Genomic DNA, 57,225 nt, shown 5'->3' on the forward strand with positions numbered 1-57,225 from the left:
TTTGGGGGGTGGGGTTCTAGAGCCGTTTGTAATAATTTTGGGTGGGGTTCTAGAGTTATTTGTAATATGTTACAAACTTGGGTATCTGGAAGTTTTAGCGTCGAGCGTGGAATTGCTATAGCCCAACTTTAAAATAAGTTGATTCTCATAACAGCTCTATATCTAGGGGACTAATAGCAAAAAGCGTGCTTTAAAATCCTGTACATGGGTACTGTAGATTTTGTAATAGGTTTTGTAACGATCGCCAAAAATTAGCCAGGAATCAGAGCGCTCGACTCATGACGTTCCGAGCAACCTTCTAGAAGCCTTCGTCGGACGAGTAAGATCAAGAATTTAATGCAAAAGTTCGTTCCAAAATTTCTTGGTTTTCACTTGTCAGGGAACGCTTTTCGTTCTCAATTAGAGAAATTAAGCCTTGGCTGAGTCCGCTAAGTGCGGATAATTTTGGCTGACTCCAACCTTTTTCCTTTCTACGAGCTTTGATTTGGGCACCAGTGAGAGTATATTTTGTCTGGGCTGGTAATCCTACTGGTTGTATTTCAGGCTCGCTAGTTCGTCTAGGAGCGATCGCATCTTTTTTCCAACTTTCTGGAGGATCGATCCATAGCTGTGCTGATAGAAGTTGGTCGAAGAATCCTTTCGGTCTGCTCGGGTTGCTGCGCCCAAAACCAGGAGGTCGCAACTGTGGAGAGTAGGTTTCTGGGTGAAAGTAAAGTTGCCAACCTTTGTCGTGCAGGGCTAACAAGTCCTCGTCCCAACTATTAGCAAGTTTTTTACGAAGTTGGCTATCTTGTCTTGCCGCTTCAATTCTTTGAGAGCCGTAGGCAATTTCCATCAAAGTCTGCGCTACATGATGATTCTGCCGATCAATTTTAGATTTGAAGAGCAGCCACACCATCAATCGGGCGGCACCTTCACGATGTTGCCAAAGGCTCATAATATCCTCCAGCAATGCTTTAGATAGTTCGCCGCACAGACAGTAAGCACTAATATCTCTACGTCCTTCATCGTTGAGAAAGTACTTTGCCCATAGCCCAGCTCGAACAGTAAAAGTGATGCCTGTTAGCTCTTTATTACCAAATAAATCTTGTTGATAGTGGTAACGAATTCCTAATAAATGCCAAAGCCTACCTTCCTCTACAGTAAACCCTTTCGCTTTGCCTTGAGCGGGCCAGGAAACATAAGTTGTAATTTTGCAAGGTTGTTGGGCGATTTCTTTAATTAGTGCTAACTTTTGTTGTCGGTTTTTATCGGTACGTTTTTGAAGACCGAGATAAGCTTCGATTTGCCGATCGTCTATGACGAGTTCCTGTTCCCAAGGGCGATCCAACTGCGTAGCATGGGCAGCATAAATCAGGTGCATACAAGCTGCTCGAATGTCAAAAGTATCAATGACAGCTAGAGCCGCAGCACCTGCTAGTGTTGCTGGATATTCATGTTCCAGGTCTTCCGTTACCCAAAACAGGACTACTCCCTTACCATTTTCAACATCTTTGGCGTAGCACAGCTTACCATTGGGATCGGCGCTCCAAGGCAAATCCTTCCTCTGCGTCAGGATACTACTTGCTCCCCAAATTGGCATTGCTGAAGCCATACTGGTTGTTGTTGAATTGACAAAGAGATCGGGACTAGTTTGAGGTCTATCTGTAAGTTGACGTTGCTTTTTGCTATCCTGTTTCTGAGCCACTTGCCGAGTGGACCGCGTGCGGCGGGTTCCACCTTTAGTAGCTAATTGCTTCGGCTTGCTGCCAGGTATGCTTTTACGCACCATCTCCATTCTACTCCTCAACTTACACATGACTGTAGTACCAATCGCCAGCTACAAGGTATTGCCTTGCTTGTCCGCCACTTACCTTTAACTGCTACGTAGATTTCCTCTACTCGCCAAGAGTCGCCAGTCGCCTATAGGTGGCGGTAACGCTTGTCTAATTCCAAGCTGTAAACTCGTCGAAGCTTTTTACAAACGCTATTATCGTTTGGTTTCCGCATCAGTTTTGCTCTCTTGAGAAGTGCAAAGTCGTCAACGGAGCTATTCGATCTGGGGATAAGATTGGCGAGCTTGTTTCGCTCCTATTCAATTCAGAAGCCGCGTCACCTTGTTGGGGGACGAGTTGCTCGGTTGTTATAGAATCATCTGCTAGCCCAGAAGCTACTATGGCTCTGTCATGGTTAGCGTTGAGGTCAGCCTTTCCTAGGTCAGCTAGGATGAGTGAGTGAATATACTTCTCAATAGTTAAATTATTGGTAGAATAAGCCCTTTGTTGCACAGCTTCTGCCAATTGGGCTGGAAGATAGACAGTATATTGAACGAGCGGTTTATCGCCTTTTCCAAAATCTGCTTTATGGTTGGAGATGGTATGCTCTTGCCAGTATTCGCATTCAAGCGCTCGTTGAACTCCATCTTTTTCTACCATGTTGAGAGTGCCGTGCTGGTAGCAATAGATGGTTTGGTTATCAATAGATTCTCCCCTCCAATGACAGTTCCAGCAACTTTTACAGGGGTTGTCCTTGTCTGCGCGATCGCTTGCTGCTTTGCCCCGATTACCGCTCGAAGAAGACAACTCCTGCTCGTCCGCTTCTGTAGATGCTGTTACACTCGGACTAGGAAGTTGCTGATCGGACTTAAGCAATGCAATCCCGCGTTTGACCGACAGTTCCCCTGAAGCAATTTTATCTATGACGTATTGGCGTTTCTCAACTGATTCTCGTATGACTCTATAAGCAGCATTTATGCTCTGCTCGTTGAGGATCAAACGGAGTGCTGCCGCCTGCTTGCAATCGTCCAAACCTATTGATTGATCGATCAGCTCCACTACCTTGGCAGCTTTAGAGTAAGTCACCCCCGATCCAAGTCCTACCCGTTGTGCAATGCGATCGCGAACTCTGCCAAAGTCATTTACCAGAGTGGAAAAATTTTTCCACTCTGCTCTAGCCGTATTGTTGTTTTGGGTAGCTAATTTTCGCGCTTTAGCTAACTCTGACTCGATACTTTCCCAAGCCTTGCCTTCTCTTACTTTCTGCTCATTGGTCTTCTGGCGGCTAGCATTCTCTAATAGTAGTGCTTGTAGTTCTGCCAACTCGTCCGGAAATTCTCTCTCTACACAGGGTACAGTTTCAAGGCCGAGTTTTATTGCAGCTTTCCAACGCCGATGACCGCTGATAATAATACTTGAAGGAGTAACAACTAAAGGTTTAATCCATCCACTGCAAGATATCAAATCAACCAAATCAGAAACGTCTTCATCATCGCCGTAAATGCTAGTGTTGCGGGGGTGTGGCTTTAATTGATCCAGGGGAACCAATTTATGAAATATTGACTCTAACTCCTGCTTTGGTTCTCTCACCTTAAAAGCTTTAGTTTATGCAAGTGTATAGTTTATAATGCATTATACATTTATTAGATGGAAATGTAATGCAACGCAAACTTGTGAACTGATCGATCTTTGTCACAAAATAGAAATACGTAAATTCACGTAAAGCACGAACTAGTCTCTGTGGAAAACCGCCAATACCGACTGATAGAGTTAATTGAGTCAATGTTGAGTTCCGGCTGGAACCAAACCAGCTTGAGTAGAGCGATTGGTGTGTCTCAGCCGACGATTGGGCGTTGGCTTGCTGGTAAAAATCTTCCAGAGCCAAACTCAAACAACTTCAAAGGACTGGCACGAGCAACTGGCGGCACGGCTGAATCGCTCTTACTCTACCTAGACAGCGAGGTTTCTCTCGACGAATACCTATCTAGTGGCACAAAATACAGCCGCACGCCCGAACAAATCAAAGCTGATATTCTTAGACTAGACCCAACAGAAATTGCTGCGGTAATAGCTTTCTCAGCCGAAGTCTTAGCTAAAAAGTTTCAATATCCCAACACTGATGCCGTAAGCCAGAACTTACATTCAACTGACAATAAGGTTCCAGCGTGAAGTACCCCGCACTATGCGCTAAGCGCACGCTACGCGAACGTAAAAATACGTGCAGGGCTTCCTGACCTCACCCAAAGAAAGCGGGTGATGCCCAGTCTTACAACAGGCTGTTCGGCGTGAATTTCCCCTCTTCCAGAGGTATTTTTGATTCAGAAAAGAGTATCAGGTTGAGGGCAGCATTTGTGTCACGCTCCCAAAAGCTCTTGCATTCTGGACACTCCTATTCACGAGTAGCAAGAGTTAGATCCTCCTTGATGTAGCCACAGTTAAAACATCTTTTGGAACAGGGGAAAAATCTATTTAGATAGCGTATTTCACAACTGTAGATATCCCCTTTATATTTCAATATTGTGAGGAAGTTTCCCCAGGATACATTACTGCGACTTGGGGTCTTCCCGACAGGAATGATAAAGTCTAATATCTGTCTTTTAGGCGGCTGGGCATCATATACTTCTTGGCTTCTCTAGTAATTATGCTCTGTTGCTGTTTCTCCTAGCGTCCTATCTTGGCATCTAAGGCTCGAACCTTGCTTAGATTTTTACAGTTGTTGAGCTGTAACATAGTCACCGCCAACTAGCTCAACTCAGTTTCTTGAGAATATTGAGGCGCTTGCGCGATCGCTGCTTCACGATGATGCTCGAAACAACGGGTTATGCATACAACTTGCTTTAGCTGGGCGCTACCGCGCAAGCGCTCTTAGCAGTTCTAAATTTATCTACTCCATGACTTCAATAGTGAAAACGGGTTCAACAAACGGTCAGCCTAAGCGTTCCCAATTGCCTATATCTATCATGTCTCAGTCTCTCAAAGGGCTAAGTTTACTAGCTGCAAAAATTTGGAGACAGCTTTCTAGGGCTGAAACCCTGGAAGAAGAAGTTGAAATTTTAACTCAGCTGTGGCAAGTTCAAGACGATCGAGAAGCTGCCATTGATGCTCAGGCAGAGTTAGCCGATCAAATTGACGCTGAGATTGCAGCCGTGAAAGCTAGGATGGAGCATTTAGTCAGTATTCACACCAAAGAGCTTGCTCGGCTCGTCCGTTGGCGAGAAAACCTGGATACTACCATCCTGCGTTTGAATGAATCAGGGCTAGTTAGCAGTGAGGCAGCAGGACAGTCTCGGCGAATCCGAATAAAACTCAATCCACCTGCGTGTGAAATCCTCAACCTAAATGAAGTACCTCCAGATTACATCACCGTGAAGGTAGTGGAAGAGCGCAAACCAGATAAAACCAAAATTAAAGCAGCTTGGAGTAAAGGTACTCCAGTACCAGGGACTCGCGTGGAACGCAGGCGCAGGGTCGTCTACGAGATTGCCCCGACCAGCCTAGAGCAGATCAAAGGTGAGGTTCAATCCGTAGCTAAACATTCTCGGCGCTAGGCTGCCCGTTACCTATTACTCATTCCCCATTCAATGTGGGTAGCGCCTATTGAAGCTGTTATGTACCAATTATTTGATTGGATCTACCACAATTAAGGGCAGCGATTGATGCTTTCTACAAACCAACCGTTCCGTGGCAGGCGTTTCGCTTTTCCAACCCTGGACAGCCGACTGTTGCCGATTTGCTCAATGGAGGCGATCGCCTCCAAATTAATTGGGCTTAAAGGGACACCCAGACACAAGATGGTGTCTTTGCCGCTTCAGCCTATCGTTGTGCGCCAGGTTGTGCTGTGCATCTACGAGCGATCGGTGCGTGCGGTGGGCGATCGCTTGCGGCTGCCTCTATCCTGATGACATACACGAAGTCTGGTGTATTCAATATCCCCAACTTTATCAGGAGTGGGAAATTCGTAAACAGCATCGGTTGGGGTACAAGTTTAATGTTAAAGTTGGCGATGCCAAGAAGCGAACGAAGTGGAGTCCACCATTCGTAGTCGTCAACGAACGAATATTGTCACACGTTCATGGAGTAACTTCTGTTGAAGATTGCGAAGTCAAAGTCGTGGAGAAATTTACTCAATTGCAGCAGATAGAGTTGTGGAGTGCTATTTAATTGCTCTAGTCAAAGAAAACTTGAGCTTAGACTATGTTATGCCAAAGAAATAGTTTGCTAAAGCTGTTGACCGAGCTTGTAGTTAGTTATTGTCGGTCAATCTTTGTAGTGAAATCTGCAAGCGAGAAAATCAATTTGAGTACTGCCGACTAGATAGATCAGCCGATGTTCTAAGTCAATTCGGCGCGACCAAACATCTGCATCCAAGTATTTTAATGGTTCTGGTTTACCAATTCCTTGAAACGGGTCTGCCATCACAGCCGTAACCAGATCTAAAATTTTGGATGCTTTTTTATATTCAGTCTTGAACCACCAAGCCAAGTCTTCCTTAAATTGCGAGCTGAATCCAGGACTGCGCTGAATCGGTAGCGGAGTTTCCTCTGATTCATGCTTCTTTCTCTTCGCTGCCAATTCCCAACTCCTGCCGTAGTTCTTCTATTGTCTGAGGCTGAATTTTGCCCAATTTTGATTCGGCGATCGCATCGAGCAGGCGACGACCATTGGCAGGGTTTCGCAACAGATACACTGTTTCAACCAGGCTAGTTAAGTCTGATTCGGCAATCAGCGCCACATTTTCTCCTTCGCGCCGTTTGATGATGAAAACTTGATGGTTTTCAACTACAGAGTCTAATAACTGAAAGAAGCTATTCCTGGCATCCGTTGGAGAAGTAATTTCGTAGGAGAACATAAATGATGTACAGCATTACGTACATTAATTCTACTGAAAATCGATCGAAAGTAGTTAGAGGCGATCGCTTTTTTGGGATGGAACGCTCGATCGAGCTGAAACTTGAAACTGCGATCGCTGCCACTATAAACCGCGAACTTCGAGCCAGCTTTTGGCTACCGCCATTTGCAACTGATAGCTACTAATTGACAATATGGCACGATGGCTTACCTTAGAAGCAGCAGCTCAAGCTGTTTCTGTTCGAGTGCAACAGCTTGAGGAGTGCTTAACCGACAAAGCGCCGGAAGCGCAATTTCAGGCGCACGGACTTTTGTTTGATCGCAAGCGCTGGCAAGCGGGGAAAGAGTTTTTGCAGCTTTTAGAGCAACTTGCAAGCTCCTCGGTATCGGCTGCAACATCTCAAACACTGCAACTTAGCAGCGAGAAAGGGCGTTCGTATCGCTGGCATGAAACCCCGATTCGATTGCAGCTCGTCTGGCTTCCTTTAAATTCAGATGCCAAAGAACGACAGGTGTTGATTGCAGCGTCCAGTTACAATGACTTTCCTATTTCTAACCTGGTAGGCGAATCTGAGTTGGGAGAATTACCCGCTGCTCTAGCTCAGTTATTAGGGGAGCTTAAAGCTGACCTGCCGCTTCGTAAAATTCGCTATCAGCGTCAGCAGTCAAAAGCAAAATCGACCAATTCAGCTCGAGCGTCGGCTCGTTCAACACCACCTTCAGTTGAAACCAAACAACAAATATCGTCCGAAACTACTCAAATTTCACTCTTTTAAAAAATGAGCAATGACATTCATGAAGACAAACTACTCGTTCTTCTCGAAGGACAGCAGCATTGGGTACGCAAATCGATTGCTGACAACGATGATTTATTGCGAATGTTATTTAGTGGGCTTAGCCCCGAACTAGCCGCAGCAGAAATCCAACGAGAGCCAAGTCAAATTAAAATTGTGCCGAAAAAGGGGACAAAAGGGACAATCCATTCATCTTATAACTTGCCAACCGCAGCATCAGTTTTAGCAGTTTTAGATACAGCACCGTCTGAGGTCGATCCTGCTATTTTGATGTGCGTAAAATTGCGAAAAATCGAGTTATTGCAGGGAATTAATCCCTGCAATGCTCAAGCTATTGTGGAGCAGATTGAGACGGCGATCGCTCAATCGCGGCATTCGTCAGATTCAGTTAAGCAGTGCCTAAAACGGCTCGACCAATCCTTGGCTGTTAGCGCGATTCCAGTTGGATTTTAAGTCAGTATGGATATCCCAACTACTTCCGAAGCAGCTATTTATCGACTGCAAAACTATCTACCCAGACTACTTTTGAGCCGGTTTCAAGCCCTAGAGATTCTTGAAGCTAAGCTGAACATTTACCAGATGCTGCATCTGTATCAGGTGTTTTTCCCAAAACAGTTTGCCGCCAGTCGTGCATCTACTCTGCTGATCGGACAAGGACACAGTCAACGAGAGCGTGAGTTGCTCGATTTGCTCTACGAGCATTGCTTTCCACTTCCAGAATGGGCAATGGAGTGGGCATACGAGCAACGGCTAGAACATATTCCCATTGAAGATAAGGGAATCAGTTGGCAGTGTGAAGACGGCATCGAAGGGCTACTGGATGAATGGAAGATCCTAATTCCACTTAGTAGTGAAGGCTATTATTGGTTAATATCAATTGACCAAGATTTGGCAGAGTGGTACGAGTTAGAGTTTGGGATTTCCATTCAAACAATTCAATCTCCCGATCTCGTACCTCAATACTTGTTGAGAAAACGCTGCCTTCAAGCAGGCACTCCGTTAAAATTTCTGCCATTAGTCCTGCGTGTCTTGGATAAAAATACAGGTAATGTTTGGCTGGACGAACAGTGCAGTTACTGTTACGGCTCGGACTATAGCAGCAAATATCCTTGGACTGAGGCATCGATTCGATTTCTGACCAAAGAATGGCATCGAGCGCAGAAAGCGATCAAGTGCTGCAATGAATTTACAAATTGGTTGGGACAAGATTTACAAGCACATTTCAACATTGTACTGGAACTATGGAACCAACCTTATCCAATTACAAATTAATTCGATTAACTCTATTTTTTGACTGCAATGGATGACAATACAGCAGATATTCAATCGATCGAATCTGCCATAATTGACGAATTTCTCGGCGACCCGCTCACCGCCAAAGTTGAAGCAGCGATTTTCATTTCGCAAGGGCGCTATTTCTACAAACGACTTGTTGAAACAAACCCACCAACCTATCGCTATAAATGCCTGTCACCTCATAGCTTGAGAGTTGCCTTCAACAATACCGCGATCGATTCGAGTTGGATTGCACCAGGAGTCGTTCGCTGCGGTTGCTCTTCTGGTGGCAATTGGGCTGTCATGTTCGTCCCCCCCGCTCGTCACTGTATCGACTTAAGTGCGATCGGAAAACTGACAGTCCCGCTGCCAGGGCTGGTCTTGATCGGACTGGAGAAGGATTATTGGCTATGTGCAGTGGCGGTTGAAGCGTTCGCTCCGGATGCAGTTTGCTTTCACCCACCCCTACCAAACATTTACGCCGACCTAAAGATTTGCTGGGGAGAAAATACGCCCCCAGCAGCTAGTGGACAAACTATCCCAGCAGCTTGGGAATTATTCATCAGTAGCCAATTTTCAGGAGAGCTAGTGAAGGGAAAATCCAAACAGAAGGCTTACCAAGACGACATTCGCCAACAGCTTGTGGAGCTACATCGCACGTCTAGCAGGCGCTATGCCCAACCAGAGCGATCGCTGCTGCCTATCGGCAGAGCAATGACGCTCGACAAGTTAGTGCAGGAGTATTTGTTTGATGAAATTGATTGACGAGCGCATTGTCGGACATCAGTTTGCCTATAGTTTGCCACTGCTAGACTTCTCCAGCAGCGGCCTGGAGTATTGGGTCGGGCAGAATGGAATCTTCGCCAGAGCTACTCGACCTGGCATCAACGTGCTAATGCCGATCGACTACCACCAGCCTCTGAAAGGGCTAGTCTCGCTTGAGCCTTACTTGAAAGTAGAACCGCTAGTGCCAATCGAGTTGCTGTTGCACGTTTGGGTAGTGGCATGTCAGGCGATAGACCCAGCAACCGATCGCCTGCTAGAGGCTTTGTTTCATCTGGTGTGGGTTCGGGGGCATTGGCAGCTCGTGACTCCCGCACAAAAGCAGGATACGACGAGCTGTCAGCCAATCGATACGAGCGCTGACTCATCTACTTGCAATGCAGCAATTGAGATTCACTCGCATGGAGCAATGGCAGCGTTTTTCTCTCCTACCGACGATCGGGACGAGTCATCGGGGTTTCGGCTCTATGGCGTGATGGGCAAGGTTCGTAGCCCAAGACCTCAAATGCTCGTGCGTGTGGGATTGTTTGGGCATTGCTGGCACGTACCACTTGCTCGGGTGTTTAACTTGAAAGGGGGGTGTTTCTTTGAGGATCTTAGTTTGCAAGATAGCCGCTACTACTACAACAAATGGGAGAACAGCAATGTCCCTCAACTATGACATCGTAGAGGCTGTTCCAGTCACGCTAGTCTACGATCGCGTCCACTTTTGGATTGTTGGGTGTGGAGGAACGGGGTCGTTCCTGGTTGGGCTGGTTGTCAGGATTGCACTAGATCTAATTCACTCTGGCAAGCCGACTAAGATTACGCTGGTAGACCCAGATCGAGTTGAAGCTAAAAACACAATTCGACAGTGCTTTTGCGAAGCAGAGATCGGGCGCAATAAGGCTCAAACGTTAGCGCTCCGCTACTCTCTAGCTCACAGTATTGAAATTGAGGCAGTACCATTAGCGTTTCAGCCCCAGTGGATTACTTACCAATCTTATTGGGGCGATCGCCCTAACACGCTAACAGTTTTGATCGGTTGCGTGGACAGGGCATCTGGGCGGCGATCACTCCATCAGGCTCTCGATCGCAACCACTATCGTAGCCAAAAAAGCGTGTGGTGGATTGACGCTGGCAATGGCGATCGTCACGGACAAGTGTTGGTTGGCTCTAGTCTTTCAGTCGAGCCAAACGACTATCGCTTTACAAAATTGGGCTGCTTGAGCTTACCTAGCCCAGGCATCCAAGCCCCCGAACTGCTGGTAGACAAGCCGGAAGAACTCCAGGAAAATCGATTGTCTTGTGCAGAACTAGCACGACTCGATCGGCAAAACCTCGTCATCAATGCTCAAGCAGCAACGGTTGCAGCTGCTCTGGCGCTAGATTTGGTAAACGGCGAGTTGACTCGTTTTGCTGCGTACTTCGACCTGCGTAGTGGTACTGAACACCGATACATCACACAGAAAGCTGTGAATGAAGCGATCGCCTCATCTGCTCAGACTAACTCGATGCCATCTGGCTGATTTAACAGCTCGTCAGCTGGTTCGTTTTGCAGTGCAATTGCTCGTTTGTTGTAGCGATCGTACAGACGGCTATTGTTTGGGTTGACTGAAGACGTTAGGATTGGTTCGTCGTCTAAGTCAATCCAATCATTTGAGCCTAGCTGAAATCCAGGCTGCCGAGCGACTTGGGCAGGAATTATTTTAGGTAGTTGGTCGGGGTGAGGTAGCGGCATGGTGTTAGCGACCGATATAAGTGTATACAACTATTTTGCATTCTTGATTGCTAGCATTCATACATTGCTGCCATCACTAGGAGAATTGCAGAGGTATTTGCTGGCAGTAACCTGGTGCAGACTGAGCATTTCGTGTTGAAGCCCAGAGTGCAGATCGGTTCTTGATTTACCTGTATGACCTATCTCCTGACTCAATGCATGAGGTACTCCAGACTCAGGTGAGTAAACTAAGAAAACTACCCATGTCTATTTCAGATTTACTCAATCTTATAGAAAAGTCTGTACCCACCTTTGTTAGCCGCTTTCGCTCTAGGTAAGCCATTCCGCTCCTCAGCCGACTTTTTTTAGCAGCAATCGCCATCTTTATCCGGCAGAACTAAATACGCAAAAAATTAAAAAATGGAGGAGAAGGGGGAGGTAAGGAAAAGCGAGGAAATGGAGACGAAGGGAAAGCCACGTCCGTGGCTTTAGTTGTGGTAAACCTTAATATCTAGTGGTTCATATCTATGGCAACTACAACTAAATCCACTGTCAACAAAAATGGTTCAGCTACAGCCAATGCCAAGTCTCAAGCTACTACTAATACCGCTACCAAACCTGCGGCTTCTGCAAACGATTTAATTGGGCGGGTGACTACAACTCTCAAAAAGACTTATAAAGTCAACCTAAACGATCGCAAAAAGCGAGTGGCTTTAAAGGTCTACCATGCTTTGAGGGAAAAGATGGGCTTGGATTTGCAAACCCAAGTCCGCAAAAACAATGGCACTTTTGACTGGCAAAAATGGAACACCAAAGTATTCGTACTCCTCTTTGGTAAGCCCGAAGCGCCCAAGTATTCAGCTCCAGTGATGGCAAAAATCGCTAGTTACTTTTACGACACCATCAGCGAAGAGCCTACTCAAGCTGTGGCTGATTTGGTTGAGTTTAATAGGCAGTCGCTGGAGCGGCGCAATGCTATCCAGGAGCAGTCTGAAGACGAAGACCTTGAAGGTGATGACGAAGAGTTTGATGACAGCGTTCTCGACGATGAGGACGACCTCGATGCCGCAGCCGAGTCCGATCTCGACGAAGGGGATGATGAGGATGACCTTGACGATGATGATGAGGACTTTGAGGACGAGGAAGACGACGAGCTGGAATAGCGAAAGCATCGGCTGAAACCAAAAAGGCGATTGTAACAAGGCGATTGCGCGATCCCTGCAACTAGACCGAGTAGATGCAGGGATTTTTTTTATTAAATTTGGCAGCTTGGATTAACCAAGCTTCGCGGCGATCGCCGCGAAGAAGTTGAGAAAGCGTCAACCCGCACTGACTCGAAGCGAAATTGAACTGGAATGCGTTTGCCAACGCAATGCTCGTGAGCCATTCAAACAACCAAAAGGAGAAAAAAATCATGGCTACTGCAACTGCAACTCGTAAGTCTGCCAAATCCACCAAGCAGCGCAAACACACACCAGCATTAGAATTGGTCATTCCGTATCAGGAAAAGATCAGATTGATGGTACTGGAAGTAGTGCGGGAAGAAGCAGGTCGTGAACTCTCCGCTACCGCTCGGTTCAGCAACCAGGACTTTGACTGGGAAGAATTCAACGCTCAGTTCCGTAAGGACTACGGAGCAACTTCCCTCAAGGAATTGATGCGTTACGCACGTATCAAGTTCGGCTTGAACAGCCTGGACGAAATCCGAGAACGCCGAGTTCAACACAAACAGCGCCGAAGAGAGCGCATCGCCAATGCAGGCGGCTTTGCAGACCTCTCCGATGAGGATGCAGGATACAGCTTGGAGATGGAGGATTTGGAGGGAGACGAAATCGAACTCGCATAAACTAAACTCTGTAATGCCTGCAAGAAATCCCAGACTTTATTAAGGACTGGGATTTTTTTTACAGTCCCGTGAAACATCTGTGGAAGTTGGAGAGCGGAGGCGACTATAGGTCGCAGGTTTTGCGAGTTCAATCTAATGAATTTAGAAATTGGATTGAATTGAATAGATTGCGTCTGCCGACGCGATTTTCGTGAGGAAAGCCAATCAATAGTGAATAAGGATAAGGAGAAGAAAATGGCTAAGAACACCGCTAAAACCGTGACCCGCACTGCTGCTCTGGAACGGACAATTTCCTATGCCGAAAAGGTACGCCTAATGGTCATCGAAGTACTTAGGGAGGAAACGGGACGGGAATTGACTGCAAAAGCTCGCTTCAATGGACAGACCTTCGACTGGGAGCAGCACAACGCTGACTTTCGCAGCGATTATGCTGACTGGAGCCTAGAGCAACTGTTGGAAGCAGCCCGCAAGTTTTACGGACTCAAGAACCTTGACGCTGTAAAAGAGCGTCGTGCCGCTCACAAGCAACAGCGGGCTGAGCGAATCGCACAGGCATCATAAGCCCAAAAAAATGAGCTACTCTCTTTGATGTAGCTCATTTTTTTACAAATTTGTCTTCCTTGGTCTGCCCCGTTTCTTCGGCAGCTGGGCTTTGCGTCTCGCTCTCATGAGTTCCCGCATCTGCTCTCGGCGGGCTGTCTGCTTGCACTAGCTTGCACTAGTTACTACAATACTGCGGCACAGGACCAGGAAACCGATGCTGTGTCACTGTCTGCTCGCATACGGTGCAGGTAAACGTCACTTCCCGCGTGTTGACAGCGCGTGTGTGCTGCTTTTCTTCTCGTACCTGGAGTTCTGGCTCGTCGTGCATAAATAATCTGTTAGCAAAACTTGCAAGTTTTGCTAACAGAATTTCTAGGCGATCGCCAAGCTTGCGATCGCCTGAACTCCTGCCTTTGTTAGCAAGATGCGGCTAAATCCGCTGGTGCGATCTTCACCAAAACCTGAATAATCGCCTCCAAATCTTCCCTGTGGGCTGACTCAAAATAGTGCAGCGCTTCTGCTGCTTGGCTTCTCTTTTGTTCCTTACTTTTGTTCCTTCAAGGAGGGATCAATTGCCATAGTACCCTTGGCTTAAATACTTATGATCGTTTTAGCTTAGATTCTGTCACTAACGTTGAATGACTACACGTAGTAGGTGTAGTTATTTTTTTAATGGAGTCACAAAAACAGTACGAAACAGAGAACAAGTTAAATCTTTTTTATTTTCCTCGATTGTTGGAGCTTCATATATCGCTCAACATCTGCAGGTTGGCAATCCGGTCTACCAAAGGTTTGAATCGTTACACCAGAGAATCGGTTTTTGACAACTTCATGCACTTGCTCGTTTGAAAGCAATGTCTTTTTGCTTTCTGCCAATGTTTTACCACCTTTGTGTACGCGAACTTCCATACCTGCCCAGTAAAATTGGTTTTCATTCGGTTGCTTGTAAGCTGGGTAGCAACCTTTAGCTCGAACAGCTACTCGATGACCCAAGTTACTAGTCAGTGGCATGTCTAGCTCGGTTTGAACTAAACGAGTTTCTCCGACAGGTCCCCACAAATATAATTTGTTAGCAGCGCATCGTTCTCCGTTGCTATTCTGTGAAACTATGATGTCACCGCATACTTGTACCTGCACTTCATAAAGAGGAGGATACTGAGGAATTGCCTGTGCTACTTCATGTGGTTGGACTGATGCAGAAGTCGCCGAATTATTGGCTGTGATTGAAGCAGAACAGCCCGATCCAGTCAATAGCGCTCCTAACAGAATAAAAGTCAGTTTAGTGTGATTCATAAAGGCGTGAGTGTTGAATAAGGCAGAACCAACATCAACAGGCGACACACAATTCGTTAAAATCTACCCACCAGAATCGCTAAGTTTTGGTTTTATCAAACCACACAATTTATCAGCGGTAGCGCACAAACACCTTTCAGATGAGAGAGAGTTTTGCATCGCTCAAAACTTGCGTTGGTTGGGCGGCACAATCCAGAGGGTACAAAACCCACTCTTGGCTTTTCTTCCTTCCAACTCCAGTGTGACGCCGAGTTGTTTAGCATCTTGTTCGCACAGTCGGCTGCGGCTGAATCCCTGTTGGGCAAGCAGAGTTTGGTTCCAACTCATCAGGTTGCGGGCAAATTGCCCTTCAGAACTGGTTGCCCACTTCAAAGCGGTGACTTCCTCTAGGGTGAGCTGGCGAGGTTTGCCAGGGGCATACTCCACCTGTGCTTGTTGCCAGGTTGTCCACCCCACTCCCAACACCGAACCCAGTCCCCCTGCTACCAGGAGTACTACAGCTCCAGCCGCAATGGAAATGGCATTGATCGAGTGTAGAAATTTGTCAATAGCAGCTTTTTGGAGCAGCGCCTGCACCGATTGGGCGATCGCCTTCTCTTGAGCTTTGAGAGCTGCTCGTTCGTAGTGCTCCAGTCCTTCTCGGTAGTTTTGCAGTTGCGCGTGAATGCCTTGAGCCCATTGGTCGAACAACGCTTCTAGCTCTTTGGGAGATTCCTCCAGCAGCAGCTCTAATCGCCCTGTAGCGACCAGCAGCAAAAAAGCTGGATCTTCGGGATCGAGTCCCGTTTGGATGACGATTTCGTAGACCTTGGCTTTGAACGACTCATCTTTTCCCCGCAGGGCTAAAGCCAGGATCGTGCGATCGAGCTGCTTGCGCCGTTGTTCGTAGAGCAATCGCTTCTTTTTGCGTTGGTTAACTGCTTCACGGGTCATCCCATTAGAGATAACTTTCTCTGAAGCCTTCTTAGGTACTTCAGCCGTGAGTGGCTCAATTGCAGCGTTTGTATCTGACTCGTCCAACAACTCGGACAAGTCTTCGTCGTCCAGCTCATTGTCTGTAAATTCGTTTTCGTCATCAACTTGCGGCTTGGTTGCCATAGATCGAATTCTATTTATTCACTGTAATTAGTTACTTACCACTCACAACGGCTTGGGCATCAGTAGCTGGAGTTTCAGCAGTTGCAGCAGCCAAAGCGTTTGATTTAGATGACTTAGAAGCAGACCGAGTAGATTTCACTGGCTTACTCCACACTTCGGTTTGGTCGATGTTTGTATACGCCTCTTTGAGAAACTTATGGATGCGCTGTAACCCTAAAACTCCCAACTCATTGAGTCCCCTCGCTTGGGCAAATGAGATCCGATATTCATCGATATAGTCTCGCTCTCGGTAGCTGAATTTGGGCAAATCGATCGCTTTGATACTGTATTTGCTCATCAGATCTTTGATTTCTTTACGCTCGTAAACGTGCGACCAATCGTCTTGCAGTCCCAGATTGCGAATCAGGATATGCCGAATTTTTCCTTCAAAATGATTGACCGATTCCACAAACAGTTTGACACTGTCAAAACCACCCGTGCAAACGAACCATTTGCAAATGTCAATTCCATGCTGGGAACTAACATCTAACAAGGCGTTACGTTCCATCCAATCATTAACAGCTGTGAAGACTTGAGCAGGCAAATTGACAATTACAGGTTTGGCTAACGCTAGTTCAAAAATCTTGTCTGCTTCATAAAGCTTGCGTTCCGATTCGCTGAAAATAGCTTGTTTATAATGGACAATCTTTTTGCCATTTTTATCTTCAACATCTTCTGGATAAAACTCTCCCACATCGGGGTTACTGCGATCGGCTTCGACTAGGGTAAACGGATATCCCTTGTCAAGGCAGTATTGCACCATAACTCGGCAAAATAGGGATTTACCGACTCCTCCCTTTTCGCCGTCAACAAAGTGAATCGTTGGCATAATAACTAATACTCCATTTAGTTAGGTAGGTTGCCTTAAACAGTCGGTGCAGTTGTGTCCGCGCTGTATCTTTGTGCTTAATAGTCAAAATTAAATCCCGTCAAATAATCCAGTTTCGTCTTGAAATGAGCCTTTTCCAGGTAGCAGGGCATCAGATTTCACGACTCGAGTACGCTTTGAGTTAGCACGACTAGCCGTTGGAGCTACGGGTTGACTCATTTCAATGGGAGCGCTAACAGGGGTAGTAACCGGAGCGATCGCCACAGCAGCACCCGCAGTAGAAGCGCTAGAAGCAGGTAAATGCAGCGTTTGTCTCAGATGCATCAGCTGTTGTTCTAGGGCATTACAACAGTTCAAACTAACCTGCCGAAGTTCTTCATCGCTGAGAGTGCCTGCCCATTGGTAGGCTAGAGCTAAATAGCACATCCGCAGTGCCTGGATCGCCATTTCTCTACCACAGCGAATGCCATCTCCAGCTTCGAGAAAGCGTAGAAGGACATCATCAGAACTGTCCGCATAAGGCTGGTAACGGAAGATAAAGACTTGGCGCTGTTTGGTTATACGCTTATTCATACAGCTGACTGAGTTGCTCTAAATTTTAAAAATAAACCGAACCCATCGACTAACCGAAACGACAGCGATTCCTTGCCTGACTGACAGGAACGATAGTCTAAGCCTAAGATTTGCTCAATTTGATGCTGTAAGTCCATACCCCAGTAAGTTGGCGTACTGGGAAAGTAGTCTTCTAGTTCTTGGTAAAGATACATTGCTGCACCACCTGAAAGCACCACTTGAGTGATTGTTCTAGGCAGCACCGCATCCAGCCATTCTTGAAGCCTGCGCCAGTATTCCACTCTTGCCGTAGCGATCGCCCCAATGAGTTGTTTCAGTTCTACTACCTGGTTATCTGGATTATGGCTCTTGACTAAAGATTGCAGAACGGGATTGTTGGGAGTTAACTCAGTTCCTGCCTCATAGATGGCAGCGGTCAAAGAGACTAACTCTTGCCCAGAAGTCCGCTCGATCGCCTGTTGCACCAATTGATGGAATCCCAAGTTGGTGGTGTGTCCGGCGGTCATTTTGCCTCGTTCAAAGATCAGGGCAGTGGTGTTGCGGTGTCCAAACATTAACACCGCGATCGCCTGACGTTGAAACCACTCAACTCCATTTTGCTGGCATTGGATTAGTGCCAACCCTGCCCCCTCTGGTAGACAATTAAAGCTTTCTAGCTTGACTTTGAACCGCTGTCCTCGAAACCGAAAGTCTTTGAGAGCTTTTTGGAGATGAGCTTTCAGCTGCGGGTGATTGCGATACTCCCCATACGGTAAAGGAGTTACAAGCGCCAGAGAAAAGCGATTAGGAAGTCCGCTAGACTGAGCGATTGCCCCAACCGCCGCCAGCACTTTATGAAGGGTAGATTCGTACTTGAGTCGGTTGAGGCGAGGGGAGGCTAGGAATTGTCGAGCTAGAAAACCCACCACTTGACATTCTGATTCACCCGCGCATTGCACCCAGGCTTCATTTTCAGGTCGAGCCTGCCCAACCCCCTGCCGATTGACTAAATACGACTCAATTGAACTTTGAGGCAGTTGAATCATCTCTGGTTCCATTAAGAGGAGCCGAATAGTTTCTTCATTGCCTAATTCATAAATTACCTTGGTCAGGGATGCCCCTGGATCGAAACTGAGAGTAAGATCCGCCATTGATTTAGTTAAGGGGAATTGCCGATCGCATTGAAGGGTGCGACTAACTTGACTTACTACTGAGAAAGTATAAACTCTCCCCTCAAAGTTATAGCAAATGGAAGTGTATATTGCATTTAATTTTACTTGCTTAATCGTAAATTCACTGAAGTATTTTCAACTTAAACAATGCTTCATCAAGGATGGGGCGAATTTTGAACCTAAAGCTGTCACCCTTTCATGGTATCTTCATTCAACCCCAATCGATCCTCGATCAAATCGCGGTTAGACCTTTACAAAATACCAAACATACCTTCATCAAACCTTTATCCAACCCTGATCGCTCCCTCGATTTTCATGGATTAATATGTATTTAATAAAATTTTTCTCGTCCTACCCCGACCGGACTGCGATCGCACCTTTATTAAAGCGCGATTAGCCTGCAATTGGACTGCGATGCAACTCGTCTAAATTTCCTAAAGCTCACCCAAGTTGGGTGCGTTAGTTGGGGATGGACGTGAAGTTGCCTAGAGTAGCAAGCCATGTATTGTGTATGTAAAAAATATTACACATAATATATTAAATAATTGTAGTGAGTGGAGTCGTGCGATCGCTTTTTTGCAAGCGGGAGGACTGCCACGTACCAACTCAGTATTGTTAGCGATGTAGTGATGCAATCGATTTGATTATGCGAAGACCGCGATCAGAAGATGGAACACCAGCTAACCAGCGGGTGACAATTTACCTGACGGCAGATGAAAAGAAACAAGCTAAGGAATTAGCAGGCAACCTTAGCTTAAACGAGCACTTTCGTCGAGCTGGGTTGAAAATGAAAACTTTACCGCCTGCGCCGCAGCTGAATCGAGAGACTTATTTGCAGCTGGGTTGGATTCGGAATCATCTCAACCAAATTGTTAGAGCCTGCAACCAAGAAAAGAAGCAGGGAGGCGACATTAATATCAACGTGAAATGGTTGAAAGAGTTAGAAGATCGGGTTAGGCAATTGCAGCTGCAAGTACTAAATCCCGACTTGGTCAATTTAACAACGATTGAAAGGCAAGATGAATGATTGGAAAACAGTTTAAGTGTACGTCGTTTCGCAAAATACTCAATTACTTACACAATAAGCCAGGTGCAAGACAAATTGGCACAAATATGGGGAGTGTAACACTCGATGGGCTTGTCAAGGAGTTTCACGAGTCTCGCAAGCTCAATCCTCGACTCAAGCGGTCGGTCTACCATGCTTCTTTAAGCGTTATTCCCATCGAAGCAATGGATGACGATCGGTGGATGGATATTGCTGAAGACTACTTGCAAGGGATGGGGTTTGGAGATTCTCAGTACGTAGTTTACCGACACCACGACACCGCTCACGACCACATTCACATGGTGGCAAGTCGGATTCGGATTGGGGATGGGTCTATCGTGAGCGATTCTTGGGACTATCGCCGGAGTGAAGTTTTGATTCGTCAACTAGAGCAGGCTTATGACTTACAATCGACAGAACCAAGTTGGGACAAACCAAACCGCGCTCACCCCTCTGGAGAATTTAGCCAGCAGAAGCGTTCGGGGCAGCCTAGTGTTCGTCAAAAGCTTTATCCAATTTTGAATTGGGCAACGGCACACACCGACACGATGCCAGACTACATTCAGCAGGTGCAGTCAGCTGGAGTAGAAGTCAGAGTCACCGAACAAGGCATTTCTTATGCCCTTGAAGGAGTTGCGTTTAGTGGTAACAAACTAGGTAGGGATTATTCATTTGTTGGCTTGCAGAAGTATCGAGGAGTGAGTTACGTACCCGATCGAGACGATAAGGCGATCGCGCAACTGATTGGCACGAAGCATGGCTCGTCTCAAACTGCGGCTTTTGAAGTTGAAGCCAATGAAAAGGCGATCGCCCAATTTGACTCGCATGAGAATAAAACCCTTATCGTGCAACTCGATCGCAACTGTCAGCAACAAAACCGAGCAAAGCAGGTGCAATTAGAACTTTGATGTGCGATCAACAGCGAGCTTCGTTAATTATTCAGATTGCAGTTCCTTATTTTCAACAAGCACACGAGCAGGGGCTAACGAAACTGGTAGACCCCAACCGTAATATTTGGCAATTGAACCTAGGACTTTATCAAATCACTTACGCACAACCATTATTGACCGAGAAAAGCTTAACAGTGGAGGTGAAAGGACGGGGGTGTTTATTTATGCTCCAACGCTCAGGCGATCAAACCCAAATTCATATACAGCAGTTAATTACTCAAAAAGATGTTCAGTGGTTTTTACATCTTGGGGAGACAAAACCACAAGACTTTCAGCAAAGAAGGACGCACCGACGGAGGCGGGGACGACAAAGGCAGCTACAGATATAAAAAATAAAGTTTTAAAGACTTTTTATTATGTTAAAGATTGATTTTTAGTTCTGGAATTTAATCGATTAAATCTAATGATTATCAAAGTTGAATTGACGATGTTTATATAGAGCAGTGTTAAGTTATCTCGATCAATTTTTCAACTGATTTTGTTACTTCTTTATAGGAGATTTACTGGAACTATTTAGTAACTAAACTAAGCATCAATGAAGCCAGTATGAAAAGAACTTTGTTTGATTGGACAGCTCTAGCTGACCGAGGCACGTTTATTGTGGAGGTTGAGTATTTTTTGACTGATAGAGGTCAAATCTTTCAACACTTCCAACGCTGGGGAGAGGAGCGATCGCTTCCTGTTTATTTTTGGAATCCTGGTTGTTCGTCCATTCAACAACTGGGTAATCAGGAGGTGGAAAATACTGTACGTACAGTTTTTCAACCAACAACACTTGCAGAGCGCGATCGCGATATTATCCAATATCTGCTTGACACTCCACAACCAGGAATTTTTTTGCTCGAAGGCGTGTTGCAATTTGACGAGCGCGGGCAGTTGAGCGATCACTTGATTTATCAGCTTTCTAATGCTTTCCAACAGCTTTCTTGGGGCAAGATTCGTCAATATTGGGTGTTGCTGGCAGAGCAAATCGAACTCTCGCCGAGCTTACAGCCTTTTATCCCAGTCTTGATCAATGCTTTACCTAGCCTGCAACAAATTACGCAAGCAGTCGAGCAGTTTTGCCAATCTCACAATAACTTGCAAACCGATGCTGATACTCAAACTCGCTTAATTAGAGCTTGTCAGGGGTTATCTGCGGGAGAGATCGATCTGGTGCTCGTTCAGTCGCTTCCTTTTGCTCGAACTGTAGGGCAATTAGCCCAGATGGTACTGTCTTACAAACTCGCCAAACTTAGTGGTAGGGGACTGGACTTTATTGCCGATCCAGATGTGCCAACAGCAGCAGGACTGGACTTGTTGGATGCACGGCTCGATCGCATTAGTGCTTTATTCAATCCAGAAGCACAAAAGCAGTATGGGTTAAAGTTTCCCAGAGGCTTAATTCTCTGGGGTCCACCTGGCACTGGAAAGAGCCTTTCAGCAAAACTCGCAGCCAAAAAAATGGGAGTGCCGCTGATGGCTGTGGATTGGGCATCCATATCATCCGATCGAGAGTTACGATTTTTATTGGCTACAGCCGAAGCGATGGCTCCTGTAGTTCTGTATTTCGACGATTTCGACAAAGGATTCGCAGGTTGGGATTCTAATGCAGATGGAGGATTGTCCAAAAGACGCGCGGGCAAACTACTGACTTGGATGCAGGAACATCAATCGCAGGTGTTTGTCATCGCTACGGTCAACCGTTTGGGAATGCTACCGTTAGAGTTGCAACGCCGAGTCGATGACATTTACTTTGTAGACCTACCGCATGACGGGGGGCGGTACGACATTTTCAACCTGCACTTAGCCAAGTACTTTCCCGCCTTCTGCGAAGCACAAAAAACGGGGATTTCGCCTTGGACTGACGACCAGTGGCACGTACTACTGACTGAATACAGACTGTGTACGCCTGCTGAGATTGGTAATGCCGTGCGCCGAGTGGCTGAAGAGAAATATTTCCAACTCGATCGATCTGGAAGACTGGGCGATCCCCTCGAAATCACCTTTGAGGAGATGAAGCAGCAGCGGTGGCAGTTCACCCCAGCTATGATTCGAGAGGAAAATCAAATGTTAGAAATTAGAAATAATGCAACGTTTGCTAAGCCAGTCGCAGGACCTGATCGTTCAAAATTTGCTAAACCCCGCAAGGAGCTATTTCAGAGCGACGAGGAGGAACTCGCGCAACTGCCAACCACTTAGAAATTCAAGCCTTATTCACCGCCCCAACTGGTAGCCACTTTAACTTCTACTACAGCTGGGATCGGGTCGAGGAAAGGCTGAGCAGCTCGTTCCATGCACCGTTTGAGCTGTTGAGCGATCGCACCAGCAGCATCCTCTGGGCACTCCAGCAGAATTTCATCATGCACTACAGCAATCAACTTTGCGCCGAACTTGATTAAAACTGTCTCTAAGTCGATCAAAGCCAGCTTGAGGATATCGGCACACAATCCTTGCACTGGGTGATTGTAGAACTCGGTGAGCCGAGGTTTTTTCCTCCATCGCCTGCGTCTGCCAAAGAGCGTGCGAATCTCACTTACTTTCTGATGACCGTAGACCAGTCCTGCCAGCATGTTATGCCAACGTTTGATGCCCGGATATGCTTCAAAGAATCGTTTCCTGAACCGACGAGCTTCCTCCAGTGACATGCGAATGCCGTACTTGGTTTCAGCATAGACTTGCAGTTTGACAGCACTCATACCGTAAATCAGTCCGAAATTAATCGCTTTTGCTAGCGTTCGATCTTCTGGGGCGATTTCTTCAATCGGTCTTTCTGTAATCAGTGAAGCAGTTAGGCGATGAATGTCTTCTCCTAAGCGATACGCCCGCAGCAGCCGCGCATCTCCACTCAACTTGGCAACAATACGTAGCTCGATTTGGCTGTAGTCCGCTTTGACAATTCGACAGCCAGGGGAAGCCACAAAGCATTGCCGTGCCGCTTTATTGCGGGGAACGGTTTGCAGTGCTGGGTTGCGGCAGCTATATCTGCCAGACTTAGCTCCATATTGAAACCAGTTAGCGTGAATCCGACCCGTCGTCTGGTGGATGTGTTTGGGTAGGCTAGTGTCGAAAACAGTCAGTACCTTTTGCAGCTTGCGGTAATCCAGCAATGCTTGAATGACTGGGAATTGCCCCGCCAGCGGGACGAGTTCTTTTTCGCTTGTAGATTTGATCGGCGCACCAATCGCTTGTAGTGCCGCAAGGAGTTGTTTGGGTGAGTTGGGGTTGATAGTATCGGTTATTTCCGGTAACAACGACAGTTGTTGCTTGCCAGGAATCGAAAGTTGTTTCACCACTGCTAGCACGGCTGCTTTTTGCTTTTCTAACGATGCGCCATACCCCTGCCAACGGCTGAGGTCGAGCAACATCCCGTTGAGTTCCATCTGCGCGGTGACAGGGATACAACTAAACTCTAATCGAGCGACTTTGAGCAGCTTGCTTTGCTTGAGTCTGCCGTGCAGGATGGGATATAGATCCAGCAGAATGGCTGCATCGATCGCAGCGTATCGGAGTTGCTGGGAGGTCAATTCAGCTTGAGCAAAATTACTGTGCTGCAATGATTTGTTTAATTTCACTCTCAGCAGTTTGCTAGCAACTGATTTGAGAGACAGTTTAGTTTTGATCCCCGCACTCCAGATTCGGTATGCTAGTTGCGTGTCGAAGAAAGGATGAGCTAACCCTAATCCAGCTTGAGTAAGGAATTGCCACTCAAACTTCAGGTTGTGTCCTATTTTCAGGGCAGGACTGTTTAAGAGTTGCCGAAGCGGTTTGAGGTGCTTTGGTGCGATCGCAAATAAGTCGATGAGCAGGACTCTCGCGTGGGGAACGGCAATCTGCACCAGCCGGATGCGATCGCGCTTGGGATCGAGTCCTGTCGTCTCGCAATCAATCCCGAATAGATCGGTGCTTTGAATTGCCTTGAGCTGCCGAGCTAGAGTTTTCCCATCTTGAATTAGAAGGTAATTAGGAGTTGAGTAATCCCGCAGTGTGGAAGTTAGAGCACATGTCATGGGGACATAAATATGGAGTTGGAAATTGCTTAGCGTGCAGCGGTAGCTTGCGGGCTGAAATTAAGAAACTTTCAACCGTTACTGGGCGATCACTCTGCCAAAAAATCTCTAGTGGCAATTCCTCTACTTGTGCATCAATGCGTTGCAAGAAGGCTCGAAACGCTCTCGCACGAGGACAGTTCTTGCAATTCATCGATGCGCTGACAACTGTCACCAAGTGACCGCCAGGAGCAAGAAATAGGTGAAATGCACGTTGAATATGTTCTAGGTCTACCCCTCTGGTGTGGCGATCGGAAAACGGTGGGTTGGCAAGAATGATGTCGTAGAGCGTTTGAGGTTCGGTAGTCAAGAAGTCAGTGCCAACGAGATTGAATCCCTGCTGCTTCAGCAATATTTGAAAATTGGGGTCGATCTCGATCGCGTCCACAACTGCCCCTCGTTCGCGCATTGCACAAGCTAAAGCTCCAGAACCAGCAGATGGGTCAAGCCCTCGCATTCCGAGCGTAATCGTTGCTAGCTTTAGCATTCGCTCAATTAGATCGGGAGAGCTTGGAAACCAACCATAAGGCGGGTTTTGAGTAATGGACTGATAGAGAGGATAAAGGTGAGTCGGTATCATAAAACTACAAACATAGAAAAATCTTGCTGCCAAGCACTTGGGCAAGCATAAAAACGCACTTAATTAAAAGCGGTAGCTAGGCAGAAAGCTCGTTTGCTCTCTAATTAAAACTTTGTGATTTTTATAACCTTACTAATACCTTAAGAAAACTTGACATGATTTTTACTCGATTCTTGATTTCCTTACAAAGTATCGAAATATTAAGACTTTTATTGTTTATTTATAACTGGATATTTTTTAAACTATGTATAAAGATAATTTGAAATTTACTCAAAAACACTGATAATTAAAATTAACAATAATACATTTATAGTAGGGCTGCGGTACTTGATTTAAAGATTTAACTGAAATGAATACTTACGGATTACCCGAAGACGAAAACGACACCACGAATGGCTACAGTTCTAGCGGTTACGACTCTAATGGTTATGGATCGAATGGGTATGAGACTGAAGGCTATGGTGGCACCAACGTGTTTGGAGCTGGAGATAGCAGCTGGCAAGAAGATCTTTTCAGCAACGGCTACCAGGAGAACGTGTTTGAAGTGAACCACGCCGATTCGCCCTACACCGAGACTGCTGCTAATCCTAATCCCCAATTTCACAATCCTTCAGCCGAAGAGGGCTACAAGTACGAGGATTTTGAACTGTAGTTGAACTTTAGGTACTAAAACATTGGACAACTAAATATCTTTCGCTTTCTAGCCTTGAAAAACTAGACAATTTCTGCTGTCTAGCGATTGTTTACTTTGGCAATATTTGTTATGACTGCTGATGTGGTAAAGCACTTGAGCAAAGTGCTTGTTGTATTCATTTTGATTACAGTTGCTTGGTTCGGTTGGGCAGCAGTTGCAAAAGCAGAGTCGGGACGGTTCCCAACACGAGTTTGGGAAGTCCCGATGGGCGAGAGAACTACTAACGTGTTGTTGCCAGATTGGAGCAAAATTAGCTTAGCCAGTATGCCACCGATCGCCTCTAACGGCTCATTTGATGGTAGTGCCTACACTAAGACGGCAGGGTACGATCTCAGCCGGAACTGGAGTGCTGGCATGACTCCCGATCAATACTTGAAGCTGGGCGATCTTTCAGATGCTCTCAGTTTAGAGGTATTTTCTCTAGATGCTATTAGTCAACTCACTGAACTGAACCTTTCTCAAGTTTCTTTAGATGCTTTTACGCTGGCAGGAGAGCAAACTCTCCAACAATTGGTAAAGATTGTGCCAGGTCTGGGCAATCTAACAGTTGCAGATGTGCCTCCAGTTGCAAAGCTACTTCAAACCCAACTGGGTAATACGGTTGGCAGCTCTGCAACTTTGGCTTATATTGTTACCGATCCAAGGCTTGGTCAGTTACAGCTCAATCAAATTGACTTGTCAACGTTTAGTATTGATTCCATTCCCAGCTTAAGAGCAGTTGAGCTGCAAAATTTTGCGAACTGGCAAAATAGCTTTGTTAGCAACGTGCCAAGCCTCAACCAAGTTGCTTTTTCTGACTTCCCGACTCCAATTACAGAAGTTGGCTCGGTGGTAATGCGGATTGACACGATCTACGGCTCGTCGGAAATGCATCGAGATAACACCGTTTCCGGTTCAGACCAACAAGGGTTTTCTGTACCTTGTGACGAAAAGGACTGCGCCTACATCGAACTCGACGATCTGGAGAACGCAGGGCGAGGTGCTAGAGCTAATTTAGAAGGTAAGCAGTGGATCTCTGGCAAATACCAGGAAGTTGAAGGTGGTTTTGGCATCCTAGGCGCAGTTAATGGTGGAAAGGAACCGACCGGACGCCACCCTTTTGGTTCTGCTTTCAAAGTAGTGGTAACGGAACCAGATGAGGCAACAGATACGGTAGATACGGCGTTGTTTTTTCGCTTCTGTAACCGAGGAATTCCCGATCTTGGCTGCACCCCCTACTTCATTGGTCCGATACCCTTTTTCACCTATAAGGTTAATGCACCTATTTTCATTGGTCTTCTGGAGGAGAAGAGAAATTCTTCCGCCTCGTCCCAACCTACAGGCGCTACCCGCAGCATGTCCAGTTCCTATGGTGGTGGACAAACTGGCACTAGCAACCTGCTGACACCAGACTGCTTCACTTCTGCCAATGGTTCTACGCTCAACTTGAGCGAACTGTCGGAGGCGATCGCCTCAATTGAAAGTGCTGCCAGTGGTAACTTTATGGCGATCGGCGTTTACACCTGCGCTGACGGGGGCGGAAACTGCGGGCGCGGACTCGGTCGCTACCAGTTCATGAGTTATAACGAGTACGCTACTGGTTTAATTGCAGCTAAACCGAGCGGACAGGACTTTTTGGAGCAAGTCAGTAAGGGGTACGAACCGACCCAAGCTGAATTGATGCAGTATTTCCCACCAGAAGATCAAAACCGAGCATTCAACAGTTCTCTATCAAGCGCGATCAAACGAGCCAGCCAAGAAATCGATCCTACTACAGGGCAGTTCTTCACAGGCGATCGCTTGATTGAGCGAGTTGCCCAGATGCATTTTGGTGGTCTCTACAGTGCTGTTGATGGAAGTAGCTCGGATACGCTGGGAAGTTTGAGCCTCAGAGACTACGGAAGGCAAGTAGCAGCTCGCTATCAGGCTAGCAACACCACCCTGACATGTGCTCCAATTGGTAGGGCTGGTTCTTTGCCAATTGCGATTTTCCCAGTTCGAGACTCCTATCGCGTAGTGCGCGAGTTTGGCGCACCAGCGGTTGCGGCAAGCAACCAGCGCAGCAAAGGCATTGACGTGCAGGTGGCTGAGACCACGCCTATCTATGCCGCAGCAGAAGGGAAAGTCATTTATGCAGGACACGCAGAAGGCTATGGCAACACAATTGTGCTGGAACACAACAACGGACGGCAAACCCGATACGCGCACGTGACTTCTATCCAACCGATAGTCGGTACTAAAGTCAAACAGGGCGACCTAATCGCTCTTACTGGTTCGTCCACTCTCCACATTGAAATGAGAGAAGGAGCGATTGCAGGCAACCCGTTTAGCGGTCGAGCAGTGAATCCACGAAACTACTTTGCAAGTTGACGAAGCAATGCATCAGATTTTCAGAATTATTCTGCTATTTGCGATGGGGCTAGCCACCGCGATCGCAACAGCCTTTTTTCATTCAGCTCAAGCCCGTCTACCTTCTTATCAAACTTGTATCGCACCCCTTGGGCTTGAGCGAGTTGAACAGATCGGTACTGCTAGACTGCAAGCACAAGCTTACTATCTCTTGGCTGCTTACGAGCAAGGGGATGAAGATGCAACCGACTTAGTGGTTGCAGCGACAGGCAAAACTTGCCAGCGCTTGTTTTACAACCCCACAGGCGATCGCACTCCTCTAGCTGGTTCTATGCCTCTAGTAGTGGCGCAACAACTGACTTTACAAAGATACCGCAAAGAACTCAATGAAATGGGTAGATCGGCACTCCAACAACAAGCACTCTCCGCTTCAGAATCCGCCGAGCAGTGGTTTGCGGAAGAAACCTGGGCGCTGAAACAGCTAGGTATTGCTGTACCTGCAACCTTGGATTAATTACCTTTCTCCAAACGATTATGTCTCAGCAATCGCAGATATCGCTAAATTTACAATTATTTGATGCTGCAACACAGCCCGTTTCTGCTGAACTGGTGTTAGCTTCTAGCAAGGGCAAAACCAACGAAACCAGCAGCGAGCTACCCCTACCTCCTATTTGGTTGAAGCGGTTTGCTTGGTGGTTTCGGATCGGGCTAGGACTCTTTTTGTTGATTTCTTCTCTGTTAGGACTCACTGGATGCAGCGTAGGTGCCGGTGGTGTTCCTTGGCAACAAGCAGCCGCGTTAGTCCCTGAACCCGTGTTAGAGCAAGTCATTGCTCAAAACAGTACATTAAGTGGGAAAGCGGTTGGGCAGCTCGTTCAGTCAATGCAAGGCTGGAAAGTCAATGGCAGTGAGGGTAAACTAGTTGTACTCAACTTTAACACACCAGACTTGTGTGGCGCATTAGGATGCCTCTACAGCGGTGTGTGGTTAAGGAAAAATCAGCCAGCCACTCAGGTTTTTTCAGTTTACCTCGATCCCAATTTACCGAATGGACAAGCCTTATTTAAAGCTAGCGATCTACCGCAACAAAACCAAGCGTTGCCTTGCTTAGAAGTGGTTCAGCTTGACAAAACGCAGCAACAGCTCGTGCGCCAAACTCACCTGTGCTTTAACGGGCAGCAGTACCAAACTGTTGATGGCGTACTGTTGAAAAACGCCAATTCAACATCTACAAAATCTCCATCCCCAATTTCTTCTAAATCGCGTTATTCACGCAATTCAAGTACAGTTCGTTAATTTACATTAAGTAAGTCATTCATTTGTATGGACACAATTCACGTTCTCCCACGATAAATTGGAGGCTTAGTTGACCTTGTAATAATCATTCCATAAAAGCGCGTTACACTCTTTTGAAGATGGTTGAAGCAGGAGTCGGTAGCAAAATAAATGTGGCGATCGCTCAGCAGCGAAACTCTCCTGAAGTTAACTGGCTGTGAAAGCCCTTCCACAACCAGTTAATTAAACATTGCTAGTTAGTCTTCGTCCTCCTCGAAGTCAAACTCATCATCTTCATCGTTGAGATCGTCGTCTTCATCCCCTTCATCGTTGTCAAGCACCTCTTCGGCTTCTACATCGAGGAAGTCATCGTCAGATTCATCAAACTCGTCTGAGTCTGCTACTTCCGGCTCGCTGGAGCTAGAAGGCAGTACCGGAACAGGAGATGAAGTTTTAATGAAACCAATAATCTCCTCTCGCTGGCTTGTTAGCTGCTGATAGGCGTTGACACTACCAAAGTAGAAGATTTCCTCAAAGGTTTTCCAAGAAGGTTTGTTATGAATGACAGTGATGCAACAGGGATGAGTTTGGTCTGAGCCTCGGTCTTCAGCTACGAATTCGAGGTCGAGGATAGCACAGGCGTGCCACGCATCGCCCTTGCCAGAATAAGTAATTGGCTTGCTGGACGCATTTCGGATTTTCTTTTTGGTACAGTAGTCCACAAACGCCTTTTCCAGTTGTCGTCTGAACTTACGGATGGCTTTGTTGAATTCCTTACGAGCAATTTTGCGCCAGCTAATTTTGATCGCAGCAGCAGTGTGCAGGGGTTGGTTGTCATCGTCCAGAAAGATAAAGGCATAATCCGAGCGGATTTCCATCGTTTCTGGATCGTAGTCATCTCGTTTTTCATCATAAAAGCCGACGAACTCAGGTAACTCGTCTCCCTCTGATTTGGTTTGGATGTAATCCTTACGTTTGCCCAGAATTAACACGCGGGCTTGGGTGAGGAACAGTCCCGTGACTCGGTTCTTGCCGAATTTGCAGGTGGTCAAGTCATCTTCATCTGGGAGATCGGTCCAACCTGCTTCCTCCAACTGATCGAGCGGGATGAGAATGCCAGCTGGTTCATCATTAACTACGATGCCATAAGCCATGTCGGGGGGATGAACTTCGTTATGTTCTTCACCGAGTACTTCTGGAGAAAGCTGGTAGTTGGGGTCGACTTTAGCCGCTTTGGGTTTAGGCTTTGATGCTTGCTTCGATTGGGCTTGGGATGCACCAGAAGATGCGGCTCTTGCTGATGGCTTTGCCGAATTATTGCGTACAGAGCGATTGGAGGTTGATTTGCTGGTTCGAGCCATATTTATGCTAGTAATTCTGCCTAATAAAAAGGCGTTAGCCGTTAATTTGATCGCTTAACTGAATGCACGCAGTATTGCTATGATTATCAAAATTTCAACAAAGCTTTACATGCAGGAAATGCATTATGACTAATACTGAGTATAATTAGCAACAGAAGTCTTTTTACTACCGTGAATCATCTGACTTATGAAGTCGCGCCATCTCCAACGCTGGCGTCAATTGACTTAGGCAAAATATTTCAAAAATACAATACCCCTGAAGGCTTGGCTATGATTGGGGGACTGCTGTTTCTAGTGGTGATCTCCCGCGTGGCAGGTAGCACTAAGGGCAAGATTTCCACTGGACGGCTGGCAGGTATTTCAGAAAAGCTTTCAGCGACTAATCTGGCACTCAAGCAAATAAACATTGTTCGGGATTTGCAAATTTACAATCGTTCTGCTAGAACGCAAACTGAAAATGCTGTCCAACCAACTAGTTCTAAGACTAAAAAATCTGAGCCTAGCTCACCAAAAAAGCCTGCCCATAACCGCATGACTCTGTGGTGTGGTATGCCTCGCTACTGGTGGAATGGTACAGGTAAAGGATTCGTTGCTCGACTACAAACTATGCTAGGGGCATCGCCTACTGTTTGGCTTCCCGATGCCCAGCGGAGTATGCTTGCGATTGGTGCGCCAGGTTCTGGTAAAACATTTGGCTGCATTGACCGAGCGATCGAAAGTGCGTTTGCTCAAGGGATACCCACAATAATCTACGACAAGAAAGGAGACCAAATGCGGTTGCACGCACCCTTGGCTGCCCGCTATGGCTATAAAGTATTTGTGTTTGCTCCTGGCGAACCGTTTAGCGATATCCTTAACCCGTTAGACTTCCTGCGAGATGAACGAGACTCCGTCATGGCAGGAGAATTAGCGCAGGTCATCAACCGCAATGCCTTAACTGGTGGCAAAACAGATGAATTCTTTTCTAAAGCTGGGGATTTACTAGCAAAAGGCTTACTCCAGTTAGTCAAAAGCCCTGAAGCCAAGTTTCATGACATGGCGATGCTCTATGCGATTCTGCGCTTGCCTGGACTAGTCAAACGTTTAGACTATGCCGTGCAACAAAAACGAATCGACGAATGGATCGCAACCAGTTTCAACCAATTTTTATCAAGTAAGGATGCTGAGAAAACTGTTGCAGGCATTCAGACTACGGCGACAGGTACTTTTTCTTCATTCATCCAGGCTGACCTGCTGCACGCATTTATGGGCAGTTCTACAATTCCAAAACGGATTGAAGGCAAGCAGCTGATTATTTTCAAACTCGATGACGAACGCCGCACCGTGATTGGACCGTTGTTAGCAGCAGCTATTCACTTGTGCATTGTTTCCAACTTGTCTGTACCCCGACGCGACCCGCTCGCCATCTTCTTAGATGAGTTACCGTCAATTAAGTTAGATAAGCTGCCGCAGTGGATTAACGAGTACCGTTCTAATGGCGGTTGCTTCGTGTTAGGAATTCAGTCGCTCAACCAGCTCTACGAAACTTACGGAGAGAAGATGGGCGCTGCGATCGCATCGGCATGTTCTACTCACATCCTCTTCAACCCTGGCGATGCTAAAACCGCTGAAGAGTATTCCAAGCGGTACGGGGAAAAAGAAATTAAGCTGAAAAATCGCTCTACAAGTAGCTCGGTAAACTCGCAGTCGGTAAGCTGGAACGAGTCACTGCAAAAAATTCCTCTATTTACGGTAGACCAAATCTTGAAGTTCACTGAAGGTTGGTGCGTGATTACCAACCCTGGTTACCGAGTGGGTAAAGAGGGTTCGGTTCCTTACGCACTGAAAATTCCGGTTCCTAAGTCAGATGAAACACGAGCAGAAGAGTGCGAGCAGTTGTGGGATTCTCACGTGCGACCTGCGCTCTCAAGACGAGTGCCACTACCCGATCCGGAAAAACTCACGCAAGAACTGCTTTTACGGGTAGAACACGCCAAGAAGTTGTTGCCTGATCCACCAGAAGAGGGCAGTCAAACCCCACCACCCTCAGCTGCACCGCCACGGGGGACTACACCAAAACGATTTTCGGCTGAGCGCACTCCACGCTCTAATGTTAATGCTCTAGACTTCATCGCACCTGACACTGGACAAGAAGCAAGTTAGAAAATCATTCTAGTAGGTTAAAGCTGCTTGTAGAGCCTGCGAATTATCCGTGCTGTTTTGCCTGTAAATTGAACAACCCATTGCTTGTGACTATTGCTCACCTTGAATAACTCTGTGCTTTTAGCAGGACGAAGCAAGCCCGTTTCAGGGTTTGGGATACATAAAGTTGCACCTGCAACTGGATAGCGATACCAAAACTCCACTGATTCGACCACATCTCCTTTTACTAGTTCTGTCAACGCTTGTGGATAGAAAACAATTTGACAGTTAGTTACATTAAGAACTCGGTTTTGCACCATGAGGCTACGACCTTTGACAATCCACTTGACTAAAACAGACTGCTGAACTCGAACAGGTTGAGTGGTTTGAGTGGTTTGTCGCATTGCTTTAGTTAAAACAGTTTTGCTGGTGCATCTTTTAATTTACTATCTATTTAGCAGCAATGCGGCAACAGGTCGCAGTTTTTAGCAATCAAAGCGGTAATCCTACTAGACTCTGTAGGTGTTGTGCTGTCTGGTTGAATGCTTGGTGCAATTTTGCTGGAGAATTTGACAAGTCTAATTGTTGTTGAGTCTTTTTTATTGCGATCGCTTATCCAAATCCTGTTTGATTTGCAACCACTTATTAACATCTTTAGGCGTGAGATTCTTAGCTAATTCTAATTTTTCAGTTGGCTCTGCCAGATTAACTTTTATCAATATTCCACGTTCGTCTATGGCAGAAATTAGCAAGGTTTTTGCTTGATTGTCGAGCGTCAGCTTGTAATCTTTTGTTTCTAATTCTTCTAGACTTGGACCGGTTTCTTGAGTCGGAACCAAAGCGTAGGGAACACGCCCTGCTTCTAATAAACGGCGAGCAATAGGTACGATCGCTGCTCGTTCCCGTTGGGGTGGGTATATGGATCTAGTGTTAAAATCTGTAGAGCTTGATTGTTGTTCTATAGATCGTTGAGGTTTGTATGATACTTGAGTGGACTCTGTGCTAGCCATCGATTCTGGCGTACTTTCTAGCTTTAAAATCCGCTTAACTGGTTCTTGCAAGAGCGGAACGTCATTTTGCACAATATCCCAGATTACTGCTTCTCTTACTTTAAAATAACCATGAGCTAAGAGATTTCGTAATCTGCCAATGTCTTGCCACTCAACTTCTGGATAGCGTTCGCATACTTATTTGGGTATGTTTAAAACAGCCTCCCCAATTATTTCTAGATTGCGAGCCACCGCATCAAAAGTACGTTCGTCAGCTATGAAGTCATCAAAGCTCATGCTGCAAGTGTAGCGCTGAATCTTATCAATGCTTTTGATAATATCTTCTAAATACAATCTGTAATCACGCAATGGGGATGATGTCCTTTTCTACATTAGAACGAATTTCTGGTCTGAGCGTATCCCAATCAACTAAATCAACTTTTCTCCCTAATAAGTCTTCTAGATAGCGATTGAGTTTTACATAGTTCCGAAAAGTTGGCGTTCCTTCAAACTCCACCAAGATATCTATATCACTATCTGGTCGAGCTTCGTCCCGTGCTACAGAGCCGAATAGTGCTATAGCTTTTACTCCAAATTTAGCAATCTGCTCGGAGTTTCTAATAATTGAAATTATCACTTCTTCTGGGCTAGGAATACTGTGATTTTGAGGCTGGCTTTCCCTATTAAATTGAACTAAGTTAATAGGAATAGCATCCTCCATAACCTTTGGAATAATTTCTGGTCTGAGCATCTTTAAATCTGTTAAATTTACTTTTCTTTTGAGTAGTGTTTCTAAGTGTAGTTTCAAATCTATGTACATATCAAATGTCGGCTCAGTAAAAAATTCTACTAAAATATCTACGTCGGCGTCGCTATTAGGTCGAGCTTCGTTCCGTGCTACGGAGCCAAATATTGCTAGTGATTTGATGCTAAACTTGGGGTAATCGGGAGCTAAACTCACAAGCTTGATTATCGCTTCCTCCGCACTCAACGGTTTTAGCTCTGCTTGTGCTGAAGGTAGAGTGTTTGAGGCAGCAACTTCTAGAATACTTGTTTGCTTTGGAGCTTTTTGAGGCTTTTCAACAGGGTTCATAACTGCGATTTTTAATTATTACTCATCGCACCGCTCAGCTTTTCTAGTAACGCTCCCAGCACGACCCTGAAGCATACACTTGCAGTTGTGTTGGCGAAAGCGTTTAGCATTGGTCTGGGTCTTTAAGAGAGTGTGCCGTGCTGCCAAACTAGATTGTAACCTCTGGGATCGTTTCCAAGTCTAGCATTGGTGTTATAGACTGCTCAACTTGTGGTCGTACTGGGGTTTCTTCAAGGGACTGGTTAACGATCTGACTCAACCATAGCTGGGTTTGAGCGTGTTGCTCTTGGTTCCAACCTATCTTCACTCTACAAACTGGTTTGGAGGGATGTAGGGCTAAGATGATAAGTTGCACTAGCTGGGGGGACACAGAGTATTGCTCGCACGCTGCCCACAGCTTAATTCTGTCTTGCCAAATTAACTTTGGACGGCGAACTGCCCACTCGTAGAGCCTAGGAATGCCACGCCTGAACCCCAGATTAGTATGAACTTGAATAAATGCGTTCTCGGCAAGAGGTGCAACAATCTGGGTATCAATCAGTAGTTTCCTTTTGGGTTGAAACAATTCGGGAGCAAGTTTTTTCATCTGACGCATCCAGCGCCCCATGTGTGGGTGAACCCTTAACAAGGGTTCAACGGGTAGCCCTAGAAACATTTGTTTCATGACAAGCTGAAAATTAGCTTCGTCTTGTTTGGTTGCATTATCATCTTTTACAACGGGTAGAAGTCGGTTCTTAGCAATTATTTGGTTAAGTTGAGGGATGGTAATTAATGACATTAATGGGCTGATCTTAAACGGTCCATCCCAAGAGCGGTAGCTGCGGCTACAAACTAGAAAATTAAAAAGCTAGCTGGAAATTCAATTTCCAGCTAGTAAGTTAACAAGTAGCATCATTAAGTAGTAAATAACTTAGCAAGCAGATAGAGTGCTTGATACAATCATCTCTGCTGTTCTCATCTATTTTTCGTTTTTAGCGCGATCTCCTATTTTCGATTTCCTGAATTTTCTGGCGAATGGCTTCTTCCCCGATCCTGATGCTCTCCTCATCTAAAGGTGCTGGATACCACTTGGTATCAGGGCTTCTCTCCTGTTCTATCTTTGCAAAAAAAGCATCCCATGCTTCTTCATCATCTCGATGATCTGTCACATAAGTTCTGAGGTTAGCGCGGCTCATTTCTTTAAAGTTTGGTTTTGTCATCAGATGAATCTCCAAAGTCCGCCTTGAGGAATTTCTACTTCAATTTCGTCAGTTTGTACTTCGGTGCCTGCTTGGATGTACACAATTTGTCTCCTTGTGTCATATCGAAATACATAAATAGCTCGGTAGCTGTTTGAGAGCATTTGACACACTCGCATGCAGGCGAAAGCTTGTTCTACTGTCGGCAAATTTGTCTTTCCTCCATGTTAGCTGAACCGCGCTTGTATCCCTACTTCTTAAGCTTTTACCTTAAGGCTGGAATGAGAACGCGGTGTTTGTGTCTAGGTACTTGCCTTTCTTTTGAACTTAAATGTAGGAGCTAACCATTTACTGTTAATTACAGTGCAAGGGACAATTTTTACGCAGTGGCGGCGAGTGCCTCAATTAGTTGGGCTTTCTTCATTCGCATAAATCCTTTAACCTTGCCTCTAGCTAAACTTCTCAATTCCTGAACGGTCATAGCCGCATAATCAAGTCGGGGCGGCTTTACGAGTGAGATCGCCCGAACTTTTGCTAGTTCGATAACGTCTTTGTCACGCGCATCAGTAATCTCATCTACTAAGGTAATTTGCGATAAAAGCCAGTCCAATGTAGCAATTTGCGGCTGTGGATCAACGCCTGCTTTAGTAAAGCTAGCATCACAACAAATACTTTGGCAGCAGTCTGTTTTTAACCGTGGCTGCATGGGTAGCGTTGTATCATAGGGTCTTACGATGTAATCTACAACCATAGCTAGAAACGAAAACATAGCGATAAATTCGATAACAAATGTCAGAAAGTCTTGGATTGCAGACATCTTGAAACCTCCTAATGCCAATGATTTAATAATTCGCATCGATCCCCTTTGTGATGGTCTTGACCTCTGTCGTAACGCTTAACAAAGGGTTGTGATTCGATGATTCAGGTAGAGTAGCGAACGAAAATGATGTGAGATCAGCAGTTCAACAAGTAGCTGTAGTAACAGCTTCCTTTCACTCCTAATAAGTTAAGTAAGCAGCAGTAGCGGAACTTCCACCAATGCTAGTTAGGGCTAGGAGGGGCGATCGCCTCCAGCAAAACTAACCCCAGTTGCTTGAGCAATGCAGTGTTACCATCCGGACAACCATGTTGGATCAGGCACTTGGCACATCCAGTTGAGCAATCGCAGCTGCGGGCGATCGCAGCTGCCGCACGAGCAAGTTCAGGCAATTGCTTGAACACAGCTTCTGAAGCACCATTACCACCGTCCGCCTGATCGTAGAAATAGCCCACATAGATGGAAGTTTCTCCCAGTTCTTTGGAAGTGGCAAAATTCACTTCTTTGGGGTCAGCCCTTACAACCAGTTGCAATGCCTGCATGATTTGATGCCCGAAACTGTGCAACGCAATCAAATTACTGGGATGCTCCCAAAGTTGTTGATAGCCTGGTGGAATGGGTAGCCCAGTACGGCTCAAGCTAAGGCGAGTGGCTTTAGCAACTTGTTCGATCGCAGCCTGGGCTTGTTGATTCAAAATCACTTTCACCATTGGTGTAGAGAACTGCACTCGGTAAGGCTGCTCAAAGTTGTCTTCTGCCAACATCTCAGTAATAATGGCTTTACGAGTTGCCTTGCCGCAAGATGGGCATTGACGTTTCCCTGGCAGCGGCTCTTTGTAGTTTAGGCATCGCTTGTTTAAGCAAGTTTGCTCGTAGATTTGATTCATCAAGCTATAGCCACTGGTGATGTAGCTGACTTGTCCAAAGCTGAGTTCCAGCTTCATCGCAGGGGTAAATTCTTTCTTTTGTTCGCGATCGCATTCGTGTAGTTCTTGGGGCAAGAGCAAGGGAACTTGCACTGGATCGGTTAGGAGTTTGATGCTGCTAGTTTCAAATTCGGTGTTAGCAACTGTATACAAGGAGTTATCTGCTACCTGCTTCAAGATTGCCCGCCGACCCTGCAAATCCAAAGATATGCAATTGTAGGTAAGCATTTTCCCATCAATATCTTGTCGTTTGTAGATTGCTTTGGGATGAACTTCTCGATAGGCAATGTCAAGAGAAACTTCCTCTAGTTCTTCCCCTGATTCGGCATCTATCAACTTTATCGTGCTTTGAGTAGCTCCGCCGCGAAAATTAATGTCATTGTGGGGGTTGCCTTTCGCCCATAGCCCGTTCCTGCCTTTGTTGAGATGTCCCTGTGACAAGAGCAGTTTCGCGACTTCAACCGCAGCAGTGCCAAAGTAGTGCTTAATCTTGTCTATAGGAATACCCGTTTCTGCTGCTGCACACATGAGATGCTTAGCAGCAAAGATGGGATACTCATCATTGAAAGACACTTCTTCTGCTTCCCCAGACACCAGGATTTCAGGGTGTTCTGCCACATAAAGGTCGATAGGGTTGAGGGCATTGGGAATTAGCACCGTCAATCCAGGCGCTTGTCGTCCGGCTCTGCCCGCTCGCTGCTGATAAGATTTTTTTGACCCAGGCCAACCCCGAAGTACGCAGCACTCTAATTCAGGTAGGTCAATTCCAGCTTCGAGGGCATCTGTGGCAACAATCCATTGGATAGTTCCAGCTTGAAGTTGCTCTACCACCTCAGCTCTACGTTCTGGCGTGATGCCGCTATAGAATGCAGACACCTGAGCAGATTTTAGCAAACCCGTTAGCTCTCGCACGCTTCTGCGCGAATTACAAAACGCGATCCCCGACTTACCCTGTGACAGCAAGAATTGAATAATCCGAGCGGTGTCAGCAGTAAGATTGTGACTGGGGTGAGTTACTACAATTCGCTTGGGAAGGACTGCTGCTCCGCTCTTGCGAATCCAAATAATGGGTTTGAGGTCGCGTTTAGTTGGCTTCAGGGCAGAAAGCTTTTGGGCAAGCTGACGGGGGTTGCCGCAAGTTGCACTCAAGAAAATGAATTGCAGCTGCTTCGAGTCTCCGCCGTAGCGATCTACTGCTAGTTTGATGCGACGAATGAGCCACGCCATATTCGCCCCATAGCTGCCTGAAAGAGTATGGGCTTCATCAAATGCAATATACCTCAGCTTGCTGTAAAAACCTGCCCATCCTTCTGATTTCCAAGCTTGCCGTAGTTGGAAATGAATTAGCTCTGGCGTAACTGCCAAGATATGAGGTTTCTGTGCTAAGATTTCTGCTCGTTTGTCTTGCTCTTTGACATCACCTGTAATCATCCCCAGTCTAGGTCTGACTTTCTGAGGGATTTTAACAAGAAGGCTAGAAACCTTGTTGTACTGGTCGGCTGCTAATGCTTTAAAGCCATAAAACACCAATGCTCGATGTCCTTGCATGCAACCCTCAATCATGCCAGGATAAATACTCAAGGTTTTACCGCTGGCGGTTGGAGAAGTCAAAATTAAGCTTTTCCCAGCTCGAATTGCTTGCAGGGCTTTGAGTTGATGCGAGTAAAGCCGATTGATTCCCTGCTCGTGGAGGGCGTTTGTCAGTTCAGGAGGCAAGTCGCCTGGAATGTCTCGCTCTTCGGGTTCTTGAGCTTTTGTGGTGGTCTGCCAAAGTAGATCGTCGCCTAGAAATTCAGCAATATCTGCTGGTTCTGTTGTTTGGGATAAGCTTGAATTTTCTGGAATGGGTTGGGTGGCAGGAGTCCAAAAGCTCTGAAGCAGAGCGCCATAGTTAGGTGTTGACATGGGGATTTTTTAGCATTTTCTTTAACTACTAAAAAAATCCCCATAAGGGGGAGTTAGTCCAACTGACTCCGCAACAGCGAAATGCGCCTTTGGTGGTGGATGGTGCGATCGCTTGTCAATTCTGGATTGCGGCACCAAGTCGCATCATTATGCTCAAAACACTGTACAACTCATTCCCAGGACTGAGAATTGAAAACACCCTTGACAAAGCGTACTGTGGTGTACCAGAACGAGTTAGCTTCAGGAAAACGAAACTACCGCCATTTGTGATTAACCCAAAGGTCGGTTTATCTACCTTTGGAGACGCTAACATATAGGCTAGTGCCTGCGCTCTAGCAGCCTCTAGAGAGAATTCTGCTTTTTTGGACTCAATGACCAGTATCCACAGCTGGTTGTTCAGCACTAGGACGTCAATACGACCCTTGACGACAATCCCTTCATCTTCAGCGGTAAGTAAGATTGATGTTTCTGTCTCAATTCTAAATGGGGATTGATAAAACCCCGCTAAGTCAAGCAATGGAGATAGAACCACCATCTTGACCGCATCTTCTAGTAGGGGTGGGTATTCAATTAAGTTGCGATAGTTGCTCTTTACCCGGTCAAGTGATCGCTTTTCTTCTTCTGCGATCTCCGGTAAATCATCTTGCCATTCACGGAAAAACTGTTCATCTTCAGTTTGGGTAAGGCTGAATTTAGTCCTTAAGTCGTGTAACGTAATATCAATGGCTTGAAGGGTTTGAATCATAAGAAAAAATGGGAGTGTGAAAACCCAGCGGCTGATTCGCCCTGGGAGGAAACACGACTTTGGGCAATTGTTAAGAAGTACCCTTTGAACAAATGCTAACTAATTATCTCCTAAAGAAACTCCAGATATCGCTGTGACAAACATAAACAAAGTATAAATGCCCGCAATGTCTATGTTGTGAACGTTGTGGGCGAAATAACTGAAACAAGGGGAGCGTCAATTGAACAATCGAGCTACTTTGAGAAAAGCTGGCAGCATGACTTTTGTGGTTGCACCCTGTTTTAGTTCAACCTCCAGTTCAAACAACCAAATCACAGCAGTAGCCAAGGCTTTGATAGAGGCGGCTGCAACATCCTTTTTCAGGTAATAGAGCCGATTGGGATTGCCAATTCCACATAATTGAGCAATTTCTGCATCTTTCCGGAAAGCTCGGTTTTTGAGGACACTTTTCACCCATAACCAAGTACGAAATTGGGTCTGGAGTGTAGCAACGATCGCTAGTGGCACTTCAGCACGAGACAAAAGGTCGTGAGTTAATTGGACGACCCTGGTTGAATCGCCACATCTGACTGCTTCAGCCAGTTGGAAACTGGTTTGAGTATGGCAGGGGACTAAAGCTTCTACTTCCGATTGACTTAGAGATTTGCCTTGAGCGTAGACCATTAGCTTGTTTAACTCTGATGCTGCCCTAGCGGAATCGTTACCGATCGCCTCCGCTAAGTAAGTGACAACTGGCTTGGACAACGACAGCTTCATGGCTTTGGATCGCGCTGCAATCGATTGAGCGATTAGATCGGTGCGCCAAGGCGCGAGCAAGGGATATTCTTTCAATTGCCCGTGTTTGAGGAAAAATTTAGCAATTTTCAGCCGTTTATCTAATGAGGCGGCGGTGAATACCAGTTTGTTGTTTGGTGGTAAGTGGGGAAGACATTGCAATAGCTCGAACTGCTGCTCCCCAAACTGACCGACAGAATTGAAGTTGCAGTCTTTGACTACCACCACCTTTAAGCGATCGGCGACGGCTGGCGTGCGAGCTGCATTTAAGGCTTCATCAAGTTGCGTCGGGCTGAAGGTATGATAGTTGAATGTCAGCCAGTTGGGATCGAGCTGGCGCTTGAGCGTGGCAAGCTGTTGACTGATACCATACTCGTCCTCCCCAATTAACAACAGTACTGTCATGCGCTCAGTCTCCGATTAGATCTACCATTCGCATTGGCAGCAGTGCGAACAAACACCGTTATAGATTTGGGGTGTTGGGTCACGCGCTGGAGCAGTCGGGCGATCGCCTCTTTGTTAGCTTCAAACTTCTCCAAGTAGGTTGGGGCTACCTGCAAGATAGCATTGGAGCCATTGAGCTTAACGAGAGTAGCCTTAGACAGCAGCATTCGGTTGTTGGATTTAGCGGTATCGATCGCCTGCTGCCAAATTTCGTTAAGCGAGAGTTCTGCGGTTGTAGTCATCAGCTTTGTGAAAATTGGCTGAGGCTCTTGTTGCGTAGCTGACATCAAATTCAGCAAACAAACTTCCAGCCACACTCCGGCGTTGATGGACTGTCGGAGCTGGAGTTCTGCTTTGTGCAGTTGTACCAAAACAAGATTGAGCGTGTCAAAGCTCCACTTGGCTGCTAGCGACTTGAGTTGACGGTAACTGACTACACCTGTTAACAAGTTTTGCTCTTTAGGGGCAGACTGGAGAACGAGCAAATCTCGATAGGTTTGCAGTAAGCTGCTAAGAATCAGCGTCGGCGTTTTGCCTGCATCCACTAGTTCTCTGGCAGATTGCAGAAGTTGTAAGGTGTTACCAGCGGCGATCGCTTCAACGATCGCGAGTAGTTCCGATTCGGTGGTTCCACCTGCCATTTCAATGACCTGGTTTGCTGTCACGTCTTCACCCAACAACCGCACCTGAGAGAGCAATTGCAGGGCATCTCTAAGTCCCCCATTAACGATGCGGGCGATCGCCAACAGTGCATCGTCACCGATCGCAATTTCTTCACTCACAGCTACATTGCGTAACTGTGCTGTAATAGTCCCAGTGGGGAGGGCGCGGAATTCAAATCGCTGAGTGCGGCTGGTAATGGTAGGCAGAACTTTATGAGCTTCGGTAGTGCAAAGTACGAACACTACGTGAGCTGGAGGTTCTTCAATGCATTTAAGCAGAGCATTTTGGGACTGGGTAGTAAGCTGATGGCATTCATCGAGAATGAAAATTCGGTAACGTCCTGCCACAGGTGCGAAACTGCTACGCTCAACTAGCTCTCGCGCATCATCTACACCATTGTGAGACGCAGCATCAATTTCGCTCACATCTAAGCTGTTGCTCGACTCAATTGAACGACAAGATTGGCATTGTCCACAAGGGGTAACGGTCGGCTTTTTGCTCTCTAGGCAGTTTAGCGACTTGGCAAAGATGCGGGCGGTGCTAGTCTTTCCAGTACCTCTCGGTCCTGTAAACAAGTAAGCTGGGGCAATTTGTCTATTTGCGATCGCCGATGCCAGAGTTGCTTTGACGTAGGGTTGTCCTACAAGGTCTTCAAGGGTTTTAGGTCTGTAAGCTAAATGAAGGGCTGCGCTCATAGTTTTGGTTGTAAGATTGTAAATTGCTCCCCGATAGGGGATAGCTGGAAGCCTGTGCCTGAAGAGTCAAGCACAGGTCAAAAAGTCTGCGCTTTGCGTCAATCAGAATTTGACTGGGCGTTGTACTCTTGCTTCGCCTTTTCTAGATCGTAGAGAGGCAGGATAAAATAGGTTGCGTCGATAGCAATTCCGGGAAATTCTAAATCCCCAGCTGGCTTGAGGCTAACAGGGGTGTAGGGTCGATCCATCGTGAAATTCACTGCCGTACTGCTTAAAGCCTTTAGAGTATCGATCAGGTAGTTGATATTGAACTGAATCTCAAATTTTCCCAGCTCATCAGGGATTGTGGCAGACACAGTTTGAGTGCCTCTGCCGTAATCCCGCTCAATCGTGAGATAGATTTCTTGCGTGCTGCTGTCGAACAGGAGTTTGACAGCGTTTTCCTTCTTACTTGCCAAAGCTGAAAGGCGATCGAGTTTGGAGAGCAAGGCATTGGTTTCGATCGCTACTTGCTTGGGATACTGATATCGCTCGACCAAAGCTTGACAGTCGGGATAAGTATCTTCCAAGCATTGAGAAATTATTTCTTTTTGGAGCTTTTTATCGCTAAACTCAAACCGAACGCGCTTTGATGGGGCATCATAGGCAAACCGCAGCCACTCATCAACTTCAATTTTCTCTAAGTTGCGGGTTAGTTCTTTAAGTGTCTTGGCTGGAATGATGCAAGTTTGATCGCTCAAGTGGGACTTAGCTCGCTGCTTTCGCCCGATCCCATTTGTGGACAGAGCAATCAGGGCGACTTGGTGTCCGTCGGTTGCAGTACAGCGCAGCTGCCCTCGTTCGGCACTGTGTAACCACTGCACGCCTGTCAGGATTTTCTTAGAATCGTCCGTACTTGCTGCAAAGATGACTCCTTTCAAACCAGCCTTGACTGCTTTGGCAGGCAGAGAAACCAAATTGGTTGTGGGTACTGAAATCTCTGGGAACTCTCCTGCATCCATACCATAGATTTCAACCGCTCCCCCCTGACTGTCTTCCAATAGCACGACGGGGCTAGAGTTAGTTTCCTGTGCCTCTGTCTCAGCCTTTGATTTCGTCTTGCGGTTTTTGGCAGCGACTGTAGCGTTCGAGCGAATTAGGCTGATTTCACCTTTAGGACACTTACCTACAACACTTACTAAAATTTCAGCAGGCAAGGCGATCGCCCCACCCCGTAGCACGTGCGCTTCAAAGGCAGCACTCAGAGTTAGGCTGATGTCAGAGGCAATGAGCTTGACCTTGTTCTCCTGCTCGTCAGCGATCGCCAGAATATTAGCTAGAACGGGTTGCAGGGGTTTAGTTGGGACGGCAGCTTTGACAAAGGCTAAAGCCGAATCGAGCGCTTCTTGCTGGCAGATGACGTGCATTCCTTGACTGGAGGCAGAACCATTAGATGCTGACTTAGCTGGAATCGATCCATTGACAGCATCGGATTGGCTCAATAGATCGGGTTGCTCAATTGAATTCAGTTGTTCATCGGATTCAACCAACTTTTTGCGCTTTGTTTGCTTCGCCGTCTTACCGTTGTGCCGTTCTAATTTAGCTGGAGTAGTAGTAATTTGAGTTGCCCCAGCTACAGCCGATTTAGCATTCTTGTTAGTCTCTCCCGTGGATGAGGTATTGGTTTGCTTAAGTCTAGTTACGCTCATATTTTTAAAAACCGATTTGCCGTGCTACGCTGCGGTAGCAGTGAGAAAGGTGCAATCCGTCGGATTGAGTGATCGCACCTGTTGATTTGCCAACTTTTGATCCAGTCTTGCAAGATTACTATTTAACGATAAACACCCGTTCTCTAGCCCGCGTCGATCCTACATACCAAAGCCGATTGAGTTCCCGCACGCTGCTGAGTTTTCCGTCCAATCCTCGCTTGTTTAAATCGTTTGCATCGATGGCAACTTCATCAAACGTAGACCCTTGGGAGTTGTGAACCGTAAGGGCAAAGCACGGTCTGACGTTGGCGAATGTTTCTAGATGCTTGTAATACTTCTGCCAGAAGAAGGGGTTATTTTTGGCAGATTGCATCAGCTGTTGGGCTTCAGCATCAAACCGTTGTCGCTCCTCTTCATGTAGCACGTAGATCTGCCGCTTGATGTCGTTGTCAGTGGTGGCGATCGCCCGCCATACCTTGTAGCCTGCATAGCGGTCTTCACAGTAATCTGTAACGACAAACTCGCTGGAGGTTGGCAGAATCACCGTTTTTCCGTCTGGGGCGACTATAGGATCGCGAGCGATTAGCCGTTCGCCGATAACAAACCGAGCGGCATTTACGCCGTAAAGGTGGGTACGAATATGGTGGTTATACCAGTCCACCTGCTTATTCGTCCAACAGAGAATTCTAAAGCAGTCGGGGTTGTTGTCAAACTTGCTCTTCATTTTCTTACAGGCGTAATTCAAAAGTGTCTGCTGCCGCACGACGAATACACCATTTTGCTTGTCCTGCGAGTATTTTGGGCAGGGCTTAAACGGCTGCTTGCTTTTCGTAACAGCTTGGCGGCAGGTTGTGACGAATTCCAGCAGAGGACTGTCAGCTCCTTGTCGGACTACCTGCTTCAGCACTGCCCGATTGGTGACGCTGAAACTGGGAGACTTCTTCTCGTTGACTGGATTAAGCTGCGCGGGATCTCCCATCAGCACGATTTTGAGTCGAGGTGCATACAGGCTAGCCGCGTCTTCAATCCAATGCCAGAGCTGCTCGCCAATCATGGAGCATTCATCAATGAAAACGATATGAAAGGCATGAGCATAAGATGAGCCAGTCCGTTCTAAAACTTTCTCGCCAGCTCGCGTCACCATCCCTAGCCCTAGCAACTGGTGAATGGTGAAGAAGTCTACCCCAGCAAGTGAGTTTTGAGCTGCCATGTGCTGGAGTACGTTCACAGCTTTGTTAGTAGGAGCGGTCAAAGCAATCCGCTTGCCTACGCTAACCAATGCTTTAACCAACAGCGAAACTAACGTGGTATTGTGAGTCACGATACAGTGCTCTGTGACGTAAAGTCGAGAGGGATGTTCTACAGCAATGCAGACACACTCTTGCTCTCCTTCAGCTTCGACTGAAACAATATATCGAGCTGGAGCATAGCGAGTTTTTGGTTTCACGCGATCGCGCTTGCGAGGCAGATGAAAAGGATTGATATCTGGGGGTAAGCAAATTGAAAGTCTATAGCATAAACGACCAGATGCTGTGTTTCTTGTTTGTATTGGGCAAATACCACCCAATGATTCAACTAAACTTCTCACATCCGCAGCCAGCTTGGGTGAACTAGTTGCAAAGGATGTCTCATAGCCTTCTTGCGAGACAGTACCATCTGTGTCCATCAATCCACGTAACAGCTCCAAGCGCACTTCTTTTGAGTTAATTAAGTAGCATTGGGGAATGAATTTTTCATAGGAGTACTTGCCCCACAAACCTAAAGATTTCAAGGACTCTGTTAGTGGATTGTGTCGATATTGCCCTCGCCACTGAGTACCTACAAAACGATATTCTCTCTGAATTATAATTCTCATATCCACATCTTCGGGAATTATCTCTCGGCAACGAGTAATAATTTCTGCATCGTTGGTTGTTAACTGGGGTGTATTGCTTGTCAGTCCTCCATCTCCCAGTAGGCAACCGAGTAAGTAAGGAGCTATTGGAACGGTGGAAAGTTCAAAGTCAGCGCACTGCATTACTGGAATGCGATGATTGCTTTGCAGCCCGTTTCTAGTTGATAATGATGCAGCAATTTCTCGCGTAGTTTTGACTCGTCCCTTCTTGGGTTGAGGGATTCTTCCCTTCTTTTGTGCTTTGTAAACTCTCACGCGGTTGGCATTGCGTTCGTGATAGCTTTCAGTTAGCCACAAATGATCGTAGCAGCACAAGGTGGAGCTGCCATCGTTAAACTTAATCCTAGCTACGGGTTTAACTCCTTGAGGGAAAATCCCAATGACTCGTGTGCGAGAACCATCGCCAGCGATCACAAAGTCGCCAGGTTTGAGCTGACCAATTGGTATCCATCCCGTAGGAGTGAGGACGGGGGTATGAATAGGTTGAGCTTTGCCAGTCCCTGCATAGCCGCCCAGCAAAAATAAGGTTTGGTCTGAATCTAAAAATTCGAGAATCGCCTTCAATGCCTGCTCTTGGTCGCAAGTTAATTGAAATGGGAGTTGAGGAATCGAGAGGATCTGTGCGGTCATAGGTCGAGTGTTTGAAATTTCCAAACACCCCACGCGGTAGCGGTTCACTCAACTTTCTTGGTTTTCTCTAATTCCTCTTTTCTTTCCACTTCCAAGCATTGTGGGGTGGAGAGCGCCGATAGGTATGTCATCTCAAGGATGCTGTGGGAAAATATAGCGGTTTATGTTTTCTACACTGAATTGGGTAAATTTGTGAAGAACGCATGAAATATTTGTAACCAAAAATACGGCTGTTATATTGGTATTGCTGAATTTAGATTTTGTTATCGAACTGACTTAGTTATGTTTGGTACTTCTTCTCAAGAATTGACGCTTGCAAGTTTAATGTAAGTTTTAATACTTGTATGGCGATAACTAAAGTTTTAGCTGATGGTAGTCTGAGCGTACCTGTTTTCGACGCATCTTACGAAAACGGGAAAGGGCGATTTTTATCTGAACCATTTACCTTAAAGCACTCAATTCTGGCTCAAATGTTTTCGCCAGAAGACTTGAAGTCTTTGGTGATGGTTAAAGTCGACGATACTAATCCCAATCCCGATCGCCTTCGCAACCGCACTTTTGAAGACGGTCAGAAGCGGTTCTTTGCATTTAGTTCTGGGCAAAACTATTATTTTGCTAGCAAGAACTTAAGAGATCGAATTCGAGATTTTTTTCAAACCGAGCCAGACACCGCTTGTCGCTACGGGTCATTGTTGACTAGCGATTGCTTTAAAGGTACTCAAACCTTTGAAAACCTGCGGGTCAAAATTGTCGATCGCCAAGACCCAAAGTATGCAGAGTATAAAACAGGGGATTGTCACGGCAAAATTTCTCCCAAACTGGCGAAGGTATTAGGTGCGAAGACGAACGCACCGTTTCAATTTCGCTTGGCTTGGAAATCAGATTGGGCTGTTGATGAAAAACTAAACCTACCCAGTTTTCTATCGAAAGGGACATTTCTGCCTGATCGCAATTTGACTGAAGGAAAAGGGTATGACTTGATTCTGGATATCTCCTCGATCAAAGGAATTGAAAAGTCCCAACTGAAAAAGCTGATCCCCTGTGGAGATTACGAATTTCCTCAAGCCGTGCTGGGTAATCGCTCCAATGCCAAAGTCACCCAATACAACAATAGTTGGCAGTTCACCATTTGGTTTTCTGAGGATGCAATACGGCAGGACTTTGGACCTGTTACGCTCAAAAAGGCTCAGCAATTAGCTTCCTTGCAGCGCGACACCATCGCTTTAGCCAATCACATTGTCGCAGAGTACGACAAAAAACAGGGACGCGATCGCGCCTTTGGGAATCGCAGCCAATCTGAAGAGTTGGATTTACAAATTGAAGACTCAGATTTAGATGAGGACGTATCTACCAAAGAGCAGGAAGCCCGAATAATTTGCCTGCTTCGAGCAGATAAGTATGGGCAGCTTTTGGATGCGCCAAAGGTTGCAGATTACCTGCGCGATTATGTAGCTAACAAATGGCGAGACCTAGCGGTTAAGACTGGATTTACACACAGCTCTGGTATGGCGATGCCAGCTCCAGAACTAAAGCAGGGAAAGATTTGTGCGCCTCACCTGCCAGAAGGAGACACTATTGTTACTCGCTATCCAATTGTTTCAAGAGATAACATTCGGCTCTATAAAAATGTCCATCATCCAGAGTTAGTAAAGACAAAAAATGTAGTTTGGATTAACCCATTGGATGCAGAGAAATATCACCAGGCAGACTTTGATGGAGACCAGTTAATTGTCACGTCTGCTATTAAAATACCTAACATTGCTAAGGAGGTGCGTCGAGCTGGAGAACCTGCCGAGTTTATGGAAGTTAAGCAACGCCCAAAGCTATCTTACATCGATGTTTTAGATGAAGAGGGAAACCGCAAATACAAGAGTTTAGCAGAGGTAGCGGTTGCTAGCAGCCAGAACAAAGTAGGTCAAGTAGCACTTGCTATTGGGCGAGTGCAATCCTCCCTACCTAATGAAAATGAAAACCCAGCTTTATTTGAACGCAAAAAGCGGAAATTATTAAATCGTTTATTTGCTGGATTACAAATTGAAGTTGACTATCAAAAAAGTGCAGAACGAATTGAAGATGTTAAAAAATTAGAAGGAATTTCAGACTTTAACGGTCATCGGTTACTAGACGATGCTAAAAAGTGGGCGGACGCTCATCCATGTCACTTTTTTAAATTTTATAAAGATGACCGAAGTTATCGCACCTTTACTATTCCTGCTGAAGAAAAAGCCGCAGTTAATGTTATTCCTAGAGAAGTAGTTAATCCTTTGTGGTCAGCGACTCAAATTCGGAACCGCAGCCGTGAAGAATTTCGTTATTTATTTCCCAATCCTATGACTGAGGGAGCAGATGAAGATGAAATTGACTATTGGAAAGAAAATTACTTAAATTGGGCAGAAGAATTAAAACTTAGGTTTGAGGAGTCTCGCAACGAAATCAAACAAAGAGTTGGTGAAGACTCAGAAGTATTTAATAAAGAACTCGGTAGATTGTACGATTCCTACAGAGCAGAAATTGCAGAGCTTTTTGTCGAACCAGAAGAACGCTCTGCTGCTGCCAGTGCGCTTTGGTATAGCCAGCACAGCAGACCAGAACGTAGAGGAGCCGAAGAAACGTGTCTTAAAATTGCTAAAAAGCTGAAGATAACTTTTGGGTTAGAAGTTGATTACGAATTGCCTAACGAAGCGCTACCTCGCGATGCTTATGTTCTCAGCATTCCCTTTGGAAATGAAGCACTGAAGTGGAAGCAGTCTTTGGATGAACGGGAAATTGAGTATACGGCAATTATCAATTCCGAGCTGCCAATGGTTGATTTTGTGTTCAAAGATTTATCTTCCAAGGTGATTGAAAAGTTAGAAGCAAGATATGGAAATAACTTTAACGGCTCAGAACAACTTAATTTACCCGATAAACTGTGGATAGTTGCACCACAAAACTATAACTGGGCAATGTCACGCACTCAACCTGGTGTTGGAGCTTTAGTTTATAACTTGTTTACCGATGAAATCTGCCAGCAACTTGAATCCACGCAGATCGATCAGATTCAAGTTTTAGGTATTAAACATAATGAATTTGCCGCAGAGAACTTGAATTCGCGTCAGTGGAGAAACCAATCTATTGACTTTAAGGTTGATACGCTTAAGTTAGAGCCAGATAATCCCAATTACTACCGTTACAATGGTACTCCTGCTATTGCTATTGACGGTAAGATTTTAGGCACTTTTTCACCAGAGACACCAAAGCTGCCGATTGGGTCAACTTTCAGCAGCACTATTGAGCCAGAAAGATCGAAAGTTACGTTGCACGTCGATCCCGAATCGGTTTGCTTACCAGTTATTGCGATTGCCTCTGGCACTGCGCTCCGCGCAATCGCATCCAAAGAAGAATCAAAACAAGCCGATTTTCCATCTCCTCCAGAGCGATCAAGCGACGGAGCCAGTACTAACTTTAGCGAGCAAGTTCATAAACGCCAGATCCGATCCCAGAAAAAGGAGTCTACTGTAATGGACAAGCTCATTGCTGGTGTATCTGCGGCGTATGTACAAAAGTGCTTGACTCAAGGAATCGAGCCAGACCATGAGAAGCCAGTCCGAGTTGGAGTGGGAAGTTGGGATGCTTATGTCGAGGCATCGGGTGACACGCGGATTCGCGGTGGGCTAGAAGGTGAAGCTAAACGAACGATCGCTCAGTTTAATTTACACACCGTTGCAGTAACTCATCCTTTGTCTCCAGTGCTAACCAAGGCGTTTGAGCAGATGTTAAAGCAATACCAACGGCTTGATCAACAGCAGCCCTCCAAGTTTACACGCACTTTACATTCTTCTTCAGAATATCAAAAGTTTTTGAAAAAAAAGCAAACTGAATTGGATTAGACTTGGCAGTGTAAATACTGCTTGCTAAAGTATTATTTATAGCAAAAAGAATAAATAATAAAGCAGAAAAAGACTCATATTTATTGGCTTCAAATATGATGATTCCTACTAGGGTCAGCCATAGCCAAGCTGGTATCTAATAGAAACCTATGTATTTTAATATTTAGTATTTGCTGATATGACAAAAGCGAAAGCATCAAGTCATTCTGGTATAGGTCGTCGTGTTCAGAAACAAAAACCTTGGTCAAACTTGACTGACCCTAAAAAGCTCAAGCACATTTCTAAATTAGTCGATAAAGCCCTTGAAACCGTCATTGGAGACGGTTCTATTTCATCATTGCAAGATTTTAAAGAATTTGTAGAGTCTTACAGTGAGGAACACAGCAGTCAACCAATTGCAATGGAGCTGTGTGAAGGTACAGATGGAGAAATTAGAGGCTTTCGGTTCTACCTCATCAGTAACCCCAAAGAACGCACTAGTGGTAAATATTTGGCACTGAACCTGCAAAAGCATGGGGTAGAAATTGATGAAAACAAATACACCCCCTCCGCAATTCTGGAGAGTTTAGGAATTGATGATGAGTTTGAAAGTGACGTTGAAGAGTTAGAAGAGTTTGAGAGCGAAATAGAAAATAAGTTTGAGAGCGATCGCGACGATCTCGATTTGGAGCTAGATGACGAACCGCTCGCCCAGACTGCTAAACTGCCCAAACAACGTCAAGCTGGAAAACAGAACGGTAAAGGCAAATCTGCTTTGAAGCAGATGGAAGACTTTAAGCAGTCTATCTCAGAGGATGAGTTAGACGATCTACTCGATGACACAGACCTAAATCTAGAGGTAGACGAACTGGCTCCTACACCTGTTAAAAGTGTTACTAAATCCAAATCGAAATCTAAGACCCAACCGAGCAACGGTAAGCGCCAACAGGATAACGGTAAGTTTCAAGACCAAAAAGATGACCGGAATGAAAAACCATCGCTCAACGGTCAAATTGTAGTTGAAGAAATTTCAAATATGGGTGCTAGAGCTGCGGTGTCTGGATACGAGGTCAATGGCATCAATGTTGCTGGATTGGCAACTCAACTAGCAGCGTTAGGGCTTGCGGTTGGAGAAAACGTTTTTAAATCATTGCAGAATACTGATTCTAAACAACAAAAGCGTCTCCAGCAAATTCTAGATTTAATTCAGGAGCAGGCTGAACGAACTGAAGGGCTGATTCAACGAGAGCAACGATTGCGATCGCCTTTGGCGCTGCGCGAAGCGCAATCGTTTAATGCTATAGAACCTGGAGAAACCGAGTTAACACAAGCAGATAAAAGAGCAAGTCGCATTCTAGAAACAGTAGAGAAACAGGATCGGCGAACGCAGCAGCTTGCAGAACGAGCTGAACAACTACAAACAGCCGATCGGTCTGCTCGTACTGTTGACGATGATGAGCCTTCAACTGAGTCTGCTGAAACTTCCACTCCTAAGCGTCAGGTGCAAAATTCTCCAGCAGAAAATGCGGTTGAGGATAGCATCGGTGCAGCCACAAATCAACTGGCAGATAAAGTCAATCAACTGGGCGATAGTTTGGACGCAACATCGACACCTCTACCGCCCATTAAGCTTAACCCCAATGCCAGCCTGGACGACAAACTGACTCAAATTGAAGAATACCTCAATCGACTTGTCAAACGCATTGATGCTTTAGAGGAACGGATCGAAGCCCTAGAGCAACAAGCAGAGATCGACAAAAGCATCGAAGAAAAGTCATTGCAGGAATCGTCAGAGGGACGCGCAGCTAACTCACAACAAACAACAGTGGCAAACGCCCTTATGGCATTCGTTTACTCAGCACACACTGAGAACGCAATCCAAAGCGAGGATGTGCTGTGTTGCTCGCTACCACCCGATCAAACAGTCTATGTAGATCGGGTTAGCACCGAGTTCATCAGTGTTTCCTTAAAAGACAAAGCCGACCGCCAGCTCTTTACAGCAATTAGTGGTGATGGCTCTAGCTGGAAAGTGTTGGAGGATTCGCTTTCTGCTAGGGAAATAGACAATATTCGCATCTTGCCACAGACCCCTGAAGCATTTGAGAAACAGCAGCTTGCTCAGGAGTTTGTTGTCAATTTCAAACAGCATTCCCCAGAATTTTTTAACGGTAAGGGCGAATCTGGGTTTATATTTACCGATGAAGAAGGAGTAAATAACTATGAATTTGAAGTAATGAAATCTAAGAACCAAAAAAGCTTAGTTGGATATGACTTGCTGAATGAAGGAGAGCAAGTTTTCAAAGCCATACTTACTCCTTCTGAAAAAGGTTCTAAATCAGAGTATTACAGAGTTGAACAATGCGATATTCCCACCCCAATCTTGGCATTGTTAAATGAATCTTTGGTTTTAGAGGCAGAAGCGGAGCAAGAACAAAAGCAAGACCTAGCTAAAGAGGCTTCTAAACCCGAGCGAAAGCCTACTCAATTACGTCATTATTCTGACAAAGAAATCGAAATGTAACGCAGCCATTTCTTAACAGCCAGCCTCAGCCCCTCCTACACTTCGAGAAAGGCTTTCTTTACCTTACAGGAAGCTTACGGCGATCGCTTCACCGTACATTGTTCTTTCTACGAATAGAATTGAGCGGCTTCTCGAAAAGCTCGAAGGCTGGCGATCGCTATTGCTAGAAACAAATATTTTAACTATTAACAAATTCGAGGAGATTATGACTCTCATGCGTTTCACTACCTACACCAATAAGCGTAGATTTAACCGGATTAATCGGTTTGATGTAATGTTCATCGTTCTGCTGCTTGCTGTAACAGCTTACTTACTGATTCAAGAGCCTTTGATGGTGGCTATTCTCGGCTGTGCGAGCATTGTTTACCTGGGACTGTACAACATAGGTCGTGCTATTCCGTTGGTTGAAAAGTGGATTAATGCCAAAATTCGATTCTGGCACGTTGCTACAGCAATTATTGGAACTACCTGTTTATTTACACTATTCGATGCTCCAGCTCATGCACTATTTTTGAGCGGTCTAGAAGACTTTGTAGGTGAATTGGTTAATGCCTCTAACTCCGGCGTTGATGCTGGAACAGTAGGGACTGTATTTAACATGATTCGAGCTATCTTTTTGCTCCTTGTTGTAGCAGCAGGCTTATTTGCTTACAACCAAGCCCAGCAGGGAAATGACTGGCGACCCATTGCAACTCAAGTTGCGCTTGCCTTTGGTATTGTCATCGGTTTAGACATTATTACGTTAATTTTTACGGGTGCCTAATTTACAAACTAGGCATAAGAACTAGGAAGCAAACTTTGAATTTGATTTTTAGTTAATTCTTCATCATCTTTCTTCATAGCAACATGAATTCAGCGCCAGAAAGAGAATTTATTCGGTTTAATAAAATTCTCGGTAAAGAAGCTAGTATTGGTCCAATTCCCGCCAACCAGCTTATCCCCTGGATAGCGATCGCTATGGTGTGTTACACCATCACCAATGGATTTCTCAGTTTGGGAATTCAATGGTTCTTTGCCACAACATTTTGGCTGATTCTTAGCTGGTGGATTTTAAATGGCAATAAACCATACAAATTCATCGACCAGTTCAAAAGACCGCCTGGAAAAGATTGGTGCAACGGCAACAAAATTTATATTTCTCCCTTACCTCAAGAGCGACCTAGATGGATTCGCCAACGCTACAGCGATTCAGTTGTTCGAGTGCGTCTAAAGCCTAAAGTTGTGCCAAACCAGTATCAAGGGAAAAGTATTTTTATGCCATTCCAAAATGATGTTAATCTCTGTTGTATTGCAGAAATAAAAAAAGATAATCGAGAAGTTTCTGCTTTTTTATTAGAGCAGGGTAAAGACCAATATCAAGTGGTCTTCATGTTCAAACTAGAAGGGCTGCACGATGTACTGACCCGCAATGAAGTGTCGGGCTTTGCTGACCAAGTAACTGAAGGATTTAAGGGAATTCCAGCAAAAGAGCGAATGACCTTCTGTCTGGGGTGCTACAGCGAAGACTTAGAGCGGCAGCAGCAGTTAGAGGACTTGGCAGACGATTGCCAACTCGCTCCAATTGCAGTTTTGCTCAGAAACGAGCAGAAGCGGGTACGCGAACTAACTGTTAAAGGGACTCGCCAAGTCTGGCAGCAGTATATTTTTTGTACCTGGACTGCTAGCAACACTGCTGAGTCCGCTCACTCAGATTGGTGGAGCAAGATTGAATCCAAACTTAAGTTTGGCGTACTTGCTGCGATCACTGGCAACACCAAAGTCTACCAAGAGCAATTCTTCCAAAAACTGTTCGTCAAAGCTTTCCAAGAAGGATTCATTCCTTGGGAGTTGTTACTCACAACCAAGATGGGGTTAAATACCACGCCTTGCACTAAAACAGAAGCTTGGCAGTGGTTGTGGAATCGTTTCAACTCTGGTACGGCTCCAGCAATTCCACAAGTCATCACATTGGAAGAAAACAGCGATGATGGCTACAAGCTTTATGAAACCAAGACCACGGAAAAACATAGCGTTACGGTTTTGATTGAAGGGCACAATGGTGAATCTGCTTGCCCAGAACATCGGGAGAGCCGAGACACTGTATTCATCAGGGGTAGAGGCGTGAATAAGCAGTGCGGTGTTGTAGTCATGGAAGAACCACCATCGGGATGGATTTCTGCTAGAGAGCAGCTCCGCTGGATGTGGAAGTGCATGAGTGCTGGATTTATTCGAGACACCGAAGCTTGGGTCGAGATTTCACTTGCGAATAATTTTTTGATTCAGGACAACCTAGCACGGCAAGCTAAACAGACTAAAGCCGCCAAAACTAGGGCTTTTACCAAAGGTGCAGGTCGAGATGTTGGGGCAGAGATCAAGCAGGAAGAATCGTTTGATGCTCAAAGGCGATTGTATGAAGGCATGAAGGCATTGCATTGTGCGCCAGTGTTTTTAGTTTTTCGAGAAACTCAGGAAGAACTCAACGTTGCCTGCAATGCCTTCGCTAACAACTTTGACACGGCGAAGTTAATTCGAGAGCGCAACATCGCTTGGGAATTGTGGTTGCAAACTCTACCGATTACTACCAAACGGATGTTGCACAGTACAGATGTACTTAGTAGCGAACGCCGTCTTACCCCTGATACCCAGACAATTGCCGGATTTTTACCGCTGACTTTGCCTAAAGCGATTGATCGGCGAGGGGTGGAGTTTGTCAGCGACCGAGGCGGCAAACCGATATATATCGATCTGTTTGATGGTGGAGCAAAACGCTTACTGGTGACAGGAACTTCTGGCTCTGGAAAAAGTGTAATGGTGTGGCGCTTTGCCTTAGAAGCTGTGGCGAACAACATTCCTGTAGTGGGCATGGACATCTCCTCTGGAGGCAATAGCACCTTCAAAACTGCTGTGCAGCTCCTCGGCGATCGGGGCGCATACTTTGACATCTCTAGAGGCAGCAGCAATTTGATGGAACCGCCGGACTTGCGTCGCTTCAAAAAGGAAGAGCAGCAACAACGCATGGAAAGCTGGAAGGAATCTATCCTTAAAGCACTGTTGGCGATCGCTATGGGTAAGGTTAACAGTCCTCACCTGGCTCAGCGGGTTGAAGCAATTTTGCGTCTCACGTTGGACGTGTTCCTGCGCGAACCGGACATTGTTGACCGCTACAACAGAGCATTTGAGCAGGGGTGGAAATCTCAAGAGTGGCAGCAAATTCCTACGTTAGCTGACTTTACTCGCTACTGCACCCGCGAACGATTAAACCTGCGATCGTTTGAGGATCTAGATCGGCAGGCAATCAACCAAATTAACAGCCAGATCTCTGCACTGTTAGTCTCTCGCTTGGGTAGAGCGATCGGCAGACCTAGCACTTTTTCACCGGAGCCAGTAGTGAAGTTTTTCGCCCTCAGCGGTCTGACAAGCGAGCAGGATGCGTACTTGATGGCAATTAGCGCTCATGCAGCGTGTATCCGAAATGCCTTGTCTCACCCCCAGAGTTTGTTCATTGGAGATGAGTTGTCAGTACTGCTTA

At 46.0% G+C, this 57,225-nt stretch carries 57 protein-coding genes and 1 pseudogene (1 of these 58 only partly in view); 29 read left to right on the forward strand and 29 right to left on the reverse strand.

What is annotated here, in order from left to right; translation table 11 throughout:
* Positions 1-325: 325 nt before the first annotated feature.
* The gene (locus CSQ79_RS20085; protein WP_099703048.1) at positions 326-1,771 is read right to left on the reverse strand and encodes a helix-turn-helix domain-containing protein; all 1,446 of its coding nucleotides are present in this window, start codon (positions 1,769-1,771) and stop codon (positions 326-328) included.
* Between the two features lie 217 nt (positions 1,772-1,988).
* Positions 1,989-3,344, reverse strand: coding sequence for a ParB/RepB/Spo0J family partition protein (locus tag CSQ79_RS20095; protein ID WP_099702936.1), 1,356 nt, complete (start codon positions 3,342-3,344; stop codon positions 1,989-1,991).
* Positions 3,345-3,494: 150 nt separating this feature from the next.
* Here CSQ79_RS20095 and CSQ79_RS20100 point away from each other — a divergent pair, with 150 nt between their 5' ends.
* Positions 3,495-3,923 carry a helix-turn-helix domain-containing protein gene (locus CSQ79_RS20100; RefSeq protein ID WP_143755483.1) on the forward strand — a complete coding sequence of 143 codons (429 nt, stop codon included), beginning with the start codon at positions 3,495-3,497 and terminating at the stop codon, positions 3,921-3,923.
* A 220-nt stretch (positions 3,924-4,143) separates the two neighbouring features.
* Here CSQ79_RS20100 and CSQ79_RS28995 read toward each other — a convergent pair whose 3' ends face one another.
* Positions 4,144-4,269 (reverse strand): hypothetical protein, encoded by a 126-nt coding sequence (locus tag CSQ79_RS28995; protein ID WP_502693945.1) that lies wholly within the window; start codon positions 4,267-4,269, stop codon positions 4,144-4,146.
* 445 nt (positions 4,270-4,714) lie between these two features.
* Between CSQ79_RS28995 and CSQ79_RS20110 the strand changes: the two genes are divergently transcribed.
* From CSQ79_RS20110 to CSQ79_RS20115, 3 genes are all read left to right on the forward strand, one after another.
* The gene (locus CSQ79_RS20110) at positions 4,715-5,302 is read left to right on the forward strand and encodes a siphovirus Gp157 family protein (RefSeq protein WP_099702937.1); all 588 of its coding nucleotides are present in this window, start codon (positions 4,715-4,717) and stop codon (positions 5,300-5,302) included.
* Between the two features lie 77 nt (positions 5,303-5,379).
* Positions 5,380-5,526: a hypothetical protein gene (locus tag CSQ79_RS28180; protein WP_289501362.1), complete on the forward strand. Its 147-nt coding sequence runs from the start codon at positions 5,380-5,382 to the stop codon at positions 5,524-5,526.
* 89 nt (positions 5,527-5,615) lie between these two features.
* Positions 5,616-5,915 (forward strand): hypothetical protein, encoded by a 300-nt coding sequence (locus CSQ79_RS20115; protein WP_099702938.1) that lies wholly within the window; start codon positions 5,616-5,618, stop codon positions 5,913-5,915.
* A 96-nt stretch (positions 5,916-6,011) separates the two neighbouring features.
* Here CSQ79_RS20115 and CSQ79_RS20120 read toward each other — a convergent pair whose 3' ends face one another.
* A complete protein-coding gene (locus CSQ79_RS20120) occupies positions 6,012-6,326 on the reverse strand; it encodes a Txe/YoeB family addiction module toxin (protein WP_099702939.1) in 315 nt (104 codons plus the stop codon).
* Positions 6,301-6,603, reverse strand: a complete 303-nt coding sequence (locus tag CSQ79_RS20125) for a type II toxin-antitoxin system Phd/YefM family antitoxin (protein WP_015328664.1) — start codon at positions 6,601-6,603, stop codon at positions 6,301-6,303. Before CSQ79_RS20125 ends, CSQ79_RS20120 begins: the two co-directional genes overlap by 26 nt.
* Positions 6,604-6,605: 2 nt before the next feature.
* On the opposite strand from CSQ79_RS20125, the gene CSQ79_RS20130 reads away from it, so the two are divergent.
* From CSQ79_RS20130 to CSQ79_RS20160, 7 genes are all read left to right on the forward strand, one after another.
* The gene (locus CSQ79_RS20130) at positions 6,606-6,788 is read left to right on the forward strand and encodes a hypothetical protein (protein WP_015328663.1); all 183 of its coding nucleotides are present in this window, start codon (positions 6,606-6,608) and stop codon (positions 6,786-6,788) included.
* An 8-nt stretch (positions 6,789-6,796) separates the two neighbouring features.
* Positions 6,797-7,378: a hypothetical protein gene (locus CSQ79_RS20135; protein WP_099702940.1), complete on the forward strand. Its 582-nt coding sequence runs from the start codon at positions 6,797-6,799 to the stop codon at positions 7,376-7,378.
* Between the two features lie 3 nt (positions 7,379-7,381).
* Entirely contained in the window at positions 7,382-7,849 is a 468-nt protein-coding gene (locus CSQ79_RS20140) for a hypothetical protein (RefSeq protein ID WP_015328661.1), read from the forward strand.
* Between the two features lie 6 nt (positions 7,850-7,855).
* Positions 7,856-8,668 carry a hypothetical protein gene (locus CSQ79_RS20145; protein WP_099702941.1) on the forward strand — a complete coding sequence of 271 codons (813 nt, stop codon included), beginning with the start codon at positions 7,856-7,858 and terminating at the stop codon, positions 8,666-8,668.
* A 27-nt stretch (positions 8,669-8,695) separates the two neighbouring features.
* Entirely contained in the window at positions 8,696-9,436 is a 741-nt protein-coding gene (locus tag CSQ79_RS20150) for a hypothetical protein (RefSeq protein ID WP_099702942.1), read from the forward strand.
* Between the two features lie 130 nt (positions 9,437-9,566).
* Positions 9,567-10,115: a Mov34/MPN/PAD-1 family protein gene (locus tag CSQ79_RS20155; RefSeq protein ID WP_289501363.1), complete on the forward strand. Its 549-nt coding sequence runs from the start codon at positions 9,567-9,569 to the stop codon at positions 10,113-10,115.
* Positions 10,099-10,962, forward strand: coding sequence for a ThiF family adenylyltransferase (locus CSQ79_RS20160; RefSeq protein ID WP_099702944.1), 864 nt, complete (start codon positions 10,099-10,101; stop codon positions 10,960-10,962). The genes CSQ79_RS20155 and CSQ79_RS20160 overlap by 17 nt, the downstream gene beginning before the upstream one ends.
* Here the strand turns inward: CSQ79_RS20160 and CSQ79_RS20165 are convergent.
* A complete protein-coding gene (locus CSQ79_RS20165) occupies positions 10,935-11,174 on the reverse strand; it encodes a hypothetical protein (RefSeq protein ID WP_099702945.1) in 240 nt (79 codons plus the stop codon). The genes CSQ79_RS20160 and CSQ79_RS20165 overlap by 28 nt on opposite strands.
* A 161-nt stretch (positions 11,175-11,335) precedes the next feature.
* Between CSQ79_RS20165 and CSQ79_RS29000 the strand changes: the two genes are divergently transcribed.
* Together CSQ79_RS29000 and CSQ79_RS28185 are read left to right on the forward strand one after the other, a co-directional pair.
* Positions 11,336-11,491: a VapC50 family PIN domain-containing toxin gene (locus CSQ79_RS29000; RefSeq protein ID WP_502693946.1), complete on the forward strand. Its 156-nt coding sequence runs from the start codon at positions 11,336-11,338 to the stop codon at positions 11,489-11,491.
* 189 nt (positions 11,492-11,680) lie between these two features.
* Entirely contained in the window at positions 11,681-12,316 is a 636-nt protein-coding gene (locus CSQ79_RS28185; protein ID WP_289501364.1) for a hypothetical protein, read from the forward strand.
* A gap of 92 nt (positions 12,317-12,408) precedes the next feature.
* Here CSQ79_RS28185 and CSQ79_RS28190 read toward each other — a convergent pair whose 3' ends face one another.
* On the reverse strand, positions 12,409-12,540 hold the full coding sequence (locus tag CSQ79_RS28190) for a hypothetical protein (RefSeq protein WP_289501365.1): 132 nt from the start codon (positions 12,538-12,540) through the stop codon (positions 12,409-12,411).
* Positions 12,541-12,567: 27 nt separating this feature from the next.
* On the opposite strand from CSQ79_RS28190, the gene CSQ79_RS20180 reads away from it, so the two are divergent.
* Both CSQ79_RS20180 and CSQ79_RS20185 read left to right on the forward strand, forming a co-directional pair.
* Positions 12,568-12,999: a hypothetical protein gene (locus CSQ79_RS20180; protein ID WP_099702947.1), complete on the forward strand. Its 432-nt coding sequence runs from the start codon at positions 12,568-12,570 to the stop codon at positions 12,997-12,999.
* A 210-nt stretch (positions 13,000-13,209) separates the two neighbouring features.
* Positions 13,210-13,560 (forward strand): hypothetical protein, encoded by a 351-nt coding sequence (locus CSQ79_RS20185; protein ID WP_289501366.1) that lies wholly within the window; start codon positions 13,210-13,212, stop codon positions 13,558-13,560.
* Between the two features lie 157 nt (positions 13,561-13,717).
* On the opposite strand, the gene CSQ79_RS28195 is transcribed toward CSQ79_RS20185, so the two are convergent.
* From CSQ79_RS28195 to CSQ79_RS20210, 6 genes are all read right to left on the reverse strand, one after another.
* A complete protein-coding gene (locus CSQ79_RS28195) occupies positions 13,718-13,870 on the reverse strand; it encodes a hypothetical protein (protein ID WP_289501367.1) in 153 nt (50 codons plus the stop codon).
* A 380-nt stretch (positions 13,871-14,250) separates the two neighbouring features.
* Entirely contained in the window at positions 14,251-14,883 is a 633-nt protein-coding gene (locus tag CSQ79_RS20190; RefSeq protein ID WP_289501368.1) for a hypothetical protein, read from the reverse strand.
* Positions 14,884-14,997: 114 nt separating this feature from the next.
* On the reverse strand, positions 14,998-15,933 hold the full coding sequence (locus CSQ79_RS20195) for a DUF6753 family protein (protein ID WP_015328649.1): 936 nt from the start codon (positions 15,931-15,933) through the stop codon (positions 14,998-15,000).
* Between the two features lie 31 nt (positions 15,934-15,964).
* Positions 15,965-16,801: a P-loop NTPase family protein gene (locus CSQ79_RS20200; RefSeq protein ID WP_099702948.1), complete on the reverse strand. Its 837-nt coding sequence runs from the start codon at positions 16,799-16,801 to the stop codon at positions 15,965-15,967.
* Between the two features lie 90 nt (positions 16,802-16,891).
* Complete coding sequence (locus tag CSQ79_RS20205; protein ID WP_099702949.1) at positions 16,892-17,374, reverse strand: hypothetical protein; 483 nt, start codon at positions 17,372-17,374, stop codon at positions 16,892-16,894.
* Positions 17,371-18,504: a ParM/StbA family protein gene (locus tag CSQ79_RS20210; RefSeq protein WP_015328646.1), complete on the reverse strand. Its 1,134-nt coding sequence runs from the start codon at positions 18,502-18,504 to the stop codon at positions 17,371-17,373. The genes CSQ79_RS20205 and CSQ79_RS20210 overlap by 4 nt, the downstream gene beginning before the upstream one ends.
* Positions 18,505-19,171: 667 nt before the next feature.
* Here CSQ79_RS20210 and CSQ79_RS20215 point away from each other — a divergent pair.
* From CSQ79_RS20215 to CSQ79_RS20230, 4 genes are all read left to right on the forward strand, one after another.
* Complete coding sequence (locus CSQ79_RS20215; protein ID WP_099702950.1) at positions 19,172-19,552, forward strand: plasmid mobilization protein; 381 nt, start codon at positions 19,172-19,174, stop codon at positions 19,550-19,552.
* Positions 19,549-20,478, forward strand: coding sequence for a relaxase/mobilization nuclease domain-containing protein (locus CSQ79_RS20220; RefSeq protein ID WP_099702951.1), 930 nt, complete (start codon positions 19,549-19,551; stop codon positions 20,476-20,478). The genes CSQ79_RS20215 and CSQ79_RS20220 overlap by 4 nt, the downstream gene beginning before the upstream one ends.
* A complete protein-coding gene (locus CSQ79_RS20225) occupies positions 20,478-20,849 on the forward strand; it encodes a hypothetical protein (protein ID WP_099702952.1) in 372 nt (123 codons plus the stop codon). The genes CSQ79_RS20220 and CSQ79_RS20225 overlap by 1 nt, the downstream gene beginning before the upstream one ends.
* A 217-nt stretch (positions 20,850-21,066) precedes the next feature.
* Positions 21,067-22,701: an ATP-binding protein gene (locus CSQ79_RS20230; RefSeq protein ID WP_099702953.1), complete on the forward strand. Its 1,635-nt coding sequence runs from the start codon at positions 21,067-21,069 to the stop codon at positions 22,699-22,701.
* 11 nt (positions 22,702-22,712) lie between these two features.
* Here the strand turns inward: CSQ79_RS20230 and CSQ79_RS20235 are convergent, their stop codons facing one another.
* Positions 22,713-24,509 carry a DNA polymerase gene (locus tag CSQ79_RS20235; RefSeq protein ID WP_099702954.1) on the reverse strand — a complete coding sequence of 599 codons (1,797 nt, stop codon included), beginning with the start codon at positions 24,507-24,509 and terminating at the stop codon, positions 22,713-22,715.
* Complete coding sequence (locus CSQ79_RS20240) at positions 24,463-25,128, reverse strand: methyltransferase (protein WP_289501369.1); 666 nt, start codon at positions 25,126-25,128, stop codon at positions 24,463-24,465. The genes CSQ79_RS20235 and CSQ79_RS20240 overlap by 47 nt, the downstream gene beginning before the upstream one ends.
* Before the next feature lie 349 nt (positions 25,129-25,477).
* Between CSQ79_RS20240 and CSQ79_RS20245 the strand changes: the two genes are divergently transcribed.
* The 4 genes from CSQ79_RS20245 to CSQ79_RS20260 all read left to right on the forward strand — a co-directional run bounded on the left by CSQ79_RS20245 (position 25,478) and on the right by CSQ79_RS20260 (position 29,446).
* Positions 25,478-25,780, forward strand: a complete 303-nt coding sequence (locus CSQ79_RS20245) for a hypothetical protein (protein WP_099702955.1) — start codon at positions 25,478-25,480, stop codon at positions 25,778-25,780.
* 111 nt (positions 25,781-25,891) lie between these two features.
* Complete coding sequence (locus CSQ79_RS20250) at positions 25,892-28,171, forward strand: M23 family metallopeptidase (protein ID WP_099702956.1); 2,280 nt, start codon at positions 25,892-25,894, stop codon at positions 28,169-28,171.
* 7 nt (positions 28,172-28,178) lie between these two features.
* Positions 28,179-28,664, forward strand: a complete 486-nt coding sequence (locus CSQ79_RS20255; protein ID WP_099703051.1) for a hypothetical protein — start codon at positions 28,179-28,181, stop codon at positions 28,662-28,664.
* A 20-nt stretch (positions 28,665-28,684) separates the two neighbouring features.
* Positions 28,685-29,446 carry a hypothetical protein gene (locus CSQ79_RS20260; protein WP_099702957.1) on the forward strand — a complete coding sequence of 254 codons (762 nt, stop codon included), beginning with the start codon at positions 28,685-28,687 and terminating at the stop codon, positions 29,444-29,446.
* A 236-nt stretch (positions 29,447-29,682) separates the two neighbouring features.
* Here CSQ79_RS20260 and CSQ79_RS20265 read toward each other — a convergent pair whose 3' ends face one another.
* Positions 29,683-30,579: a DUF5895 domain-containing protein gene (locus CSQ79_RS20265; protein WP_502693947.1), complete on the reverse strand. Its 897-nt coding sequence runs from the start codon at positions 30,577-30,579 to the stop codon at positions 29,683-29,685.
* Positions 30,580-30,637: 58 nt separating this feature from the next.
* Here CSQ79_RS20265 and CSQ79_RS29005 point away from each other — a divergent pair, with 58 nt between their 5' ends.
* Together CSQ79_RS29005 and CSQ79_RS20270 are read left to right on the forward strand one after the other, a co-directional pair.
* Positions 30,638-30,844, forward strand: coding sequence for a hypothetical protein (locus CSQ79_RS29005; protein WP_041919575.1), 207 nt, complete (start codon positions 30,638-30,640; stop codon positions 30,842-30,844).
* Positions 30,845-30,957: 113 nt separating this feature from the next.
* On the forward strand, positions 30,958-32,928 hold the full coding sequence (locus CSQ79_RS20270) for a type IV secretory system conjugative DNA transfer family protein (RefSeq protein WP_099702959.1): 1,971 nt from the start codon (positions 30,958-30,960) through the stop codon (positions 32,926-32,928).
* Between the two features lie 17 nt (positions 32,929-32,945).
* On the opposite strand, the gene CSQ79_RS20275 is transcribed toward CSQ79_RS20270, so the two are convergent.
* The 13 genes and pseudogenes from CSQ79_RS20275 to CSQ79_RS20335 all read right to left on the reverse strand — a co-directional run bounded on the left by CSQ79_RS20275 (position 32,946) and on the right by CSQ79_RS20335 (position 47,348).
* Positions 32,946-33,311, reverse strand: coding sequence for a hypothetical protein (locus CSQ79_RS20275; protein ID WP_015328633.1), 366 nt, complete (start codon positions 33,309-33,311; stop codon positions 32,946-32,948).
* Between the two features lie 195 nt (positions 33,312-33,506).
* Positions 33,507-34,265, reverse strand: a pseudogene (locus CSQ79_RS20280) (HepT-like ribonuclease domain-containing protein).
* On the reverse strand, positions 34,258-34,989 hold the full coding sequence (locus CSQ79_RS20285; protein ID WP_099702960.1) for a nucleotidyltransferase family protein: 732 nt from the start codon (positions 34,987-34,989) through the stop codon (positions 34,258-34,260). The pseudogene CSQ79_RS20280 and the gene CSQ79_RS20285 overlap by 8 nt, the downstream one beginning before the upstream one ends.
* Before the next feature lie 148 nt (positions 34,990-35,137).
* Positions 35,138-35,767, reverse strand: coding sequence for a hypothetical protein (locus tag CSQ79_RS20290; protein WP_015328630.1), 630 nt, complete (start codon positions 35,765-35,767; stop codon positions 35,138-35,140).
* Positions 35,768-35,960: 193 nt separating this feature from the next.
* Positions 35,961-36,188 (reverse strand): DUF6887 family protein, encoded by a 228-nt coding sequence (locus CSQ79_RS20295; RefSeq protein ID WP_099702961.1) that lies wholly within the window; start codon positions 36,186-36,188, stop codon positions 35,961-35,963.
* Positions 36,188-36,376 carry a DUF6888 family protein gene (locus CSQ79_RS20300; RefSeq protein WP_015328628.1) on the reverse strand — a complete coding sequence of 63 codons (189 nt, stop codon included), beginning with the start codon at positions 36,374-36,376 and terminating at the stop codon, positions 36,188-36,190. Before CSQ79_RS20300 ends, CSQ79_RS20295 begins: the two co-directional genes overlap by 1 nt.
* 170 nt (positions 36,377-36,546) lie before the next feature.
* Positions 36,547-36,984, reverse strand: coding sequence for a hypothetical protein (locus CSQ79_RS20305; protein ID WP_099703052.1), 438 nt, complete (start codon positions 36,982-36,984; stop codon positions 36,547-36,549).
* Between the two features lie 224 nt (positions 36,985-37,208).
* Positions 37,209-39,815 carry a DEAD/DEAH box helicase gene (locus CSQ79_RS20310; protein WP_099702962.1) on the reverse strand — a complete coding sequence of 869 codons (2,607 nt, stop codon included), beginning with the start codon at positions 39,813-39,815 and terminating at the stop codon, positions 37,209-37,211.
* Positions 39,816-39,930: 115 nt separating this feature from the next.
* A complete protein-coding gene (locus CSQ79_RS20315) occupies positions 39,931-40,560 on the reverse strand; it encodes a type I restriction enzyme HsdR N-terminal domain-containing protein (RefSeq protein WP_099702963.1) in 630 nt (209 codons plus the stop codon).
* 216 nt (positions 40,561-40,776) lie between these two features.
* Positions 40,777-41,739: a DNA polymerase III subunit delta gene (holA, locus tag CSQ79_RS20320; RefSeq protein WP_099702964.1), complete on the reverse strand. Its 963-nt coding sequence runs from the start codon at positions 41,737-41,739 to the stop codon at positions 40,777-40,779.
* The gene (dnaX, locus tag CSQ79_RS20325) at positions 41,736-43,136 is read right to left on the reverse strand and encodes a DNA polymerase III subunit gamma/tau (protein ID WP_099702965.1); all 1,401 of its coding nucleotides are present in this window, start codon (positions 43,134-43,136) and stop codon (positions 41,736-41,738) included. The genes holA and dnaX overlap by 4 nt, the downstream gene beginning before the upstream one ends.
* 98 nt (positions 43,137-43,234) lie before the next feature.
* Positions 43,235-44,824, reverse strand: coding sequence for a DNA polymerase III subunit beta (gene dnaN / locus CSQ79_RS20330; protein ID WP_099702966.1), 1,590 nt, complete (start codon positions 44,822-44,824; stop codon positions 43,235-43,237).
* Between the two features lie 118 nt (positions 44,825-44,942).
* The gene (locus CSQ79_RS20335; protein ID WP_099702967.1) at positions 44,943-47,348 is read right to left on the reverse strand and encodes an AAA family ATPase; all 2,406 of its coding nucleotides are present in this window, start codon (positions 47,346-47,348) and stop codon (positions 44,943-44,945) included.
* Between the two features lie 344 nt (positions 47,349-47,692).
* Between CSQ79_RS20335 and CSQ79_RS20340 the strand changes: the two genes are divergently transcribed.
* From CSQ79_RS20340 to CSQ79_RS20355, 4 genes are all read left to right on the forward strand, one after another.
* On the forward strand, positions 47,693-51,217 hold the full coding sequence (locus CSQ79_RS20340; RefSeq protein ID WP_099702968.1) for a hypothetical protein: 3,525 nt from the start codon (positions 47,693-47,695) through the stop codon (positions 51,215-51,217).
* Between the two features lie 178 nt (positions 51,218-51,395).
* Positions 51,396-53,717, forward strand: coding sequence for a coiled-coil domain-containing protein (locus tag CSQ79_RS20345; protein WP_099702969.1), 2,322 nt, complete (start codon positions 51,396-51,398; stop codon positions 53,715-53,717).
* A 205-nt stretch (positions 53,718-53,922) separates the two neighbouring features.
* Complete coding sequence (locus CSQ79_RS20350) at positions 53,923-54,480, forward strand: hypothetical protein (protein WP_099702970.1); 558 nt, start codon at positions 53,923-53,925, stop codon at positions 54,478-54,480.
* An 83-nt stretch (positions 54,481-54,563) separates the two neighbouring features.
* Positions 54,564-57,225, forward strand: partial view of a putative type IV secretion/conjugal transfer ATPase gene (locus CSQ79_RS20355; protein ID WP_099702971.1) — the 5' portion only. Its footprint extends 605 nt past the window's final position; only the first 2,662 of its 3,267 coding nucleotides appear in the window; its start codon is at positions 54,564-54,566; its stop codon lies off the right edge, out of view.

This window comes from Gloeocapsopsis sp. IPPAS B-1203 (genome assembly GCF_002749975.1).
Lineage (GTDB): Bacteria > Cyanobacteriota > Cyanobacteriia > Cyanobacteriales > Chroococcidiopsidaceae > Gloeocapsopsis.

Excerpts from the sequence above, each read along its gene's own strand:
- CSQ79_RS20085 (WP_099703048.1), bottom strand. The coding sequence starts at position 1,771 with ATGGTGCGTAAAAGCATACCTGGCAGCAAGCCGAAGCAATTAGCTACT.
- CSQ79_RS20110 (WP_099702937.1), top strand. The coding sequence starts at position 4,715 with ATGTCTCAGTCTCTCAAAGGGCTAAGTTTACTAGCTGCAAAAATTTGG.
- CSQ79_RS20125 (WP_015328664.1), bottom strand. The coding sequence starts at position 6,603 with ATGTTCTCCTACGAAATTACTTCTCCAACGGATGCCAGGAATAGCTTC.
- CSQ79_RS20130 (WP_015328663.1), top strand. The coding sequence starts at position 6,606 with ATGATGTACAGCATTACGTACATTAATTCTACTGAAAATCGATCGAAA.
- CSQ79_RS20135 (WP_099702940.1), top strand. The coding sequence starts at position 6,797 with ATGGCACGATGGCTTACCTTAGAAGCAGCAGCTCAAGCTGTTTCTGTT.
- CSQ79_RS20140 (WP_015328661.1), top strand. The coding sequence starts at position 7,382 with ATGAGCAATGACATTCATGAAGACAAACTACTCGTTCTTCTCGAAGGA.
- CSQ79_RS20145 (WP_099702941.1), top strand. The coding sequence starts at position 7,856 with ATGGATATCCCAACTACTTCCGAAGCAGCTATTTATCGACTGCAAAAC.
- CSQ79_RS20150 (WP_099702942.1), top strand. The coding sequence starts at position 8,696 with ATGGATGACAATACAGCAGATATTCAATCGATCGAATCTGCCATAATT.
- CSQ79_RS20155 (WP_289501363.1), top strand. The coding sequence starts at position 9,567 with ATGCCGATCGACTACCACCAGCCTCTGAAAGGGCTAGTCTCGCTTGAG.
- CSQ79_RS20160 (WP_099702944.1), top strand. The coding sequence starts at position 10,099 with ATGTCCCTCAACTATGACATCGTAGAGGCTGTTCCAGTCACGCTAGTC.
- CSQ79_RS20165 (WP_099702945.1), bottom strand. The coding sequence starts at position 11,174 with ATGCCGCTACCTCACCCCGACCAACTACCTAAAATAATTCCTGCCCAA.
- CSQ79_RS28185 (WP_289501364.1), top strand. The coding sequence starts at position 11,681 with ATGGCAACTACAACTAAATCCACTGTCAACAAAAATGGTTCAGCTACA.
- CSQ79_RS28190 (WP_289501365.1), bottom strand. The coding sequence starts at position 12,540 with ATGGCTCACGAGCATTGCGTTGGCAAACGCATTCCAGTTCAATTTCGC.
- CSQ79_RS20180 (WP_099702947.1), top strand. The coding sequence starts at position 12,568 with ATGGCTACTGCAACTGCAACTCGTAAGTCTGCCAAATCCACCAAGCAG.
- CSQ79_RS28195 (WP_289501367.1), bottom strand. The coding sequence starts at position 13,870 with ATGCACGACGAGCCAGAACTCCAGGTACGAGAAGAAAAGCAGCACACA.
- CSQ79_RS20195 (WP_015328649.1), bottom strand. The coding sequence starts at position 15,933 with ATGGCAACCAAGCCGCAAGTTGATGACGAAAACGAATTTACAGACAAT.
- CSQ79_RS20200 (WP_099702948.1), bottom strand. The coding sequence starts at position 16,801 with ATGCCAACGATTCACTTTGTTGACGGCGAAAAGGGAGGAGTCGGTAAA.
- CSQ79_RS20205 (WP_099702949.1), bottom strand. The coding sequence starts at position 17,374 with ATGAATAAGCGTATAACCAAACAGCGCCAAGTCTTTATCTTCCGTTAC.
- CSQ79_RS20210 (WP_015328646.1), bottom strand. The coding sequence starts at position 18,504 with ATGGCGGATCTTACTCTCAGTTTCGATCCAGGGGCATCCCTGACCAAG.
- CSQ79_RS20215 (WP_099702950.1), top strand. The coding sequence starts at position 19,172 with ATGCGAAGACCGCGATCAGAAGATGGAACACCAGCTAACCAGCGGGTG.
- CSQ79_RS20220 (WP_099702951.1), top strand. The coding sequence starts at position 19,549 with ATGATTGGAAAACAGTTTAAGTGTACGTCGTTTCGCAAAATACTCAAT.
- CSQ79_RS20225 (WP_099702952.1), top strand. The coding sequence starts at position 20,478 with ATGTGCGATCAACAGCGAGCTTCGTTAATTATTCAGATTGCAGTTCCT.
- CSQ79_RS20230 (WP_099702953.1), top strand. The coding sequence starts at position 21,067 with ATGAAAAGAACTTTGTTTGATTGGACAGCTCTAGCTGACCGAGGCACG.
- CSQ79_RS20235 (WP_099702954.1), bottom strand. The coding sequence starts at position 24,509 with ATGACATGTGCTCTAACTTCCACACTGCGGGATTACTCAACTCCTAAT.
- CSQ79_RS20240 (WP_289501369.1), bottom strand. The coding sequence starts at position 25,128 with ATGATACCGACTCACCTTTATCCTCTCTATCAGTCCATTACTCAAAAC.
- CSQ79_RS20245 (WP_099702955.1), top strand. The coding sequence starts at position 25,478 with ATGAATACTTACGGATTACCCGAAGACGAAAACGACACCACGAATGGC.
- CSQ79_RS20250 (WP_099702956.1), top strand. The coding sequence starts at position 25,892 with ATGACTGCTGATGTGGTAAAGCACTTGAGCAAAGTGCTTGTTGTATTC.
- CSQ79_RS20255 (WP_099703051.1), top strand. The coding sequence starts at position 28,179 with ATGCATCAGATTTTCAGAATTATTCTGCTATTTGCGATGGGGCTAGCC.
- CSQ79_RS20260 (WP_099702957.1), top strand. The coding sequence starts at position 28,685 with ATGTCTCAGCAATCGCAGATATCGCTAAATTTACAATTATTTGATGCT.
- CSQ79_RS20265 (WP_502693947.1), bottom strand. The coding sequence starts at position 30,579 with ATGGCTTATGGCATCGTAGTTAATGATGAACCAGCTGGCATTCTCATC.
- CSQ79_RS20275 (WP_015328633.1), bottom strand. The coding sequence starts at position 33,311 with ATGCGACAAACCACTCAAACCACTCAACCTGTTCGAGTTCAGCAGTCT.
- CSQ79_RS20285 (WP_099702960.1), bottom strand. The coding sequence starts at position 34,989 with ATGAACCCTGTTGAAAAGCCTCAAAAAGCTCCAAAGCAAACAAGTATT.
- CSQ79_RS20290 (WP_015328630.1), bottom strand. The coding sequence starts at position 35,767 with ATGTCATTAATTACCATCCCTCAACTTAACCAAATAATTGCTAAGAAC.
- CSQ79_RS20295 (WP_099702961.1), bottom strand. The coding sequence starts at position 36,188 with ATGACAAAACCAAACTTTAAAGAAATGAGCCGCGCTAACCTCAGAACT.
- CSQ79_RS20305 (WP_099703052.1), bottom strand. The coding sequence starts at position 36,984 with ATGTCTGCAATCCAAGACTTTCTGACATTTGTTATCGAATTTATCGCT.
- CSQ79_RS20310 (WP_099702962.1), bottom strand. The coding sequence starts at position 39,815 with ATGTCAACACCTAACTATGGCGCTCTGCTTCAGAGCTTTTGGACTCCT.
- CSQ79_RS20315 (WP_099702963.1), bottom strand. The coding sequence starts at position 40,560 with ATGATTCAAACCCTTCAAGCCATTGATATTACGTTACACGACTTAAGG.
- holA (WP_099702964.1), bottom strand. The coding sequence starts at position 41,739 with ATGACAGTACTGTTGTTAATTGGGGAGGACGAGTATGGTATCAGTCAA.
- dnaX (WP_099702965.1), bottom strand. The coding sequence starts at position 43,136 with ATGAGCGCAGCCCTTCATTTAGCTTACAGACCTAAAACCCTTGAAGAC.
- dnaN (WP_099702966.1), bottom strand. The coding sequence starts at position 44,824 with ATGAGCGTAACTAGACTTAAGCAAACCAATACCTCATCCACGGGAGAG.
- CSQ79_RS20335 (WP_099702967.1), bottom strand. The coding sequence starts at position 47,348 with ATGACCGCACAGATCCTCTCGATTCCTCAACTCCCATTTCAATTAACT.
- CSQ79_RS20340 (WP_099702968.1), top strand. The coding sequence starts at position 47,693 with ATGGCGATAACTAAAGTTTTAGCTGATGGTAGTCTGAGCGTACCTGTT.
- CSQ79_RS20345 (WP_099702969.1), top strand. The coding sequence starts at position 51,396 with ATGACAAAAGCGAAAGCATCAAGTCATTCTGGTATAGGTCGTCGTGTT.
- CSQ79_RS20350 (WP_099702970.1), top strand. The coding sequence starts at position 53,923 with ATGACTCTCATGCGTTTCACTACCTACACCAATAAGCGTAGATTTAAC.